At 37.1% G+C, this 57,671-nt stretch carries 50 protein-coding genes and 2 pseudogenes (1 of these 52 running past the window's edge); 38 read left to right on the top strand and 14 right to left on the bottom strand.

The features are described from left to right. Nucleotides 1-333: 333 nt before the first annotated feature. Both GD441_RS12555 and GD441_RS12560 read right to left on the bottom strand, forming a co-directional pair. On the bottom strand, nucleotides 334-570 hold the full coding sequence (locus GD441_RS12555) for a DUF2187 family protein (RefSeq protein WP_153126780.1): 237 nt from the start codon (nucleotides 568-570) through the stop codon (nucleotides 334-336). A gap of 201 nt (nucleotides 571-771) precedes the next feature. Beyond that, nucleotides 772-924 (bottom strand): hypothetical protein, encoded by a 153-nt coding sequence (locus tag GD441_RS12560; RefSeq protein ID WP_153126781.1) that lies wholly within the window; start codon nucleotides 922-924, stop codon nucleotides 772-774. Nucleotides 925-1,105: 181 nt separating this feature from the next. Between GD441_RS12560 and GD441_RS12565 the strand changes: the two genes are divergently transcribed. Beyond that, entirely contained in the window at nucleotides 1,106-2,068 is a 963-nt protein-coding gene (locus GD441_RS12565) for a hypothetical protein (RefSeq protein WP_153126782.1), read from the top strand. 4 nt (nucleotides 2,069-2,072) lie between these two features. On the opposite strand, the gene GD441_RS12570 is transcribed toward GD441_RS12565, so the two are convergent. Both GD441_RS12570 and GD441_RS12575 read right to left on the bottom strand, forming a co-directional pair. Continuing rightward, nucleotides 2,073-2,663 carry an IS3 family transposase gene (locus GD441_RS12570; protein WP_153126783.1) on the bottom strand — a complete coding sequence of 197 codons (591 nt, stop codon included), beginning with the start codon at nucleotides 2,661-2,663 and terminating at the stop codon, nucleotides 2,073-2,075. After that, nucleotides 2,656-2,955 (bottom strand): transposase, encoded by a 300-nt coding sequence (locus GD441_RS12575; RefSeq protein WP_153126784.1) that lies wholly within the window; start codon nucleotides 2,953-2,955, stop codon nucleotides 2,656-2,658. The genes GD441_RS12570 and GD441_RS12575 overlap by 8 nt, the downstream gene beginning before the upstream one ends. An 845-nt stretch (nucleotides 2,956-3,800) precedes the next feature. Here GD441_RS12575 and GD441_RS12580 point away from each other — a divergent pair. Continuing rightward, nucleotides 3,801-4,307: a restriction endonuclease gene (locus GD441_RS12580; protein WP_225434227.1), complete on the top strand. Its 507-nt coding sequence runs from the start codon at nucleotides 3,801-3,803 to the stop codon at nucleotides 4,305-4,307. A 106-nt stretch (nucleotides 4,308-4,413) separates the two neighbouring features. Here the strand turns inward: GD441_RS12580 and GD441_RS12585 are convergent, their stop codons facing one another. From GD441_RS12585 to GD441_RS12595, 3 genes are read right to left on the bottom strand one after another with little or no spacing between them, the layout of a single operon-like run. Then, nucleotides 4,414-5,931: a DNA (cytosine-5-)-methyltransferase gene (locus tag GD441_RS12585; RefSeq protein ID WP_225434228.1), complete on the bottom strand. Its 1,518-nt coding sequence runs from the start codon at nucleotides 5,929-5,931 to the stop codon at nucleotides 4,414-4,416. Beyond that, nucleotides 5,915-6,880 carry a DNA cytosine methyltransferase gene (locus tag GD441_RS12590; protein ID WP_153126786.1) on the bottom strand — a complete coding sequence of 322 codons (966 nt, stop codon included), beginning with the start codon at nucleotides 6,878-6,880 and terminating at the stop codon, nucleotides 5,915-5,917. The genes GD441_RS12585 and GD441_RS12590 overlap by 17 nt, the downstream gene beginning before the upstream one ends. Nucleotide 6,881: 1 nt before the next feature. Beyond that, complete coding sequence (locus GD441_RS12595) at nucleotides 6,882-7,091, bottom strand: antitoxin (protein ID WP_153126787.1); 210 nt, start codon at nucleotides 7,089-7,091, stop codon at nucleotides 6,882-6,884. A 166-nt stretch (nucleotides 7,092-7,257) separates the two neighbouring features. Here GD441_RS12595 and GD441_RS12600 point away from each other — a divergent pair, with 166 nt between their 5' ends. The 3 genes from GD441_RS12600 (at nucleotide 7,258) to GD441_RS12610 (ending at nucleotide 10,801) form a co-directional block, all read left to right on the top strand. Next, nucleotides 7,258-8,811 (top strand): McrB family protein, encoded by a 1,554-nt coding sequence (locus GD441_RS12600; RefSeq protein ID WP_191992186.1) that lies wholly within the window; start codon nucleotides 7,258-7,260, stop codon nucleotides 8,809-8,811. A gap of 2 nt (nucleotides 8,812-8,813) precedes the next feature. Continuing rightward, the gene (locus tag GD441_RS12605) at nucleotides 8,814-10,133 is read left to right on the top strand and encodes an McrC family protein (RefSeq protein WP_153126789.1); all 1,320 of its coding nucleotides are present in this window, start codon (nucleotides 8,814-8,816) and stop codon (nucleotides 10,131-10,133) included. 425 nt (nucleotides 10,134-10,558) lie between these two features. Then, the gene (locus GD441_RS12610) at nucleotides 10,559-10,801 is read left to right on the top strand and encodes a hypothetical protein (protein WP_153126790.1); all 243 of its coding nucleotides are present in this window, start codon (nucleotides 10,559-10,561) and stop codon (nucleotides 10,799-10,801) included. A 188-nt stretch (nucleotides 10,802-10,989) separates the two neighbouring features. Here GD441_RS12610 and GD441_RS17255 read toward each other — a convergent pair. Further along, a pseudogene (locus GD441_RS17255) lies at nucleotides 10,990-11,549 on the bottom strand (DegT/DnrJ/EryC1/StrS family aminotransferase); the annotation flags it as partial. A gap of 168 nt (nucleotides 11,550-11,717) precedes the next feature. On the opposite strand from GD441_RS17255, the gene GD441_RS12615 reads away from it, so the two are divergent. The 6 genes from GD441_RS12615 to GD441_RS12640 all read left to right on the top strand — a co-directional run bounded on the left by GD441_RS12615 (nucleotide 11,718) and on the right by GD441_RS12640 (nucleotide 19,843). Then, entirely contained in the window at nucleotides 11,718-13,508 is a 1,791-nt protein-coding gene (locus tag GD441_RS12615) for a sigma-54-dependent Fis family transcriptional regulator (RefSeq protein ID WP_153126791.1), read from the top strand. A gap of 240 nt (nucleotides 13,509-13,748) precedes the next feature. Further along, on the top strand, nucleotides 13,749-14,138 hold the full coding sequence (locus GD441_RS12620) for a Rid family detoxifying hydrolase (protein WP_153126792.1): 390 nt from the start codon (nucleotides 13,749-13,751) through the stop codon (nucleotides 14,136-14,138). Nucleotides 14,139-14,150: 12 nt separating this feature from the next. Beyond that, on the top strand, nucleotides 14,151-15,383 hold the full coding sequence (gene dpaL / locus GD441_RS12625; RefSeq protein ID WP_225434229.1) for a diaminopropionate ammonia-lyase: 1,233 nt from the start codon (nucleotides 14,151-14,153) through the stop codon (nucleotides 15,381-15,383). 14 nt (nucleotides 15,384-15,397) lie between these two features. Beyond that, nucleotides 15,398-16,621, top strand: coding sequence for a YgeY family selenium metabolism-linked hydrolase (locus GD441_RS12630; protein ID WP_153126793.1), 1,224 nt, complete (start codon nucleotides 15,398-15,400; stop codon nucleotides 16,619-16,621). Beyond that, nucleotides 16,614-18,257 carry an N-acyl-D-amino-acid deacylase family protein gene (locus tag GD441_RS12635; RefSeq protein WP_153126794.1) on the top strand — a complete coding sequence of 548 codons (1,644 nt, stop codon included), beginning with the start codon at nucleotides 16,614-16,616 and terminating at the stop codon, nucleotides 18,255-18,257. The genes GD441_RS12630 and GD441_RS12635 overlap by 8 nt, the downstream gene beginning before the upstream one ends. A gap of 173 nt (nucleotides 18,258-18,430) precedes the next feature. Next, nucleotides 18,431-19,843: a sodium:solute symporter family protein gene (locus GD441_RS12640; RefSeq protein ID WP_153126795.1), complete on the top strand. Its 1,413-nt coding sequence runs from the start codon at nucleotides 18,431-18,433 to the stop codon at nucleotides 19,841-19,843. Nucleotides 19,844-20,317: 474 nt separating this feature from the next. On the opposite strand, the pseudogene GD441_RS12645 reads toward GD441_RS12640, so the two are convergent. Then, a pseudogene (locus GD441_RS12645) lies at nucleotides 20,318-20,959 on the bottom strand (GDP-mannose 4,6-dehydratase); the annotation flags it as partial. Between the two features lie 294 nt (nucleotides 20,960-21,253). Here GD441_RS12645 and GD441_RS12650 point away from each other — a divergent pair. Further along, on the top strand, nucleotides 21,254-22,192 hold the full coding sequence (locus GD441_RS12650; protein WP_153126796.1) for a phytanoyl-CoA dioxygenase family protein: 939 nt from the start codon (nucleotides 21,254-21,256) through the stop codon (nucleotides 22,190-22,192). A gap of 407 nt (nucleotides 22,193-22,599) precedes the next feature. Here the strand turns inward: GD441_RS12650 and GD441_RS12655 are convergent, their stop codons facing one another. Then, the gene (locus GD441_RS12655; RefSeq protein ID WP_225434233.1) at nucleotides 22,600-22,893 is read right to left on the bottom strand and encodes a GNAT family N-acetyltransferase; all 294 of its coding nucleotides are present in this window, start codon (nucleotides 22,891-22,893) and stop codon (nucleotides 22,600-22,602) included. Between the two features lie 420 nt (nucleotides 22,894-23,313). Between GD441_RS12655 and GD441_RS12660 the strand changes: the two genes are divergently transcribed. From GD441_RS12660 to GD441_RS12720, 13 genes are all read left to right on the top strand, one after another. Further along, complete coding sequence (locus GD441_RS12660; RefSeq protein ID WP_153126797.1) at nucleotides 23,314-25,005, top strand: methyl-accepting chemotaxis protein; 1,692 nt, start codon at nucleotides 23,314-23,316, stop codon at nucleotides 25,003-25,005. 147 nt (nucleotides 25,006-25,152) lie between these two features. Continuing rightward, nucleotides 25,153-25,548, top strand: coding sequence for a VOC family protein (locus tag GD441_RS12665; RefSeq protein ID WP_153126798.1), 396 nt, complete (start codon nucleotides 25,153-25,155; stop codon nucleotides 25,546-25,548). Nucleotides 25,549-26,043: 495 nt separating this feature from the next. Further along, the gene (sstT, locus tag GD441_RS12670) at nucleotides 26,044-27,282 is read left to right on the top strand and encodes a serine/threonine transporter SstT (protein ID WP_153126799.1); all 1,239 of its coding nucleotides are present in this window, start codon (nucleotides 26,044-26,046) and stop codon (nucleotides 27,280-27,282) included. A gap of 885 nt (nucleotides 27,283-28,167) precedes the next feature. After that, the gene (locus tag GD441_RS12675) at nucleotides 28,168-28,968 is read left to right on the top strand and encodes an HAD family hydrolase (protein WP_153126800.1); all 801 of its coding nucleotides are present in this window, start codon (nucleotides 28,168-28,170) and stop codon (nucleotides 28,966-28,968) included. Between the two features lie 589 nt (nucleotides 28,969-29,557). Beyond that, the gene (locus GD441_RS12680) at nucleotides 29,558-30,676 is read left to right on the top strand and encodes a sugar ABC transporter substrate-binding protein (RefSeq protein ID WP_153126801.1); all 1,119 of its coding nucleotides are present in this window, start codon (nucleotides 29,558-29,560) and stop codon (nucleotides 30,674-30,676) included. A gap of 84 nt (nucleotides 30,677-30,760) precedes the next feature. Beyond that, the gene (locus GD441_RS12685) at nucleotides 30,761-32,281 is read left to right on the top strand and encodes a sugar ABC transporter ATP-binding protein (protein WP_153126802.1); all 1,521 of its coding nucleotides are present in this window, start codon (nucleotides 30,761-30,763) and stop codon (nucleotides 32,279-32,281) included. A 13-nt stretch (nucleotides 32,282-32,294) separates the two neighbouring features. After that, complete coding sequence (locus tag GD441_RS12690; RefSeq protein WP_153126803.1) at nucleotides 32,295-33,467, top strand: sugar ABC transporter permease; 1,173 nt, start codon at nucleotides 32,295-32,297, stop codon at nucleotides 33,465-33,467. A gap of 422 nt (nucleotides 33,468-33,889) precedes the next feature. Then, complete coding sequence (locus GD441_RS12695) at nucleotides 33,890-34,864, top strand: sugar ABC transporter substrate-binding protein (RefSeq protein WP_153126804.1); 975 nt, start codon at nucleotides 33,890-33,892, stop codon at nucleotides 34,862-34,864. Continuing rightward, nucleotides 34,861-36,324, top strand: a complete 1,464-nt coding sequence (locus tag GD441_RS12700; protein ID WP_153126805.1) for a sensor histidine kinase — start codon at nucleotides 34,861-34,863, stop codon at nucleotides 36,322-36,324. The genes GD441_RS12695 and GD441_RS12700 overlap by 4 nt, the downstream gene beginning before the upstream one ends. After that, complete coding sequence (locus tag GD441_RS12705; protein WP_153126806.1) at nucleotides 36,299-37,834, top strand: response regulator; 1,536 nt, start codon at nucleotides 36,299-36,301, stop codon at nucleotides 37,832-37,834. The genes GD441_RS12700 and GD441_RS12705 overlap by 26 nt, the downstream gene beginning before the upstream one ends. Before the next feature lie 20 nt (nucleotides 37,835-37,854). Beyond that, a complete protein-coding gene (gene xylF, locus GD441_RS12710) occupies nucleotides 37,855-38,961 on the top strand; it encodes a D-xylose ABC transporter substrate-binding protein (RefSeq protein WP_153126807.1) in 1,107 nt (368 codons plus the stop codon). A gap of 344 nt (nucleotides 38,962-39,305) precedes the next feature. After that, on the top strand, nucleotides 39,306-39,686 hold the full coding sequence (locus GD441_RS12715) for a hypothetical protein (protein ID WP_153126808.1): 381 nt from the start codon (nucleotides 39,306-39,308) through the stop codon (nucleotides 39,684-39,686). Next, nucleotides 39,676-40,164, top strand: a complete 489-nt coding sequence (locus GD441_RS12720; protein WP_191992187.1) for an MltG/YceG/YrrL family protein — start codon at nucleotides 39,676-39,678, stop codon at nucleotides 40,162-40,164. Before GD441_RS12715 ends, GD441_RS12720 begins: the two co-directional genes overlap by 11 nt. A gap of 226 nt (nucleotides 40,165-40,390) precedes the next feature. Here GD441_RS12720 and GD441_RS12725 read toward each other — a convergent pair whose 3' ends face one another. Further along, on the bottom strand, nucleotides 40,391-40,555 hold the full coding sequence (locus tag GD441_RS12725) for a hypothetical protein (protein WP_153126809.1): 165 nt from the start codon (nucleotides 40,553-40,555) through the stop codon (nucleotides 40,391-40,393). Nucleotides 40,556-40,903: 348 nt separating this feature from the next. Here GD441_RS12725 and qoxA point away from each other — a divergent pair, with 348 nt between their 5' ends. The 4 genes from qoxA (at nucleotide 40,904) to qoxD (ending at nucleotide 44,736) form a co-directional block, all read left to right on the top strand. Next, nucleotides 40,904-41,842: a cytochrome aa3 quinol oxidase subunit II gene (gene qoxA / locus GD441_RS12730; RefSeq protein WP_153126810.1), complete on the top strand. Its 939-nt coding sequence runs from the start codon at nucleotides 40,904-40,906 to the stop codon at nucleotides 41,840-41,842. Between the two features lie 63 nt (nucleotides 41,843-41,905). Further along, nucleotides 41,906-43,849 carry a cytochrome aa3 quinol oxidase subunit I gene (qoxB, locus tag GD441_RS12735; RefSeq protein ID WP_153126811.1) on the top strand — a complete coding sequence of 648 codons (1,944 nt, stop codon included), beginning with the start codon at nucleotides 41,906-41,908 and terminating at the stop codon, nucleotides 43,847-43,849. Between the two features lie 3 nt (nucleotides 43,850-43,852). Next, on the top strand, nucleotides 43,853-44,449 hold the full coding sequence (qoxC, locus tag GD441_RS12740; RefSeq protein WP_153126812.1) for a cytochrome aa3 quinol oxidase subunit III: 597 nt from the start codon (nucleotides 43,853-43,855) through the stop codon (nucleotides 44,447-44,449). A gap of 2 nt (nucleotides 44,450-44,451) precedes the next feature. Further along, nucleotides 44,452-44,736 (top strand): cytochrome aa3 quinol oxidase subunit IV, encoded by a 285-nt coding sequence (gene qoxD / locus GD441_RS12745; RefSeq protein WP_153126813.1) that lies wholly within the window; start codon nucleotides 44,452-44,454, stop codon nucleotides 44,734-44,736. Nucleotides 44,737-44,924: 188 nt separating this feature from the next. Here qoxD and GD441_RS12750 read toward each other — a convergent pair whose 3' ends face one another. Then, on the bottom strand, nucleotides 44,925-45,197 hold the full coding sequence (locus tag GD441_RS12750; RefSeq protein ID WP_153126814.1) for a hypothetical protein: 273 nt from the start codon (nucleotides 45,195-45,197) through the stop codon (nucleotides 44,925-44,927). A gap of 261 nt (nucleotides 45,198-45,458) precedes the next feature. Between GD441_RS12750 and GD441_RS12755 the strand changes: the two genes are divergently transcribed. The 5 genes from GD441_RS12755 (at nucleotide 45,459) to GD441_RS12775 (ending at nucleotide 51,411) form a co-directional block, all read left to right on the top strand. Continuing rightward, on the top strand, nucleotides 45,459-46,664 hold the full coding sequence (locus tag GD441_RS12755; protein ID WP_153126815.1) for a trans-sulfuration enzyme family protein: 1,206 nt from the start codon (nucleotides 45,459-45,461) through the stop codon (nucleotides 46,662-46,664). Nucleotides 46,665-46,908: 244 nt separating this feature from the next. Further along, on the top strand, nucleotides 46,909-47,949 hold the full coding sequence (locus tag GD441_RS12760) for a DUF2332 domain-containing protein (RefSeq protein WP_153126816.1): 1,041 nt from the start codon (nucleotides 46,909-46,911) through the stop codon (nucleotides 47,947-47,949). 367 nt (nucleotides 47,950-48,316) lie between these two features. Next, nucleotides 48,317-49,663, top strand: coding sequence for a quaternary amine ABC transporter ATP-binding protein (locus GD441_RS12765; protein WP_153126817.1), 1,347 nt, complete (start codon nucleotides 48,317-48,319; stop codon nucleotides 49,661-49,663). A gap of 1 nt (nucleotide 49,664) precedes the next feature. After that, nucleotides 49,665-50,516, top strand: a complete 852-nt coding sequence (locus GD441_RS12770) for an ABC transporter permease (RefSeq protein ID WP_153126818.1) — start codon at nucleotides 49,665-49,667, stop codon at nucleotides 50,514-50,516. 1 nt (nucleotide 50,517) lies between these two features. Beyond that, nucleotides 50,518-51,411 carry a glycine betaine ABC transporter substrate-binding protein gene (locus GD441_RS12775; RefSeq protein ID WP_153126819.1) on the top strand — a complete coding sequence of 298 codons (894 nt, stop codon included), beginning with the start codon at nucleotides 50,518-50,520 and terminating at the stop codon, nucleotides 51,409-51,411. 444 nt (nucleotides 51,412-51,855) lie between these two features. Here the strand turns inward: GD441_RS12775 and GD441_RS17260 are convergent, their stop codons facing one another. Both GD441_RS17260 and GD441_RS12785 read right to left on the bottom strand, forming a co-directional pair. After that, nucleotides 51,856-52,062 carry a hypothetical protein gene (locus GD441_RS17260; protein WP_225434230.1) on the bottom strand — a complete coding sequence of 69 codons (207 nt, stop codon included), beginning with the start codon at nucleotides 52,060-52,062 and terminating at the stop codon, nucleotides 51,856-51,858. Nucleotides 52,063-52,586: 524 nt separating this feature from the next. Beyond that, entirely contained in the window at nucleotides 52,587-53,369 is a 783-nt protein-coding gene (locus GD441_RS12785; RefSeq protein ID WP_153126820.1) for an AraC family transcriptional regulator, read from the bottom strand. Nucleotides 53,370-53,481: 112 nt separating this feature from the next. On the opposite strand from GD441_RS12785, the gene GD441_RS12790 reads away from it, so the two are divergent. The 4 genes from GD441_RS12790 to GD441_RS12805 all read left to right on the top strand — a co-directional run. Continuing rightward, complete coding sequence (locus GD441_RS12790; RefSeq protein ID WP_153126821.1) at nucleotides 53,482-54,744, top strand: extracellular solute-binding protein; 1,263 nt, start codon at nucleotides 53,482-53,484, stop codon at nucleotides 54,742-54,744. 99 nt (nucleotides 54,745-54,843) lie between these two features. Beyond that, the gene (locus GD441_RS12795) at nucleotides 54,844-56,058 is read left to right on the top strand and encodes a carbohydrate ABC transporter permease (protein ID WP_153126822.1); all 1,215 of its coding nucleotides are present in this window, start codon (nucleotides 54,844-54,846) and stop codon (nucleotides 56,056-56,058) included. Between the two features lie 13 nt (nucleotides 56,059-56,071). Next, the gene (locus GD441_RS12800; protein ID WP_153126823.1) at nucleotides 56,072-56,905 is read left to right on the top strand and encodes a carbohydrate ABC transporter permease; all 834 of its coding nucleotides are present in this window, start codon (nucleotides 56,072-56,074) and stop codon (nucleotides 56,903-56,905) included. A gap of 315 nt (nucleotides 56,906-57,220) precedes the next feature. After that, nucleotides 57,221-57,671 carry the start of a glycoside hydrolase family 65 protein gene (locus tag GD441_RS12805; RefSeq protein WP_153126824.1) on the top strand. The gene runs 1,850 nt beyond the window's last position, so the window shows 451 of its 2,301 coding nt (coding positions 1-451); it begins with the start codon at nucleotides 57,221-57,223; its stop codon lies beyond the right edge, outside the window.

The following is a 57,671-nucleotide window of genomic DNA, read 5'->3' on the forward strand; positions in this document are numbered from 1 at the left end:
CTTTTGTTCCCTTCGCCCTTGATGGCCGTATCGCAACCTTTTTCGACTGTTTGTCAAGAGCGATTGCGGACTTGGCTATTCCTGAAATCCTGGCGGAGATGCCTAGAACTAGTTTTTCATAGAACTTTTGACACTACCATAAAGATTAATCTTTTTTAATTATGGAATTAAAAAAGATTAATGTTAAAACATATGTTTCCATAGGGTTAAAAACAAACACTCTATCATCTTTAGTTCTATATGTACTAACAGAAGGGAAGTAAGTAATATTGATACAAACGAAGAAAACAACCAAAGAAGAAAGGAAGAAAGATAGAACCAATACTATCTGAACTATTTACTCATGGCTGCTAGTCTCCTTTTCCCCTTTTCCCTTTTTCCGTGTGCAACTACTGTAGTATTATTCTCTAAATCTGATCGTGTTGCATCATATCTTGAAATTTCAACACAAACACTATTATCTCTTACCACATACACTATCCCACTCATTAAGATACCTCTCCTAAAAAACTGGATTTGATCCCCTACATTTGCTTTTTTTCTTCCTACAGCTCGTTGATTACCCAACATTGTTCGTCCTCCTTTGGGTTTCTTTATATAACGATAAACATTTTTAAAAAAGCAAAAAGCACCAACTCACTAGTTGCCTAGAAATTTGGTGCTTCCGAATTGATAATATTTTACCACTACTGATTTCGACCTTTCTATGTTGTTTTTTTATCATCTAGCTTCTTCATAAGACAGAAAACGATGCTAAAGGTTGTCGAAAAATTAGGGCTTACTTTCTTTTTTCTTTATGAATTCTTCAATATTTTCACTTAGTTTCGAACTATCGATTCCTCTTCTAACAGCCGTTTCAATAATGAAATAAAGAACAAAAGCACTTAATCCCAACAAAAATATCATGAAACCTATATTTTCCATGTCCACTTCTCCTTATTTTTTTATGTGAATTATAACATGATTTGATTATCCTATTACCACTAATTAGTAATTTGGGACAAATCTACCATTTTTTTGTTGTTATATTGAATATTTTACCAAATATGTTATATTTTATATAAATATGCGCATATTTTATATTTTTTTTTAGGAGTTGATAGTGTTGAAAAAAAGTAAATTTTTGCTTTCGACTATTGCGATTGCTTTTAGTGTATTTGCTCTAAACTTTTCCTCTCCCGCTTCAGCAGAAGTAAAAGAAAAAAGTAAATGGGTAGATTCCAATAACGATGGATTGGTAGACAAAGAAAAATTATCAAAAGAAGAAAAAGAGAAGTTTGATAAACGCGCTGCAGAAATAGATGCATATTTTGCGAAAATTGCAGAGTTAAAATCAAAAATTAATGCATTAGAAAATAGAATTAAAACAGAAGATGATGAAAATTTAAGCAAAGAATTAGCTACGTTACAAGATGAACTTTATGATCTAGAAAATAATACGGAAAAAAATATTGGTCTCAAAAAAGTTGGGAAAACGAATCCTAATTCCGGACTTGTAGCAACTGCTGCTTCAACTGCATCTGACCTTACTATGTCAGGTACCATCTACTTAGATGTATTTAATCCGTCACAGTGGGTGGCAAGAGGAGATTGGGATTGGAAAAATTCCAATTGGGCCAATGATAGATCAGGTAGCGGTGATGTAGGAAAACTTGATGGTTTTGCGGTAATCTTGGATGAAGATATTGACATTTATAGTTATAAACTAAGAACTTACTGGAGTTATAGTGGGAAAGAATCAACCCCTGGTACAGTATATAATGACAAATCTGAAGCTGATAATGGCTGGGGATGGAAATGGCAAGACAAAATTTCTTATGACCAAACATCTACCGGTGGTAGTGTAAAAACCTACAACTCCGGCAGCGGAATAGCAACAATTTACTTCAAATTTGAGAACCCTAACACCGGTAGTGGTGATACAGTTGAGATATCTACTGAGTATGCTCACACTTGGAGTAGTACTAATGTAGATAACATTTCATTTTCACTAACCGATATTTCATTTAGTTTTTCTTCCTCTTCTGCAAGATGGAGTGATGAAGGTAATTGGCCAATTGAACTGTAAAAAGCTAACGAACAGTACTGGCTTCCTCGATCAGAGTGATGGAGAACAGATTCCTTTGGCGGTTGTTGCCGATTGTATGCTCTTTTAGAGCTTGTATGACCAATTCCTTTGTCATAGTTTTGTCAAACGACCAACCTATAATCTTACGAGAATATAAATCCATAACGCTTGCCAAATAGAGCCATCCTTCCGCAGTCGGGATATAAGTAATATCAGCTAGCCAGACTTTGTTCGGTTGATCCACTTTAAATTCTAGATTTAATTTGTTTTCAAAGACTGGAAGCGAGTGTTTTGAATTTGTCGTAGCCTTATATTTCTTAATGGTCTTAGATCTCAGGCCCTCTTCTTTCATGATTCTCGCCACTGTTTTTTGGCAAACAGGAGTTCCATTCCTTACAAGATCTTTCGCAATTTTGGGACTTCCATATAGCTCTCTAGATCCTAAAAACGATTTTTTAACTAGACGGACCAACGTTTTATGCCTCTTGGTACGCTCACTTTCTGGACGATCTCGCCACTTATAATAGCCGCTTCTAGAAACTTTCAACACTTTGCACATCTTCTCCACTCGGAATTCGAAGCGATGCTCATGAATAAATGAGTATTTTACCGATGGTCTTTCGCGAAGAAGTGCATAGCCTTTTTAGTATGGCGTTTTCCTCCTCTAAGTCTCGAATGCGTTTTTGAAAGGCTCGAAGTTGTTGATCTTCCGTCATTTGTGGTAAGGACTCACGGATAAATTCTGATGAAAATTTCTTTTTCCAGTTATGAAGGGTATTCGGGTTGATATCTAGCTCTCTGGCTGCTTGGGCAACTGGTTTGTTCTGTTCAATCATCATTTGAACCGTACTTCTCTTAAAATCTTCATCAAATACTTGTCTACTCATTAGACACACCTCATTATTATAAATTAGTTTTATAATAAACTGTGTCTACTTTTGAGTCTAACATCATAAAGTGTTTAAAAAGAATACCTAGATTATAACCAGCTAACCCTCATCTTTATAGGTGGGGGTTATTTATTTGACGCTTACTAAAGTCTTTTTTTCTATGAGGTTTTAAAAGTAGAGAAAGCTGAGGATTTCTTTAATGTTTTAATGTTATATAAAAAGAAGTTCAATTAGAAGAAGTATGAGAATTTGCTTAAATATTTACTAAACCCATTTTATGCTGCTCACATGAATACTTTATATGGATATGAAAGTTATAATGTGCCTCGCTACTTTAACGTAGTAAGGGGATTCACGCATGTATAAAGAGTTTTAAAAAAAATGAAATAGAAATATCCTTTAAATGGAATATTTACGTTTATTTATAAAATTTCTTTTTGGCAGGCACTCATAGATAGTTTATAAATTCTGAAACCTATGTATAAAACAAAATGAGATTACCAATTATTACTTATTAAATTTTTTAATCAACATCTAATACAATGATCGCTCATTAATAATCTGGTTATCTAAAACCATTAACTATAAATGCATTTTTACTGGATAAATATTTAACATAACAGATTTGTTATTCTTATTAAGAAACAACTAACCAAAATGTACCTAATAATTGTTTGGGTAAGCAATTATTAATACACAGTTGGAAATACTATTAAAAAAAAGCAACGGTGATTAAAATGGCAAAAAGACGTAGATATAAAAGGTATTATCGTAGAGGCAGAAAGTCTAGTAGATCCTTGACGGCATTGGTTCCGACATTTCTAGTTGGATATTTATTACTAATGGTTGTTGCAACTGCTGAAAGATATAGCGAAGTAATTGGAGGAATAGTAACGTTAAGCATTATCGTTCCACTATTTTATTATTTAAGTAAAGCCTTTACACGTTTCGTAAAAAATCACCGGTATGTAATATCAAACATTGAGGATGTTGATTGTTTAAATGGACATGAATTTGAACACTTTCTAGCACCATTATTCGAAAAATACGGTTACAAAGCTGAAGTAACAAAAGGTAGCGGTGAATTTGGGGCTGACTTAATATTGCACAAAAAAGGTGTAAAATCTATTGTCCAGGCGAAGTGTTACGGTGAAAATAAAAAAGTTGGAGTTAAAGCTATTCAAGAAGTAGTCGGGGCACTAGCACTATATAAAGCTAAGAAAGGTATTGTAATTACTAATCGTTACTTTACCAATCAAGCTAAACAGTTAGCTATTGCAAATAATGTACGTTTAATAGATCGCAATCAACTAGTCGAAATGCTATATGAATGTAATAAAAGGACGTAATTACTACGCCCTTTTTGTTTAACTTTTGCGTTTGGATCCAAAAAAATTAGAGTAGAAATAAATCTACTCTCGACAGTACAAAGTGAGATAAAAAAGTATAAAAGATCTATGTTGTAAACTGGAGTTCATTAGATTTCACTTTCACATAATTCTTCAATATTTGTGCAATACCTCTACTCATTAATGGGGGGACTGAGTTTCCAATCTGCATATATGTTTTTGTGTAAGGACCTTTAAAATAATAGTCATCAGGATAGGATTGTACCCTGGCTGCCTCTCTTGGAGTTAACCCTCTTGCTTGAGTAGGATGAATGTACATATTACAATCAAATTTCATATGAGCAGTAATAGTTTTGCAAGGTTTGTCATTTTCAAGTTTAAAATACTTGTCCTTAAATATGTGGTTTCTATTTTTGTAGGGCATTATATCTGCAATTTTAGGATCATCAGATTTATCACCTTGATAAAGTCGTCCAAATATCTCAATGTCTCTATCATTGTTATACCTTGCTTTATGATTAAATACTAATTTAATCTTCCTGCCCTCATTTATAATATTTGTATATGCATTCTCACGATTAAAATAAGGATTTCTATCAATCTTTCTACCCGACTCTTCTGTGTCCTCTTCTGTAGCATTTTTAATTCTAAGAGCCTCTAATTCTCTTAATCCATATAAAGCATCCTTTAATACCGTTTTATCTTTATATTGATTTGAAGCATGTATTTCTTCAAAGATTTTTTTATTATCCACTCCAATATTATTACCTATAAATATTAGTCTCTCCCTATTTTGTGGAACTCCAAAATCTACAGCATTAAGGATTTCAAAATGAACCTCGTAGCCAATACTATTAAAGTCCTCGACAACTTGCTCTGCAATAGAGTACATTCCCCTTACATTTTCCATAACAAAGAACTTCGGTTTAACTTTACCTACAAACTCAACATAATATTTATACAGTTTATTTCTAGGATCATCAATTAACCGTTGTCTGTTAGCATTACTAAATCCTTGACAAGGAGGTCCCCCTATTACAACATCTACTTTTTGATTACCAATTAGGTCACTATCTAATGTAGATACTAAATCCTGTATATCACCGTGAATGATTTTATCCCTTGGAATTTCCGGGTGGTTATGAACATAAGTATCGATACAACTTTTTTCAATATCATTTGCTAATACAATTTTAAAACCCTCTTGTTTAAATCCTAAAGACATTCCTCCTGCACCACAAAACAAATCAATCAACAAAGGGCCATCATATTCTTTATACTCACTAACTTTCACTTCACGGAAATAACTACAATAATTGTTTATAGGACACTGCTCACAATTTGGTTCATCTGTTTTACATACATCTTGCGATAAGTATTCAATCTGTTTAACAAAATCTTCATATGAAAAATTAGGTATTTTTTTAAAAAGTTTTTTTATCTCCTCTAAATCATTTTTTGTTAATAAACCGATTCTATCTATAACGTAAGAATATAAATGTTCAAAAGATAACTGAGCATTATTCTGTTCGTAATGGAAGTTAAGGATTGTCATTATGTCTTTAAGATCATTAATTAATTCTTTTCTTGTTAGGTTATCAATTGATTTATTTTGTGAAAGCATACTTAAACTCCTCATTTTTATTTTGTTTATGACTATGAAGAGACTCTAAAATACTCATTGCAACGTAGTAAGCAACATTAACCGTAACAGCATTTCCAAATTGCTTATATGCTTGTGTATCTGACACAACAATTTTGAAATCATCTGGAAAACCCTGTAGTCTAGCGCATTCCCTTGGGGTCAATCTTCTTACTCTTCCATTATCAGTAACATAATTGTCTTGACTAGCTCTATGCATTTTTGCCATAGTTGCACAAAGTGGTCTAGCAATCTTTAAGTCTATTTCCGGTTCGGCATAATAGTTTTTCGTTCCAGTAGACAAAACTGTTTTTAAAATTTTCTCTGATAGAAAATATTTTTCAGGAACATTTTTTTCTAATAAATCCTGCATGGTATTTTCTAAAGGAATAGGATCTGGAAACTTGAATTCAACATTATGATCACTGAATCCTACAATAAAGGTTCTATTTCTTGTTTGAGGTACACCATAATTAGCACTGTTTAAAACCGTATCAAAGACTTTATAGCCTAATTCATTTTCAAGTACGTGCTTAATTACTCTATAAGTGTTTCCTCCATCATGAGTTCTAAGAGTTCTAACATTTTCAAGAACAATAACTTTTGGTTTTTGGTTTTTCTCTATTTTATCTTGAATAATTTCTGCTATTCTAAAAAAAAGTGTGCCTCTTGCATCCTCAAAACCTAATTCACTTCCCATCATACTAAAGGGTTGACATGGGAATCCTGCTAAGAGGACATCATGATTAGGTATTGAGTCTAAATCTATGTTATTCAAATCTTCCAAGATGATATGGTCACCAATATTTTCTCTGTAACTTTGCACTGCAAATTTATCATTATCATTTGCCCAAATAATGTCAAATCCAGCCTTTAAAAATCCATAATCCAATCCACCGCACCCACTAAATAAAGAAACAACTTTGTACATTTTATATGCCTCCACTAATATTACTTTTTGAGTCCATATTTTTTCGGATATATTCTTTTATCCAACTTCCAATTTCAACGGAAGCACATTTTCCTTGTGTTTTTAAACAATTCATAAATTGATCTTTAACCTCAGGTTCAAGCAAAATCTCAATTTTGGATGTCTTCTTTCTTCCACGAGGCCTTCCACCTTTGTTAATAATAGAATTCATATAGACCTCCTCAAAACACATGTTCTGTACAAGGATTATATCATGTTTATATCAGGGTTTAAACTATAAATATTTTTAATGATGAATACCTATCAAATATTTGATATCCTTTATACATCAGTTACTTTTTCATACAGAGGTGAAATTAATGTCAAGGATGGAACAGGTGCTACATCAAATTTCAAAAATCTTTTATGACCAAAATATCAGTGAGGAATCTTTAGGAGTTAATCTTGAACAACCAAATACTTCATTTGATTCCGTACTTATAAAAAAACTAGCAAAATCCCAAACTTTAACACATGGAACTTCCACAAAACAAACCCATCTTGCTTTTACTGGAAAAGATATGGACATATTCCCATATTTACATAATTATAGTTATTTAGACTCACCTCAACCAGAAACTAACTTCAAAAGAAGGTACGTCTTAGAATTACCAATAACCTTGTTATCAAATAATATGAACTACCTTGCAGGAGAAAAAATTGAGGAGGAAGATAAAATAATTGAAAGTTATACAACAACTGCTAGAAGTAGAAGAAGCGATAATACACAACAAATAGAGGTCTCATATATAAGAGAGGACGATAATAATTTTGTTAATTTCAGAAAGCAATTGTATACAGGTGATTACATAATATTCCTTAAGTATTACAAACAACCCAAATACATTGTATTAGGAATCAAAGATCGTGATAGTTCCAAATATCAATTGGATAATTTTGAAGGTTTAACAATTATAAATAAAGTCGAGCCCACCCATGTAACAATAACAGAAACAGACAGCCAAAATTCATTGACAAGAGAAACGAATAGTTTATATGAAAGTCCAACATTAAACAAAATTATTAACTTATTAGAACGTAACCCTAATCTAATACTTTATGGACCACCTGGAACTGGAAAAACATACTATGTAAACCAATTAAAAAAATATTTTGATTTTAGCGAGATTATTACATTTCATCAATCATACTCATATGAACAATTCGTTGAAGGGATAACGGCTAAAGTAGATCAAAATTTAGGACAACTTACTTACATTATTGAAAAAGGAATATTTAGAAATATATCTGAATATGCAAGGAACAATAGCGAAAAGAAAGTCGCATTATTCATTGACGAGATAAATCGGGGCAACGTCTCTAAAATTTTTGGGGAACTTATTACCTTAATAGAGAAGTCCAAAAGAGAAAATGAAAGTGAAGAGACTAGTGTTAAACTTCCATATTCAAAGGAGTATTTCACTGTTCCAAAGAATCTTTACATTATTGGCACTATGAACACTTCTGATCGTTCTGTTGCACTAATAGATATTGCGTTAAGAAGAAGATTCTCATTCTTTGAAATAACTCCTAACTTTACATTCTTTGAGCAAACTAATGAAAAGATTGAGAATACAATCAAAGCAATAAAAAATATTAACGGTTACATTAAAAAAGTTATCGATAAAGAGCATATGATCGGTAACAGTTATTTCTTCAGTTTGCTAAATAAAAATGAAAGTGAATTAGATGATGAAATTAAATATATTTGGGTTTATCAGATTTTACCTTTGCTTCAAGAGTATTTCTATACAAATCCAAAAACTATTACCGATGTCTTAGGCTCTCTAGTTCTTGATAGTGATCAACGATTCTCATTCAGTATCAACTATGAAATTTCGAACGAAGATTTATTAAAAACAATTGAAACAATTGCCTCAAAGGAATTATAAAAATGAAAGTACTAACAACCTACGAATACTCCGAAATTTCATATGACTCTATTGTTGGCGATATTAGGGACCCAATGGCTTTTAAGAAGATAAAAGAATTAGAAAATTTATTTAATGATAAGTATACTGGAATAGTTGAGTTTAAACTCAGCAGTATATCATTTAAAAATTTTGTAGGTGTTATTAAAATCAAGGACACTTTCATTGAAGTTTTACCTAAAATATATGATTCTTCAAAAAAAGAGGATAATAACCTTAATAAGAATGAGATTTATAAAAATCTCAATTATATGATTAATAAATCCTCAAAACTTTCTATAAAAAATGTTGATATTACCAGATATGGTGCAAGTGAGGAAGGCTTTTTCTTAGACTTTTTTATAAACATGTTTTTACAAGAGTTATACACAAATTTATTCAAAGGTGTATACAAAACTTACGTCACTCAGCAAGAAAATCTTAGATATATTAAAGGACGACTACTTGTTACTGAAAACATTAAAAGAAACTTAATTCATAACAAAATGTTTTGTGAGTTTGATGAATTCACTGAAGATAATATTGTGAATCAAATTTTAAAATATACTACCAGATTAATGTCACGGATTACGAATTGGCGTCAAAATCAACTACTGGCTGAAAATATTATTCATACCTTTATTGATGTAAGTGATATTTATGCTAATGTTGAAACATTTAATTTAGTTAGAGAAGACAGGTTACTTGGAACTTATTCAAAACTTTTAAAAATAGCAAAAATGTTCTTGGAAGGACAATCTTTTAATATTGACAATGATGAACTATCAAGCAATTTTATATTTTCCGTCGATATGAACATGGTTTTCCAAGAGTATATTTTTGAGCTACTGAATGAATATCGCTCTGAAATTTTTAATGAAAACTTAATATTAAGACCACAATACTCAAAAGAGCATTTAATATATGATAGCAATGACAAGGGTGTATTCCATCTAAAACCGGATATAGCATTGATTGAAGGGAATCAAGTACAATTATTAATTGATACTAAATATAAGAAACTTAATATTGATAAACATAGAAATGGTGTTAGTGATAAAGATTTATACCAAATGTTTGGTTACTTTCATAAATATGATCAGCCAGTAATTCACTTATTGTATCCAAGATATGATAAAGATATTAGTCAACATTATAAAATAGAAAAATATGGTGAACCTTCAATCTTTGTAAACACATTATCCCTATCAAATAGCCTTTATACGGCCGAAGGTGAAAAGGCCATTGTAAACTCGTTAAAAGAAATTTTTAATAACCAAATGTCAATAAAGAATGTTTTATAAATAGAAAGAGGCAGGTTTCATTAATCTGTCTCTTTCTATATTGGACTTGAATTTCCTTTTAATTCAACATAATTTAAACGTAAGCGTCAAATAACCCCCATCTTTATAGGTGGGGGTTATTTGACGCTTACGATGAAAGAGAAGATTCGTCCATTTCTCGACTTTTAGAACTATGTAAAAACGCCTTCTTAGAAAACGTCTACTGGAAATTAAAATACGAGTATGTTATTAGAATACAGAATGAGAGTAAGTTAGACTTTAAGCAAATTAGCGATTTAACTGGAATAAGCAAAAGAGATCTTGAAAAATACGAAGTAAGTGTATCTGTTCCAGACAAATATAAATTTCTCGCAATAAAGTACAACCGTCAAACCCTTGTTAATAAAATTTGCAATCACATATTGATTTCTGAATCAGAAAAATTAATGCTTTATGATGCAGCATTTCATACTAATCATCGTCTAACCCATGAAAAATTAAATTTGTTTATCTTTTTCTTAAATAGCGGCTTTAGGCTCAGCGAAAATCCTATTGTTGCCGCTCCGCAACTTCCTAGAGTATTAAATAAAGAAGCCGCTCTCATCAAATATTGGATGAATTTAGATCAAATTAAATCTTATCAAACATTTGAAAAAATAGATGAGGATAACGAAAATCCTTACCATTAAAAAGAAACTACATCAAATTTAATAGAGGATTAAATGTATCAATCCCGTTTTCCTACATCTGGATTAATGCACTTCTACTATGATGACTTTTTAATATTCTCTGGAATAGACATACACTCTCTCCTAATCTAATGAAATTCTAATTAAAAGTTAACTCTTTTGTTCATAAAATGTAACAAGCCAGCACCTCAAAAGATACTGTCATTCATTTTAACATTCTCTAATAACCTATCTATCACCCTTTGCTGTTGCTCTTCTGTCTTATTCGACCCTGAAGGTAAGCAAATACCGTTAGCAAATAGATCTTCTGAAACATTTCTTCCTTCTTGATGAGGATATATGCAGCGCCTGCAAATAAAGGTTGTATATGAAGTGGCTCTCATACCGGACGGGATTCAATGTTATCTTCTTCTAAGGCGTTAATAATATCCATTGGGGAAAGACCTGTCATTTCTTGATCAATTGTTAAGGCAGTCAGCCAACGATTGGATAATGTGCCTTCAAGTTCCGGCATAAATTCCAGTTCTTCAATATGTCCCAGTGCTTCTAAATATCTATTAAAAACCGTTCTCCTTGTTGAACTCGCTCGTCTAAAACTTCCAATTGCGCTCTGCCTACACCTGCTAAATATTACTCATTCTATAATTATAGCCAACTTGACTGTGCTGGTAATGCGGGGCTTGATCCCGTGCCTGCGCAGCCCAATGCGGGCTTTCTTTAATGGCTCTTCATCATCAGAAACGAAAACCAGGGGGACTGTCACTCTGGCTTTCTACAAAAATAAAACGAACCAGGAGAACCGTCCCACTCGCTTTCCTATCCCAACAAAATTCATGGAGTGCCACCCTATATACAAAGGATTTCCACCCTGCACATGGAATAGTTTAAGAGAGGTAAATTTTAAAAGTGATGTCTTATGAGAGTTGGTGTTTATATGAGTTTAATGGGTATTCAAGAATCTGTTCAACAAATTGCTGATGCGATTGCGGCTGTATTAAAGATTGAGGTTGAAATTGCAGACAAGCATTTGTTCAGGGTAGCGGGTACTGGGAAAACAAGATCGGGTATTCTTCGCAAAATGGAGGGCAATTTAGTTTATGACTCGGCTATTCGAACCGGAAGAACAATTGTCATTGAAAATCCAGGTTTCAACGAAGTATGTCATCACTGTACGTATTTTCAAAATTGTAGTGAACTGGGAGAAATTTGTACTCCAATCAAGTTAAATAACGAGATGATTGGGGTTATAGGTCTACTTGCTTTTAATGAAAAGCAGAAGAAACGACTATTTTCCAATGTAGAGGATAAGAAGCATTTCCTTAATAAAATGGCAGATTTAATTGCAAGTAAGTTAAAAGCGTATGAAATGATGGTAGAGTTAAAAGGATACACGGAGAAGCTATATAACATTATGAATATGGTAGATCAAGGAATCATCATATTAAATAGTAACCATTCGGTTGAACATATCAATATGAAAGCAAAAATAATTATTGGTGCAGATCAGCCAGACGATATGGCGCAAGAGTCAAAACAGAAGCTTGAAAAATTCATGAAAAATGCTAATCATGGGGACAAGCAAAAAATTCGATTTAATGTAAACGGAAATGATAAAGAGTTTTTAATTTTCTGCCAGAATTTTGTTGGTTCTATGTCGCTAATAGAAAAAATGATTGTCATTCAAGATTTAGACGATATTCAAGAAAAAGCTGAGTTTTCAAATAAAGAAAACAAAAAAGCCTTCAATAATATTGTAGGCACTAGTACACAAATGAAGGAATTAAAAGACTATGCATATAAGGTATCACGGTCAAATTCGACAGTTTTTATTCAAGGAGAAAGTGGAACTGGAAAAGAAGAGTTTGCTAGAGCCATTCATTTTTCTAGTGAACGGAGGAATGGACCATTTATTACTGTCAATTGTGGAGCAATTCCAGAAAATTTACTAGAAAGTGAATTGTTTGGGTATGCACCTGGGGCTTTTACTGGTGCAAACAAAAATGGGAAAAAGGGAAAATTTGAGATTGCAAATAAAGGAACTATTTTCTTAGACGAAATTGGCGAAATGCCACAAGCCCTGCAAGTGAAAATTTTGAGAGTCATTCAACAACGTGAAATTGAACAGATTGGCGGAAACCAGATGATACCGATTGATGTCCGCATTATTGCTGCTACGAATCGCAACGTACAACAAATGGTAAAAGATAAGGAATTTCGCGAAGACTTATTTTACCGACTGAATGTCATACCCATTTTACTCCCACCCTTACGAAATCGACCGGAAGATATAATGGCTCTTGTACATCATTTTATTAAACTTTTTAATCAGCAATTTCGTTCCAATGTTCTTGGAGTTGGACAAGATGTAAGAGAATTGTTATTAGCCTACAGTTGGCCAGGTAACGCTCGTGAATTACGAAACTTTATTGAATATATCATGAACTTTATTACCCATGAATATATAACCTTAGAAAATGCAGGGGAATATATTCAGAAAAAAATAAAGGTAAAGAAACAAGAAGAAAGCAAATTAACCTCAGATATGCCAATTTTTCCTTCTTTGTCTTTAGAGGAAATGGAAAAAAAGTTAATTAAAGCTGCTATTGATCAAGTCAAACAAAATGGACAAAAAGTGGAAGAAGCTTGTCACCTACTCGGAATTAGTAGAGCCACTTTATTTAGAAAAATAAAATTGTATCAATTATAGTATCAAAATGATACCGCTTGAATTAAGTATCAATTTGATACTTTTTTCTACTCCGCTAATTATCAGAAAATAAAGATAATTATGTGTTTAAAGTATCAAAATGATACCAGATTGTGTACACCAACATTGCTATTAATTTATGCAGTACCCTTCCCCAATGGAGTATAACGCTTTTTATTAGGTTGGCACGATTATTGCATTAAAAATCATAAAGTCATTATTAATACTTGGAGGTCCATTATGCAGAAAAAATTAATCGAGTCCAATGCAGCTCTAAAAGCAATTGGCCCCTATTCACAAGCAGTTGCTTATGGTAAGTTCATCTTTCTATCTGGGATGTTACCGATACATCCGTTAACCGGTGAACTAGTCAAAGGAAACATCAGCATTCAAGCCACCCAGGTGCTAGAGAATATTAAACACTTGCTAGAAGAAACATCCAGTTCTCTAGATCATGTTTTAAATAGCAACCATTTTCTAAAAGACTTAGAGCACTTTCAAACCGTTAATCAAGTTTACGCTTCTTATTTTGGTGAGTCTTTGCCTGCTAGAAGCTGTATTGAGGTTTCCCTTATTCCAAAGGATGCTCTAATTGAAATCGAGGTTATTGCAGGAACAAATCTTAATTAAGGAGGAGACAATATGCAGCAAACGAATACCCTTACCATTGACATGCATGTTAATCAACTGAAAAAACCTTTCTCGCTAGATGTATTATCAGGCTTCTCATTAAATGAGATTAATAATGTTGTAAAATTCCAAATCACTCATCCTTCTTATGCACCGACACCTCTCGTTCGATTATCTGCTCTAGCAGGCTCTCTCGGTTTCAAGGAGATCTTTGTCAAAAATGAAGCTGAACGATTTGGATTAAATGCTTTCAAAGTGTTAGGAGGAATTTATGGTGTTGGACAGTATCTTGCCAATCGATTAGGGAGGGATATTGCGACCCTTACCTTCGATGAATTGAAATCTCCTGAGGTTAAAAAAATCACCGGTGAAATTACTTTTATCTCTGCAACAGATGGAAACCACGGAAGAGGGATTGCCTGGGCAGCTAGGGAGTTAGGACATAAAGCAATGATTTATATGCCTAAAGGCTCTTCCTTAAATCGTTTTAAAGCCATCGAATCTGAAGGAGCAATCGTTGAAATCACTGAATTCAATTACGATGATTCAGTACGTTTAGCAGCCTCCAATGCAGCCGAAAATGGCTGGGTTGTCGTTCAAGATACAGCATGGGACGGTTACGAAGAAATCCCTCTATGGATTATGCAAGGATACGCAACTTTAGCAAAAGAAGCCGTTGAACAAATGAAGGCCTTTACGGAAGAGCCTCCTACCCACGTATTTTTACAAGCAGGAGTCGGTTCATTTGCTGCTGGGATTGCTGCCTTTTTCATTCAATATTATCAAGAAAAGCATCCAAAAATCATTGTCGTTGAACCACATCTAGCGAATTGCTACTATCAATCATTTGCTTCAAATGACGAATCCTTTCAAGTAGTCGGCGGTGAAATGAATACTATTATGGCCGGCCTTGCTTGTGGCGAACCAAACAAGCGAGCTTGGCAAATATTAAGACACTATGCAGAGGTAGCCTTTACTTGTGATGATCAAATTTCCGCATTAGGCATGAGGATTTTAGGCAACCCGTTAGCAGAAGATTCCCCTATTACCTCTGGTGAGTCTGGCGCAGTTACCACTGGATTACTCTATTGTTTAGCAAAAGAAGCATGGCTAAATTCCGCTAAACAACATCTAGACTTAAATCAACATTCACGAATTTTACTCATTAATACTGAAGGAGATACCGATACGGAGCACTATCGAAAAATCGTGTGGGAAGGTAAATATCCGTACAGTAAAAACTAAAGGAGCGAAAAATAATGTTAACCGAAACAAGAAAAGCAGAACTGGTCAATCTTTGCCAACGCTTAGTCCAACAAAAAAGCTATTCGGGACAGGAAAACCATGTCGCAGCTGTGATTAAGAATTTTGCACAAAACCACGTTTTCGATGAGATCCTGACAGATAAATACGGAAATGTCATTTTGTCTATTAAAGGAAGTCAGCCAGGACCGAAAGTGTTATTGGACGGACATATCGATACCGTTCCTGTTAATGAAAAAAATTGGTCAGTTAACCCGTACTCAGGAGAAATAAAAGATGGAAAGATATTCGGAAGAGGATCCTCTGATATGAAGGGTGCAGTGAGTGCCATGCTAACAGCAGCTGTTTGTATGGCTGAGGATACAAATAAAGAATTCCCAGGAACCATCTACATTTCTTGCAGCGTCCATGAAGAATGCTTTGAAGGAATTGCCACTAGAGAGGTTAGTAGAATTGTCAATCCTGACTACGTCATTATAGGAGAAGCAACCAATTTACAGCTCAACTGTGGGCAAAGAGGCCGCGCAGAAATTGTACTAGAGACATTTGGTAAACCAGCCCATTCCTCCAATCCTAGCGCTGGGGCAAATGCCGTTTATATGATGTCTGACCTTATTCAAAGGATTAACAAGCTAACGGTACCTGAGCACCCTGTACTAGGTAAAGGAATATTAGAATTAACTGATATTAAATCCACACCGTATCCAGGTGCTTCAGTCGTCCCTTCCTATTGTAAAGCTACATACGATCGCCGCCTACTAGTAGGAGAAACAAAGGAAACGGTATTAAAGCCATTACAAATGATTATAGACGAATGGAAAACAGAGAATCCTCAATTTCAAGCAAAGGTTTCGTTTGCTTATGGAGAAGAGCTTTGCTATACAGGGGAAAGGATTGGAGCAGAAAGATTCTTTCCGGCCTGGGTTTTTGACGAGACAGAGCCCTTCGTTCAGGCAGCTTGGCAGTCTCTAAAAGATCACCAATTAAACCTGTCTATCTCTCACTATTCTTTTTGCACGAACGGAAGTCATTTTGCAGGAGAAAAAGCCATTCCAACTATTGGTTTTGGACCTTCCTTTGAACATTTAGCACATATCGATGATGAATATATCGAAATTGAGCAGCTAGAAAAAGCAGCTTTAGGATATTACGCATTGATGACAGCCTTTACAAATTTAAAAACTAAACAATCTGTTCTAGGAGGAAAAGAAGATGTTTGATTTATTGATTCTAAACGGAAGAATTATTGATGGAACTGGGTCACCATGGTATTACGGAGATATTGGAATAAAGGACGGTGTCATCCGCAAAATAGGAAATTTAAAACACGAAGCAGCTGAAACCATCATAGATGCGGAGAAAAACATTGTTTCTCCGGGTTTTATCGATATGCATACCCACTCAGACCTTTTTATTCTCGATCAGCCGCTTATTGAAGCAAAGGTGTGTCAAGGAATCACGACTGATTTACTTGGCCAAGACGGAATTGCAGCAGCCCCTCTTCCAGCAAATTATATAAAAGACTGGCAGAAAAATCTGGCTGGATTGGACGGTACTCCCCCTATTGAATGGGATTGGTCGGATGTAGATTCTTATTTAAACAAAATAGAAAACAATAAACCAAGCTATAATCTTGCTTTTCTAGTTCCTCATGGGAATATTCGTATGTCTGTGATTGGTCTTGATAATCGACCAGCGACAAATGAAGAAATTTTTCAAATGACAGAGATTCTAAGAAAATCATTAGATCAAGGAGCTGTAGGCTTATCAACAGGTCTTATTTATCCTCCCTGCTGCTTTGCGGGAATGGAAGAACTAGAAGCACTTTGTGAAGTTCTTGCAGAATACGGCGTTCCCCTTGTCATCCACCAGCGAAGTGAAGGGGACGAAATCCTTGAATCGATGCAAGAGCTTGTGGATATGATGAAGCGAACAGGTGCGCATCTCCATTTTTCACATTTAAAAAATTGTGGAATAGACAACTGGTATAAAACACCTAAGGTCATTGAAACGATTGACCAGGCAAGAAATGATGGAATTGAAGTCACCTTTGACCAATATCCATATACGGCAGGAAGTACGATGCTAAGTGCAATTTTGCCACCTTGGGCCCATGCCGGCGGAAGTGAAAATATGCTGGTTAGACTAAGCGACCCCGATCTTCGTAACCAGATAATTAATGAAATGAAAACAGGCTTTACAGGTTGGGACAGTATCTCGAAATGGGCGGGCTGGGAGGGTATTTATATTACTTCAGTCGAGTCATCCGCTAACAAGGATCTTGTCGGAAAAAATATAAAAGAGATTGCTAGACTACGAAATACAGAGGACTACGCAAATGTAGCACTCGATCTAATTTTGGAAGAAAAAAATGCAGTCGGCATGATTGATTTTGTCATGAATGAGGAATCGGTTAAACAAATTATGAGCCATCCTGCTGGCACGATTGGAAGTGATGGTTTACTGGGTGGAGAACCACATCCACGCGCATACGGTTCATTCCCTCGCGTACTTGGTAAATATGTTCGTGAAGAGAAGGTCCTTCCTTTAGAAGATATGATTAGACGAATGACTTCACAGCCTGCAAGAATCATTGGTCTTCAGGATCGAGGAATTATCCGAGAAGGATTAGCTGCAGATATTGTTATTTTTAATCCAGATACCGTAATTGATAAAGCAACATATGAGAACTCCAGACAATCACCTGAAGGAATTAACTACGTCATCGTGAATGGCCAAATCATAAAAGACCTTCACCAAACATTTCCGAAGCCTGCCGGAAAAGTGATTAGACGTAAGCATGCTAGCAGCTCCCTTGTTACGCTAAATACTAGTACAATCCGCTCTAATCAGTAGACATCCCCTATTTTTAGACTGATTGCTGACTTTTTAAGGAGGTGGTATATAATAAAAATTCCGAATATTCAAATTAAAAGATATCGATGTATGAATGACAAAAGGATAGAAACTTCTCATTAAGAACGGTTTGGTTTTTTAAAAAGAAAACGAACTCTAAAAGGGGGATTTCCATGGCTACAATTTGGACCATTATTATTGTGTACATGGCAGTTATGATTGGCATCGGGTTTTATTCTAAAACAAAAATTAAAGATAGTACCGATTATCACTTGGCTGGCCGACGACTAGGTCCCATCATGCTAGCCGGAACATTAGCAGCTACGGAAATTGGCGGAGGAAGCTCAGTTGGAGTTGCTTCCAAAGCTTATGGTGATTGGGGACTATCTGCAGGCTGGTATGTGGTAGCAGCCGGAATTGGAATCTTCCTTGTCTCATTTGTTGCACCGTATATGCGAAAAGCCATGGCTACTACAGTTCCAGAAATCATCGGAAAAAGATACGGTAAAAGCAGCTATGTCATTACCAGCTTGCTTTCCATTCTTTCATTAACCCTATTAACTGCTGTACAAATCACGGCAACTGCTACGATTATCAATGTTCTAACTGGCTTTAGTATGGAAGGAGCCATCTTAATTGCAGGAATTGGTGTCGTTTTTTATACGTATTTAGGTGGAATGTGGAGTGTAACATTAACAGATTTTGTTCAATTCTTTTTAATTGTTTTTGGATTTGCGATTGCCGTTCCATTTGCCCTATCTGCAGCAGGCGGATTTGATACAGTGATTTCCAATCTTCCTGACGAGCATTTAGGCTTCACCAAAATTGGATGGAAAACAATTGTCGGTCTTATTATCCTCTATTTCATGACTTTCTCAACAGGCCAAGAAGCCGTTCAACGTTATTATTCTGCTAGAAATGAAAAAATAGCCATCTGGGGCTCTGTGTTATGCGCAGCATTAATGTGTATATATGCGTTTATTCCAGCTTTTATCGGTTTAATTGCAAAATCAGCATTCCCTAATATTGAAGCTAACAATGCCTTAGCAACCGTATCTGTTGAATTATTACCTCCTTTGATTGCGGGACTTTTATTATCTGGTGTTATCTCAGCCACCCTATCCAGCGCCTCTGGAGATATGCTAGGTGTAGCATCCGTTTATGTAAAAGATATTCACGGAAAATACATCAATAAATCTCTTAATGACCAAAGTGAATTAAAAATTAGCAAAATTACCGTCGTCATCACTGGCTTAATTGCCATCGGAATTTCATTATTCAGCCAACAAATTATCCCATTACTTGTTTTTGCTTTTACGATCCGCTCAACTGGACCATTTGCAGCTTACATCTTTGGATTGTTATGGGAAAAAGCAACACCAAATGCAGGACTTTGGTCAATCATCATCGGAACCATCGTCGGATTTTACTGGCAATTCGCTAAAGAACCATTTGGCATGATGGCAGTTGTAGCAGGCGGTACAGCAAGCCTTCTAACCTTCTTAATTGTAAACTGGATTGACCGAAGCCGAGGAATTCCTTCCTCACCATCTGCTTATAATTCAAATAAGGATTTATCTTCTTAACGATCTTATCCAATGAAAATGTGAGGAGCTTTTCTCACAGCTCCTCACCCAAGCGATAACCGATATATTAAGGCTAAAACAAAACTACTAACATTCACTATTTAGGGCTCCTTGTACCACGGGGCTCTTTATTATTACTAAATTGCTTGAATATTTAGATCATTGCTTTTATAAAAAACCACGAAGAATTTTCTCTGGAGCTATCCTAATTGATCGGTTAGTCAGTTGCAATCATATTGTTTACAAAATGGGACTTCATATGGCTCATTCTTAATACCATCGAAAAGAGGATGAATATTAGATTAATAAAAATATTTTGATTTTTTTCTTAGGTCATACAAAAACCATAGCACTCTAGAATTCAACTATAACATCTGCTATTCTTGTACTCAGCTCGTTAGACGCTGTGGCTATTTGTGTGATAGGTAGAAGATTAATACCATCCAAAGAATAACAGCTTTCAAGGAAAGAATTTTATACTTTAATATAAATTCCTTTTACCTTCACCTTATAATATTCCACATACCAATCCGCTAATTTCTGTAATCCTTCCTCGATCGACGTTTTCGGTTTAAAACCGACAGCCTCCTGCAACAAATCAGTCGATGCATAAGTAGCAGATACATCTCCTGGTTTTAAAGGCTCAAAGACCTTCTCAAATAATATTTCTCTACCTAGAGCATTACTCAAACATTTCTCCAAAGTTTCAATAAATATCATTAGCTTCTCTGGACTGTTGTTTCCAATGTTATAGACTTTATGTTTGACATCACCCTCAGGTGGAATACTTAAAAGTCATTCAATCCCTTCCACAATGTCATCGATATAAGTAAAGTCTCGATAAAGGTCATTTTCAAAATCACCATTATTGAATATCTTAATTGGTTCACTAGCAAAATACTTATCTGTAAATCCAAAGTAAGCCATGTCCGGTCGTCCCATAGGACTATATACTGTAAAGAACCGAAGGCCAGTAGCTGGAATATTATATAAGTGGCTATAAGTATGAGCCATCAATTCATTAGACTTCTTAGTAGACGCATAAAGTGATACTGGATTGTCCACAAAATCTATTTCTTCAAAAGGAACCTTTTTATTAGCCCCATAAACTGTGGTAAGCATCGGGACGGTTCTTTTGCTTATTATTCTCAAGATATAAATTAGACTCTCCAAAACAGTTAATTTACTACGATTTAAAAAGAAGCACGAGAACCGTCGCCATGCTTCTAGAGAGGTAAGTCTCCCAATCCAAAAAATAGATTGGGAGACTTTTTTATAACCTACTAGCATCATTTTTGGAAAATTTAAAATTTTTTTCTTGACCTGAAACGCATTTCATAAAATATTCTTTTTTACAAGGTTAATAACCTTAAAATATTAAAAAATCACTAAGGAAAGGAAGGTTTTGGTATGAATAAACAAGTACTCAACAAGGGAAATCATGATTCATTAAGAATTAATCAGTCATTGAATACACGGCCAAACAATGAGCCATTGAGGGTGCTGAGCGAAGAGGACTGGCAATTTTGGCAGGAAAATGGTTATGTGATTATCCAAAATGCTGTTTCAGAAGAACACATTGAGCGTCTGGTGAATCTAATTTGGGAATTTGAAGAGAAGAACCCGGCTGATCCCTCTACTTGGTATACCGCTCCCCGCAGTGAAATGAAAATGAAGGAACTTGCTGGAACAGGGATGGTTGAGTTATATAATCATCAATACTTGTGGGATAACCGTATGTATGAAAAAGTCTACAATGCTTTTGTTGATATATGGGGAACAGAAAAGCTTTGGACAACAATCGACCGCTGCAATCTTAACTTTCCAATTCGTCCTGAACATAGTTATAACAGCTTTATTCATTGGGATATTGATACTTCTTTAGATCCGATCCCAGTTAATGTGCAAGGGGTTCTGTCATTAGTAGATACTGATAAGGACATGGGCGGATTCCAATGTATACCGGAATTATACAGAGATTTTGAAGAGTGGGTAAAAACTCAGCCTGAGGATAGAGATCCTTATAAACCTGATATAACAGGGTATAAACCGACAAAAATAGTGACAAAAGCAGGGGATTTGTTAATCTTCAATAGTATGCAACCTCACGGGATTAGGGCCAATTATTCTGATAAACCTCGTATTGCTCAATATATTTCCATGTTCCCTGCCCAGGAAGATAATGAAGAATTGAGAAAATCACGGATCCAGTCCTGGAATGACAGAATTGCACCAAGCGGAGACGCATTCCCTGGTGATCCAAGAAATTGGGAAAGGGAAAAATACAAAAGAGCTGAACTGTCAGAGCTAGGTGAAAAATTATTAGGACTGAAATCTTGGGGGGAATAAATAATACGGGAGTCATACCTTCACAAAAAGGTTACTCTGTAGAAATATGAACTTTGGCGCTGTCCTGAATGGATATCGTCTATTTGGTTTGATTCTGAAAAAAATTTACAAAAAAACTGATTATATAACAGTGAGAAATTGTTAAATTTTACTTAAGTATTCCATACGTTATAGCCCTTGAAAAGTATGATTTACGCCTTAAATCGATGACAGAAAAAAGTCTAATTGATGTCATAAAACTTATTGAACAGCAAGGGGTTCAAAAATAGAGAAGACTAAAATGCCTCTACACCATTTTTATAAACAATTATTGGAATCCATTTAGGGTTTTTACGAGTTTTGGGTTGTCTATAATTCGGGGGTTAGTCCCTCGCTGCTTTACACAGCGGTGGACTGACCCCAAAAAATTACACAAACTGCTTTTTGGTTCGCAAAACAGTTATAAAACCATCCAATAGATCGTGACTAACAGAAAATCCTTTCCGTTTATAGAATTCCAAGGCGTTAGTATTGCCATTTGATACAAAGATAAAATAATCCTCGACATCCTCAAATTGCTTCAACCACTTCATGGACATATTGAAAAGTTTAGATCCAATCCCATATTGTCTGTACTCTTTTTTAATATAAAATTGGGATAAACAACCTACATGATTTCCACTACCAGAAGAAAGGTCAAAAAAAGTAGCAAATTCATTTATATATGTAGAATTTTTTTACTAGTTAGGGAGAAGGAATGATGAAAAAGAACGATAATGTTAAGGAAAGCGACCTACCCACTGAATTAGCTAAGCCAGCATGACTGCAATTGACTATTAAAGAGCTGTGAGGATCAGCTCTTTTTTTATGTAACAAAGGAGCCGGGATTGCCAATTTTTGACGAATGCCTGGTATCTAGGTAATTATTTAAAGAACTTTCTGAAAAATATTAAAAAACTCCAGATAATAGTAAAAAAATACTAGTTGTAATCGCTTTCATACAGGAGTTGGAACGGTAAAATGATATACATAAAAATATCTTATGAGGTTGAATGCCTAGTTGTTATCTTCAGATTTCAATAGGGTATCTATTTCTTTTGGCAATCTAATTGCTTCTAAAAATAATAGGAAAGGAATAGAAAATGGTGAGTATTAAAAGTAAATTGCTACTTGGGTTTGGTTCTGTTTTGTTCATTTGTATCATTGCATTTGGCAGTATCTATTATTCTTTAAAAGTAGTAGGAGATTCGTATAAAAATTTAGTCGCACACGATGTTCGCAAGTTGAATCTTGCCAATGAAATTCAGTTTCTAGATTTAGCTTCAACAGATTCAATGAAAGGATTAATCATCGATCCTACCAATTCAAAAGAAAAACAAAGACATGAGGATACTGTAGTAAAAATAAAAGAAAGGATTGAGGAAGTAAAACCTCTCTTAAATGATGAGCGTACAATTCAAATTTTTAATGAGTTAGACAGCTATAGTCAACAGCTATCGGATTTAGAATCGATCATGATTGAATTAGCCAAAACAGATCAAGAAAAAACGATGAAAATATTTAATAATCATTATGCTGAGATTCGAAAAATTTTTTCTAATAACCTTGAAGAATTCAAACAAATTCAACTTAAAATTATTTCGTCAAAGACTCATCAAGATAGCAAGCTAATTGAAACCAGGCTACTATTTGGGTTGATTGCCATCTTCATTACGTTGATTATTGGTATGATCATTACTATAACAATTGCAAGAAAAACAACCAAACCGATTAACGAGGTTGTTAGAAAATTAGAAGAACTTTCAAGTAATGAAGGGGATTTAACAGCACGTCTTACTGTTGCTAGTAAAGATGAAGTTGGTCAATTAGCAGCTGCTTTTAATAAAATGATTGAATCCATTCAGCATCTTGTTGAAAATGTTAAATCAATGACAATGGAAGTAGTTTCTTCTTCAGAAAAATTGTCAGCAAGTGCGGAACAAAGTGCCAATGCAACAAACCAAATAACACTGTCTATACAAGAAATCGCTTCTGGTACAGAGCAACAAGTTAGACAAGCGGAAAACAGTACGATTGCGACACAAGCCATGACAAATAGCATTCAATTTATAGCTGAATCCTCAACAGCTGTTTATGACTCGTCTATTGCGGCTTCCAAAGTGGCTGAGGAAGGAAATAAAGCGGTATTAAAGTCCATTGAACAAATTAACTCGATTCAGAAAACTGTTCATTTGGCTGGTACAAAGGTTAAAGAGCTTCATTTACTTTCCAAAAACATAGGTCAATTTCTTGGTGTTATTACGAACATAGCAGAACAAACAAACCTACTCGCTCTGAATGCGGCAATCGAAGCTGCTCGTGCAGGAGCAGTTGGTAAAGGTTTTGCAGTGGTTGCAGATGAGGTAAGAAATTTAGCTGAGGAATCAAAACAATCTGCTACTGAAATTACTCACTTAATCAAACGAATTCAAGCTAATATTTCAGAAGCAGTGGATTATATGGATCAAGGTGAGAATGAGGTTCGATCAGGTATCATTTTAGTTAATGAGGCTGGGAACGCCTTTGAAAGAATTTATGGCTCTGTTCAACAGGTTACCCGTCAAATACAAGAGGTTTCGAGTGCATCAATAGAATTAGCGAATGGAACAGAAGAAATTGCTGCATCCATTTATCATTTAGCAACCATATCAAAAGAGTCTTCAACCGCTTCTCAAAACGTTGCAGCTTCATCAGAGGAACAGTTATCTTCCATTGAAGAGATCGCCTCATCAGCTGAATATCTCTCTCATAGAGCCGAACAATTACAAAAGCTAGTTAGTAGGCTGAAATCATGATGCACACATCGTTTCTTTTGAATGTACTTAATCGAAATAAAAAAGGTAGATACTATCAAGTGGAAGATTTTCCATTTGGCTGCAGGAAGAGAATACATTAAATAATATATGGAAATAGTTGTACATATCAATCAATAGGAGGAAATCATGGGAAGATTAGTTCATTTCGAAATTCATGTGAATGATATGGAACGGGCAAAGAAGTTTTATGGAGAGGTATTCGGTTGGTCATTTCAAGATTGGAGTGAGTATGCAGGTATGCCTTATTTTGGAGCGGTAACCGGGGATGAAAATGAACCAGGAATCAATGGTGCTTTGATGCAGCGTCAAAGTGCTCCGCCGGAAACAAACCAAGCTTTAAATGGATATGCTTGTACAATGGGAGTGGAAAATTACGATTTAACGGAAGCTAAAATTATTGAGAATGGCGGCAAGGTCGCAATACCCAAATATGCCCTGCCTGGAATGGCGTGGCAAGGATACTATATTGATACCGAAGGCAATATATTCGGAATTCATCAACCCGATGTGAATGCAAAATAGAATCGATTATAGGTGAATAAAATAATGAAATCGAAGAAAGGCGGTTAGTCTACCTTTCTTTATTTTTTGCGTTCTTCCATATGTTGCTACATACGATTGTGTGACCAAATTACATTTGGTTTAGAAAAATGCCTCATCCTCATTTCTATTAGGGTGAGTTTTTTGTTGGAAAATGTTTAGAAGTGAACCTGTATCCATCCTAAAAAAGCCTCGCTTCTAACAGAATTAGCATTTTGTCAAGAACATTCGTTCGCGAAACTTCGGGGAGTGACAGGTGCTTTTTAAATATTTTGATTATTAAAATATTTCTTAATAAATTAAAAAAGTATTGTAATATATTGAAAAACCAGTATACTCTTTATATGAAATACATTTGTCTTTATAGGGTGGAATGTGTGAGGGGAGTTATCCATAAATGGAATTAAACAGATTATGAGAAATGTATAGCTCGGTACAATATTACAATTTTATTTTAAACTAGTGGGGGGAACATCTATGAAGCGAATACTGAAAAAGTGGAGTCAATTGAGTCTGGTAAAACAAATAATTGTCGGTTTGATTATTGGTATGATCCTGGCTGTAACGATTCCCGAAGCAGCAAAACCTGTTGTAATTTTTGGCTCTTTATTTGTTGGTGCTTTGAAAGCCATTGCACCTGTATTGGTACTTTTCTTAGTTATGTCGGCCATTGCTCAACACAAGAGTGGTCATCAAACGAATATGAAAACCATTATCGTTCTATACCTTTTAGGAACTTTTTTAGCTGGATTAATCGCCGTTATTGTAAGCTTTATTTTTCCTGTAAGCTTAACACTTGCGAAGGGTGCTGAAGGTTTTACAGCTCCTAGCGGTGTTGTAGAGGTTCTCAAAACATTACTTCTGAACGTTGTAGATAACCCAGTGAAGGCCATTTATAATGCGAACTACATCGGTATTTTAGCTTGGGCGATACTCCTTGGTTTGGCTTTAAGAAATGCTCCTGACACGACTAAAACCTTGATTTCTAATTTTTCAGATGCTGTATCTAAAATGGTTACATGGGTTATTAAGTTTGCACCAATAGGAATCATGGGTCTAGTATTTGAGTCTATTACTGCAAATGGAATTGAGTCGTTACTAAGCTATGGGAAATTACTTGCCGTCTTGATTGGCTGTATGGTTTTTGTAGCGTTGGTTGTCAATCCAATCATTGTGTACGTAGTAATACGCCAAAACCCTTACCCGCTTGTTTTTAAGTGCTTAAAGGAAAGCGGTATTACAGCATTCTTTACACGCAGTTCAGCTTCAAATATTCCTGTAAATATGAGATTATGTGAAAATCTAGGTTTGAATAAGGATAGTTATTCAGTATCCATTCCGTTAGGTGCAACCATTAATATGGCTGGTGCCGCTGTTACTATTTCTGTTTTAACACTTGCAGCGGTTCATACACTTGATATTCAAGTGGATATCCCTACAGCAATCATCCTCAGCGTACTGTCAGCTGTATGTGCTTGTGGTGCTTCAGGGGTTGCTGGTGGATCCTTATTACTGATCCCTCTAGCTTGTAGCTTATTTGGTATCCCAGCTGATGTTGCTATGCAGGTAGTTGGAGTAGGCTTTATCATTGGTGTCTTACAAGACTCTTTTGAAACGGCACTTAACTCATCCACAGATGTACTTTTCACAGCAGCAGCTGAGTTTAGAGAGTGGAATAAAGAAGGAAAAAAAATAGAGATCCACAAAGTAGCATAAAGAAGAAATCCTCTTATCTGTAATCAAACTGCACCCCAATTGTTAGAATCGACTAACAATAGGAGGTGCAGTTTTTTATGGAAAACTGTACTTTTAGCAAAACAAAAATGAGCTGCTATTGTTGAATATCTTCAAATTGAACAGATCATTACACCAATGCTAATGCGAGGGCAATTCGGACAGGCTCATCCGAAAATGGCCTATGGGAGTCCGAATAAGAGGGCAATTCGGAAAGGCTCATCCGAAAATAGCCTATGGGAGTCCGAATGAGAGGGCAATTCGGACAGGGTCAGCCGAAAATAGCCTATGGGAGTCCGAATAAGAGGGCAATTCGGAAAGTCCCAGCCGAAAAAAGCCTGCAGGAGTCCGAATGAGAGGGCAATTCGGACAGGCTCATCCGAAAATAGCCTATGGGAGTCCGAATAAGAGGTTTATTCGGACAGGGTCATCCGAAAAAAGCCTATGGGAGTCCGAATAAGAGGTTTATTCGGACAGGGTCATCCGAAAAAAGCCTATGGGAGTCCGAATAAGAGGTTTATTCGGACAGTCCCAGCCGAAAAAAGCCTGTGGGAGTCCGAATAAGAGGGCAATTCGAACAGGCTCATCCGAAAATGGCCTGTAGGAGTCCGAATGAGAGGGCAATTCGGACAGGCTCAGCCGAAAATAGCCTGCAGGAGTCTGAATAAGAGGTTTATTCGGACAGGCTCAGCCAAAAATAGCCTATGGGAGTCCGAATAAGAGGTTTATTCAGACAGGCCCATCCGAAAAAAGCTTGTGGGAGTCCGAATGAGAGGTTCGGGGAGTGACAGGCATTCTATAAAATATTAATATAGGTTTGTGAGCAGTTATAAAATATAATTAGAATGCAGTTAGGTGTGAGAGAGTATGAAATGTGTGTCGCTTGATTTGGATGGAACGTTGTTGAATTCGTCGCATGAAATTTCAGCTGAAAATAAAAAAACGATCAGAATGCTTCAAGATAAAGGGATCGAGGTTATTTTGAATACTGGACGAGCCTATAAGGACGTGGTGAAAGTTCCTGGAATACGAGAGCTGAACTGCCCGATTTTTTGCGTGAATGGTGCGGTGTTGTACTCGAAAACCGGAAAGCTATTATATGAAGCTACAATCGATACCTCATCCTATAAAGAAATATTATCAACATTAAGAGAATTAGAGGTTGGAGTTCTTGTATATACGAATCACGGGGGCTTTCCTTCAACGTTACCGCCGCTTCACAGCAAAAGTAAAGAGGAATTAGACACGCTGTTTAGAGAATTTAACTATGATGATATATTGAATCAAGAGGATCTCAAGATTTATAAATTAATAGCTTTAGTTCATTATGAGGAGCTAGAAAAAATAGAAATAGTTAAGCAGGCACTAAGTTCTCGTAATGAAATTTCTTTCGCTTCATCTTTTCCTAATAACGTCGAAATTACATCGATTGAAGCTCAAAAAGGAAAGGCACTTCGTCGTTATGAAGTAATGCACAATCTATTATTTGAAGAGATTTATGCATTTGGCGATGGAGGAAACGATCTTTCTCAATTTGAAATGGCAACCGAATCTATCGCGATGGAAAATGCACCTCAAGAAATTAAAGAAAAAGCAACGATTGTCACGAAAAGTAACGATGAAGATGGTGTTTCTTATGCTATCCGACACATTCTAAAATTAGTATAACGAATAAGGAATCTGAACTGTTATGTCAGATTCCTAATTCTTTTTGTATCTTTAGATAGTATAAATAGTCAGATAAAAAGTATATTCAGTGTAGAGGACAATTTCAGGGATTAAGTATAAGTGTAAAGCGTTTTGGAGTGGGTATTGCCAGTTTTTAGGTATTTTTTTGGTTTCTTTATAGAGATTAATTTGTAAAAAAATGTATATTTTAATGCCGAAATTACTCATAGCAGTTTACACTCACCAGCACGCCCATGTGTTGTCACATACACTCTGGACACGTGGAGCACAGAAACAACATGTAGATTTACATATGTTTTTGGACTAGATTTTGGAAAGTATAAATTCCACTTTTTTTAAGCCAAAAACATAATTGGTTTCTCAAGTTAATCATTTCTACAATGACTTAAATACGCAAAAATGCTACTCCTTAACCCTGGATAGCATTTTTTTATTTCAATAACCTCCCAAAATGCTAAAAAAGTACAGACGATGTTAAAAGAATACTAGTTGTTAGCGCTTTCAACCCTTAACCACTAACTTATAATTGAGCTGTAATCAATCAAAAAAAGTTCAAGGGGGTTCTTTAATGAAGAAGGTTTTGAAAGCGTTATCGTTAATGCTAGTTATGATGCTGTTTGCTGCTTTGCTGTCAGCATGTAACAAAAGCACCGGGGGATCGGGAAAGGGATCGATTGATGTAGGGATCGTATTGCCTACAAAAGATGAGCCAAGATGGGTACAGGATGAACAAAGATTTAAGGATGCTTTAAAAGACTCAGACTATACGACTGAAATTTTATTTAGCCAAGGTTCTTCTGCGAAGGAAAAAGAAAACGTTGAAACATTGATTAATAAAGGAATTAAAGTTCTAATCATCTGTCCACAGGACGGAGATGCTGCTGCAGCTGCAGTTGAAGCTGCTAAAAAAGAAGATATCACAGTGATTTCCTACGATCGTCTGATTACAAACACAGATGCCGTTGATTATTACGTAACATTTGATAGCGTAGCGGTTGGTGCAGCACAAGGTCAATATTTGATTGATCATGCAAAAGGTAAAAATGTTCCATTGTATCTGTATGCTGGTGCAGCTTCTGACAACAACGCATTCTTGTTCTTCCAAGGTGCATGGAGCGTACTTCAACCGAAAATTGCTGATGGTACATTTAAGATTGCAAACTCAAGCGAAGCTGAAGCTTTGAAGGATACAGCTGAACTTTCTCGTGATCAATTAAGTAAAATTCTAGGCCAAGTGACAACAAACTGGGATCCAAACGAAGCGAAAAATAAAGCTCAAACACATTTAACAGCTGCTGGAGCAGACTTAAAAGGAGATGTAGCTGTACTTGCACCGAATGACGGTACTGCTCGTTCAATCGCAGATGTATTCGCATCTGACGGTGACATTTCTAGCTATGTCATTACAGGTCAAGACGCTGAGAAGGCTTCTATTCAATATATCATTGACGGAAAACAATCCATGACTGTATTCAAGGACGTTCGTACGCTTGTTAAAGATGCAATGGGTATGGCTGTTGAAATCTTAGATGGAAAAACACCTGAAACAACTGGTTCTTACAACAACGGCAAGGTAGATATCAAAGCGAAACAAACAGATGTTATTGTCGTTAACAAAGACAACGTGAAGAAAGAACTAATTGATTCTGGTTACTACGAAGCTAGCGAATTTAAAGGTATTGAATAAAACGTATGCAACCTGCGAAATAGTGATAGAGAGATCTATCACTATTTCGCAATTATGTTAGTTGTTTGGGTAAGGGGGACCACCATGAGTGAATATATTCTGGAAATGAATAATATTTCCAAGTCGTTTACAGGTGTCAAAGCACTCAGTAATGTCAATTTTAAAGTGAAGAAAGGCGAGATCCACTGCTTAATAGGTGAAAACGGGGCAGGGAAGTCAACATTGATGAAAGTGCTCAGTGGCGTTTACCCTTATGGAACATATGAAGGGGATATTGTGTTCGAGGGCAAAGTGCAGCAATTTAACAAAATCAGTGACAGCGTAAAGGCCGGCATCGCCATCATCTACCAGGAATTAGCACTGTTTCCGGACCTTACAGTCTATGAAAATATTTTTGCAGGGAACGAAGTGAAGCGTGGTAGAATCATCGACTGGAACCAAACCATTGTAGAGGCAAAAAAAATGCTGGAAAAGGTAAAGCTGGATGTGAATCCAGAGACTCTGATTAAAGATTTGGGGGTAGGAAAACGTCAGCTTGTTGAAATTGCGAAGGCCTTAAGCAAAGACGTAAAGCTTCTTATTCTGGATGAGCCAACAGCAGCCTTGAACGAAGATGATAGTGAAAATCTTCTTAAGTTATTGTGCGAGTTGAAAAATCAGGGCATTACCTGCATCATGATTTCACACAAGCTCAAAGAAGTCATTTCCATTGCGGATAAAGCGACGGTGCTTCGTGACGGGCAAACGGTCTGTACACTAGATGCCGCAAAGGGAGAAATCTCCGAACATATTATCATTAAAAACATGGTCGGTCGTGAGATTGATGATATTTATCCGAAGCGAGAAAAGAAAACAGGCGGCGAGAAAATTCTAGAATTAAGAAATTGGTCAGCCTATGATCCTCAATTAGGTAGACAAGTCGTCAAAGATGTTAATCTTCATGTGAAAAAGGGTGAAATCGTCGGTATAGCAGGCTTGATGGGTTCAGGACGGACAGAGCTTGCCCTTAGTATTTTCGGTAATGCGAAGTCCTACAAGCTGCAGGGAGATTTAGTGCTGGATGGTGAATCAGTAGCCTTCAAGCATCCGAGTGATGCCATTAAAGCAGGAATCGCCTATGTCACGGAAGATCGAAAAGGCGACGGTTTGTTTTTAATCCAAGATATTAAGAACAATATTTCGGCGGCGAATCTAAACGGCATCTCCTCTCATGGAATTCTGAACGACAATGAAGAAATCAAAATTGCCGATCATTATAAAAATTCTCTGTACATTAAAGCCTCTTCCTTGGAGCAAGTCGTAGGCAACTTAAGTGGCGGCAACCAACAGAAAGTATCTTTGGGTAAATGGTTGTTCGTCGGGCCCAAGCTGCTTATTTTGGATGAACCGACTCGCGGGATCGACGTGGGAGCTAAATTTGAAATTTATACAGTAATGAATGAGCTAATTAACGAAGGCATGAGCATCATTATGATTTCGTCAGAGCTTGGTGAAGTGCTTGGGATGAGTGATCGTGTGTATGTCATGGCCCAAGGTGAAATAAAAGGTGAGTTGTCGATCGAAGAAGCCAACCAAGAAAATATCATGCAGCTTGCTACGCAATAGGAGGTTAAAAACAATGAACTTTTTCAGTGAAGCTAGAGTCTTAATCAGAGAAAATATTCGTGACTATGGTATGTTTATTGCCTTATTCGTTATTATTCTTACATTCTCTTTCTTGACAGACGGACTTTTTATGTCTTCTCGTAATATTAGTAACTTATTAGATTCAGCAGGGTATATTGCTGTATTAGCTGTTGGGATGACACTGGTTATCGTGATCCGTCACATCGATTTATCAGTCGGATTTGTCGCTGGTTTTCTTGGTGCCATTGTGGCCATCCTTCTTACCCAAATGGGAATGTCAATGTTTGTAGCTATTCCTATCATTTTGGTTCTTGGCGTGATTATTGGCCTGTTCAATGGTTGGCTAGTTGCTCAGATTGGAATTCCTTCCTTCGTTGCCACACTAGCAGGAATGCTGATTTTCAGAGGAGCCATTCTTCAGGTGACAGAAAAAACGGGTACCATCATTATACAGGATGATAAATTTAATGCAATCGGTAACGGATACATTCCTTCTCTTCTTGAAGTAAGCGGACTCCATCTACTTTCACTTCTTGTCGGTTTAGTCGGTATTTTATTGTATATTTACAACGAATTCAATACACGCAGAAACAAAATCAAGTACGGATTTGAAGTGGTTTCTAAAGGGATTTTCACACTTAAATTGGTGTTCGTGTCAGCCATTATTGCGTATATTACTTGGATTCTTGCAGGCTATAACGGATTTTCGTGGACGGTCATCATTGTGATGCTGGTGGTTATAATCTATCACTTCCTTACAACAAAAACGGTGCTGGGCAGACATATTTATGCTGTGGGTAGTAATCCAGAAGCCGCACATCTTAGCGGTATGAACGTAAAGAAGATTACGTACATTGTTTTCGGTTCTATGGGGATGCTAGCAGCGCTATCCGGCATTTTATTTACCTCTCGTTTACAATCGGCAACAACAACTGCAGGTACACTGTTTGAGCTCGATGCCATTGCAGCGGCGTATGTTGGTGGAGTTTCCTCTGCAGGAGGAGTCGGGAAAGTAACGGGTGCGATTATCGGTGCAATCGTAATGGCATCCCTCACAAGCGGGATGAACCTGTTGGGAGTCGGAATCTCCTACCAATACATGATCCGTGGTGGCGTATTAGCTGGAGCGGTAATCTTTGACGTTATGACTAGAAAGAAAAGATAGACTTTCTATGAGGGACTCATTTGGTCCCTCATTTTTTATTTTATTTGAAGGCTCTTTTCTAAAAGATTGTTGTTTTTACATAGGTTCTGGGAATGAAAACCTTTGATAAAAAAGTTGGTTGATTGGAGCGTAAGGTGCGAGACTCCTGCGGGAGCAGCGGGACAGGTGAGACCCCACAGGCGCTGCGCGCCGAGGAGGCTCACCGCCCGCCCCGCGGAAAGCGAGCATCCTGGAGCGGAAATCAACCTTTCCTCACTACTTGTTAAAAAGCAACAAAGTTTGCGAAAACAGCCTGTTTGAAAAAATTTCCTTTTCCTCCTTCAGCTCCCTAGTAATAAGTCCGAGTTAAACAATAGGGTTATTTTTTTGTAGAAGATCCGTCAGAAAATGGTTTATTATTAGGGGAGAAAGGAGTCATTCTTTTGCGAAAAAGTGTAATTGTCATACTATTTTGTGTATTTTTCACACTTTGTTATTTTACAATTGAGTCGGCAAAAAAAGTTTTTCGTTCTGAATGGGAATTGCCCGGGATCAATCAGGAGCAGCCAAAGCATCGCCTTGTGTTGATCACCCAGGATATGAATACACCATTTTGGGATAGAGTTGCAAGTGGCGCATTAAACCAAGCCAAGGAGAATGGGGCTAGCTTAGAGGTATGGGGAAGCTATGGGAATAACCAAGAAGATTTTTTAAAGAAAATGGAAATAGCGATTCATTCAAAAGTGGATGGCATTATCATACAAGGACTTGATACAGAAGAGTTCAAACAGTTGACGAAAGTGAAAGCTTCCTTTTATGGAATTCCGATTATCACTGTGGCAAATGACGTCCCCATGTCGGAAAGCCTGAGAAAAACGTACATAGGTTCGGATCAATATAAGGCGGGAGAAATGATAGCAAGGCAATTGGTGTCAGACATGGGGTCAACAGGAGAAGTCGTTGTTATGTACGATCGCAAGCAGGAGTATTATCAAACACAGCGACTGAGCGGCATACAAGACGTGTTAAAGAATTATCCGAACATTAAGGTGATGTATGCGGAAACGTCTGATGCGAGGGAGCAAATCATTGCTTCGACGAGAGATGCACTCAACCGGATGCCTGAAGTAGACGCCTTTATAGCCGTTAATGCCAAAGTTACTGGGACGATGATTCAAGAGATTGGTAAGCGCTATCAAGTTGAACCCTTTTACATCTATTCCTTTGACGATGGGCCTGAGTCATTGCCCCTGCTTAATCAAAGGAAGCTAGATGGAATCATCGAGCAATCTCCTGAAAAAATGGGGGAGAAAAGTGTTCAGTTGTTAATGGAATGGTTAAATGGTGAGACCGTTCCGCTAAATTCTAAAGGCTATTATACCGATATTTTTATTTTGAAAGAGAAGGGCATAAAATGATAAGTATTCAAAAAAAGATCTTGATGCTCACTTCAGTCATTCTCGTCATCATGTCTGGCATTTGGATAGCGCTTACATTTTATAATCACAAGACGCAGAATCAATATAATGAAATTCTTCAACGCTATTTAAGCATGAATGAAGCTACAAGGGCTAGCCAGCTTGTGATAACGGATCTTAATAACTATTTGCTTAATCCGACCCCAGATCGATTGGATCAACTTAATCACAGTAAAGAGAGCATGCAAAGTGCGAAAATGAAAGTATTCAAATTAAGGAACTCCGAGAATCATTTTATCGTAACGAACTATATAAATTTAATAGATAGCCTCATCGAAACTACAGATCGGATTCTTATGTTCCATTCGGTACATGATACTGAGGCTTCCACGAGAGAATTTGTAGAAGCCACGCGCATTTCCAATTATATCTCGGAGATGACTCTCAGCTTGCTCGACAAAGAGCTGAAGACTTATGACAGCTTCTATCGAGGAATTATTGAGCGTTCCGGAGAAGTCATAAAGCTTGGCATATGGCAGTTGCTATTGATTATGTTTCTTCTTTTACTAGCTACATATTGGTTTTCCTTAAGTATTACGAGACCTGTGCAAAAGCTGACTCAAGCCGCAAATGAATTATCAAAAGGTAGGTTTGATTTGCAGGTTAAAGTGGAGACGAATGATGAAATTTCTTTTCTTGCGAAGACCTTCGATCGTATGCGTATCAATATCAATAATTTGATTTTAGAGATCAAGAACAAGGCACAGCTTGAGCATGAGCTACAGCAGAGTAAGATCCTCTTGCAAGAAAGCCAGTTTCGCAGCTTACAAAGTCAAATCAATCCGCATTTTTTGTTTAACACGCTCAATACACTTTCTAAGAAGGCTTATCTAGAAGGATCTGAAGAGACGAGTGACTTGCTTGTAAGTGTTGCAGGATTACTGCGATACAACTTAAAGATGTTGGACCGATCCGTTACACTTCATGAGGAAGTCATGGTTTTACAGCAATATATGGATATTCAAATGGCTAGATTTAGAGACCGTTTGAAGCTACACATGGAAATCGATGAATCGTGCTTACATGTGCGGATTCCTGCGTTGACCCTGCAGCCGATTATCGAGAATGCTGTCATCCATGCAATCGAGCCAAAAGAGGATGGCGGCACGATTTGGTTCAGGGTTATGGATGGAGAAGAAAGGATTACGATTGAAATCGAAGATGACGGGATGGGGATGTCAGAAGATAAAATTCAACAAATCCTGAGGGAGAATTTTATCCCTACGGAAGGGCATTCAACTGGAATTGGCTCCAGTAACGTCGTCAAGCGTCTGCGTCTTTTCTTCGGACAGGATGATGTGATCGACATTGTTAGCCGCAAAGGATACGGAACAAAAGTGATTTTTAAAATACCTAAAAAAGGAGTTGGACAGTTTGATAAGGCTCCTAATAGTGGATGATGAACAGATTGAACGTGAAGGAATGCAAGTGATATTAGAAAAGAATTTTCCAGATCTCATCATTGAACAAGCAAAAAACGGAAATATGGCCGTACAACTAGCAGGAGAGTTTAAACCGGATCTCATATTAATGGATATTAAAATGCCCGGAATGAATGGTCTGGAGGCAGTTGAAAGAATCAGTACAGACTATCCGCATATCAAATTCATCATGGTTACCGCATATGATACGTTTGATTATATGCGACAGGCGATCAAATTTGGTGTAAAGGACTATATACTTAAACCGAGTAAAGCCAGTGACATTGTGATGACGATTGGAAAAGTTCTGGAGCAGATTGAGGAAGAAAAAGTGTCACTTGAGAGAAGCAAGCAAGAGAAAGAGGCATTGCAAAAAGCGTTGGCGCTCGTAGAAACCGATGTGGTCACACAACTATTGTTCGATCATGTACACGACGTACATGTGGACATGCTATTAGAGATATTGGATATTCAATCCACTAACGAGATGTTTGTGATGATTGTTTTACTGCCGGCAGGATCGGAGCATTTGTATTCTTCAGTAAAAGAAAAAGTCAGGAAGAAGAATAGCGGCTGGGTAGGTGCATTGTATGGGAATCAACTTCCAATTATCATGTTTAGGCAGCCGGATATATCTTACCGTTCTCAAGCAACAACTCTTGCTCGTGAGATTTTATCTATTGCAAAATCTGACCTTGTAGGAGACTTATTTGTTGGGATAGGGAACGTGTACCGTTCTTTAGATCAAATCAGACAATCCTATCAGGAGTCATTGATTGCCACAATGGATACAACGCTTCCTGTTAAATATCGCTTCTATTCAGATGTTCCTGTTATTGGTGATGTAAACAATGAACAATTGATTCAACATCATAAAAAAGAGTTTACCGATCTAGTCCGACTTGGAGAATGGCAGCAAATTCGTACAAGCGTTATGAATATTATTCAATGCTACGAAAGCGAAGGTTTGGATCTTCTGCAAACTCAGCAACGTATGCTAGAGGTGCTTTGGATTGTATCTCGAGTATTGAGAGAAATGGGAGTTGACACAGTAACACCTCTTTATCCCTATCAAACTCTTGATTATCGACAGCTGCGTTCGGAGACCAATCATTTACTTGATAGAATGAGGCAATCATACCATGACCACTATGATCGATTGGAAGCAGATACCATCCACCAAATCAAACAATATATTATTGAACACTCTAGTGAAGATATTTCACTCGATACGTTAGCCAAAAAGGTCGAACTTAGTCCAATCTATATTAGTAAGATGTTCAAAGAAAAACTAGGAATCAATTATATTGATTTATTAACTGAGTGCAGAATTGAAAAAGCTAAGAAACTACTTGGTGATCCAGAGAAAAGCATAAAAGAAATAACCTTCGAGGTTGGCTATCATGATCCAAATTACTTCAGCAAGGTGTTTAAAAAAATATGTAAACTATCGCCGAAGGAATATCGGAAAACACTCGTTGGTAAATAATTCATAAAGGGGTGAGGCTGATGGACCGGGGGTTTGTACAATTTAGGATGATATTCCTCACATTCTCCATTGCTCTGCTATGTATGGCCACTGCTTGTGAAAAGAGCCATGAGGTCCGTGGCTCTGTCGTACCTAGTGGAATATCCAAAAATGAAGAGTCAAAAGGTGATAAAGTGCCCCATAAAAAAAAGATAAAAATTGGCTTTTCGATGGATACTTTAGAAGAAGAACGTTGGCTAAAGGACAGAGATCTGTTTAAAGAGGCAGTGGAAAACCTTGGTGCAGAAGTGGAGATACTGGCAGCAAATGGAGACGATGCACTGCAAATCTCTCAAGCTGAGACTTTAATTAGCCAAGGGGTGGACCTTCTTGTGGTCGTTCCCCACAATGCAGAAGCTACTGCTGCGATCGTAAACAAAGCTCATTTGGCCGGTATAAAGGTCATTTCATACGATCGCCTCGTTAAAAACGCAGATATTGACTTGTATATTTCCTTCGACAATGAAAAGGTAGGAGAACTGCAAGCAGAGGCGATCACATCACTAGTCCCGAAAGGAAAGTATGTATATATCGGTGGTGCGATTACAGATAATAACGCGATTTTGTTAAAAAAAGGTGTTTTCAATGTACTTCAGCCTTATATTGATCGAGGGGACATTACGGTGGTGTATGACCAATGGACCCAAGACTGGTTACCGGCCAATGCCTTTACGAATATGCAAGCTGCACTAAAAGCCAATAAAAATCAGATTGACGCAGTGATTGCAGCCAATGATGCAACAGCTGGTGCTGTCATAAAAGCACTCAAAGCCCAAGGACTTGATGGCAAAATCCCAGTCGCAGGACAAGACGCAGAACTTGCAGCCGCTCAACGTATCGTAGAAGGAACACAAACGATGACTGTGTACAAACCGATTAAAGTACTAGCCGATGCAGCTGCAAAGATTGCCGTTAAAATGGCAAAAGGTGAAGAAGTACCTGCAGGCAAACGCGTTAACAATGGAAAAATCGAAGTACCATCCGTATTACTCATGCCGACTGCAGTCAATCAATCCAATATGGATGAGACGATTATTAGAGATGGCTTCCATTCTAGAGAAGATGTTTATAGGAATGTAGGGAAATGAATGTAGTTGCACTGTCACTCCCCGAATAATCTTGTTTCACAGAAATGTTTCACAGGTGTCTCTGATATCTTTACATGATATTGGATGACATTTTTTTTATTGGTAAGAAAGAATGTGGTAATCAAAAAGTATGAATCCCTTAGAAAGAATTTTATGAAGTGCTTCTTCATAATTTCCTAAATTCAAGACTCATCATAAGGAAAAATTTCATCTATAATCACCTAAAATTTGTAAAATCCATCCGACTTATTCTGTGTTTTTGTGAATTGAAATGATAATTTACGATCTTGGATGTATAATAAGTTCTGCAATTTTCTATTTAATAGTAGGAGGGAATTATACTGATGGCATGGACTTTAACGGGATTGTTTCTGATATCTGCTTTATTGTTCATCATTTCTATTTGGAAGTCTTTTCAGGTGTCAAAAGAGAACCAAAAGGAAATTGATATGGTACATATATCTTTATTGAAAGAAATCAATACCATTCAGGAATCCATTCGTAATATTGAGCTTGATTTAGAAGTGGTAACGAAGGAAGCGGGGATTCAACATTCTCCTGAAGAAAAACTTTTCATGCGTGAAGTACTAGACTTATATAAACGCAATTATTCTATTGAGAGTATCGCAGGGAAAAAACAGGTACCAGTGAATGAAATAGAACGCTTGCTAGCTCCATACCGGTATATAAAGGATGAAAGGAGAAAAGTTGCAAATGAGAATTAACGTATTAAGCAGCTTTGCAGCTGGACTTCTTATTGCTACATCTATTTGCAGCGTTGCTTACTTTTCTGATAAAAGCGACGTAAAAACTACTGCAAAAACATCCGAAAACCACACGCCGGAACAAGTACAACTATCTGAAATCGAGATGAAAAATAAACTTGAATCTGCAGGCTATGTTGTTCAAACAAAAGCAGAATATGACAAAAAGATCAAAAAAGCAAAGACAACTGGTAAAAAAACAACTTCGCCTGAAAACAATAATAAAACAGTAACTCAAGTAATTGTTAATGTGTCGGAAGGTATGACCAGTATTGATGTCGGCAAAATGCTTGTAGATGCTAACTTGATTCCCGATGCTTTTGAATTCTCGAAAGATATAGAACGAAGAAAGCTTGAACAGAATTTACGTCCTGGAAAATTTGTAGTGGACAGTAGTATGTCCTATGATCAAATTATTTCAACGATTTTTAAAAAATGATCTAGGTTGAAAAATTGAAATGAAGAAGTCATCAAAAAATCATTCTGAACCTTTCAGTGAAAAAAACAAGTATTTTAAAAACGGCTAAGGAAACGTGGCTGAAAAGGAAAGAATGGATTAGAAAGTAAAAGATTTAGTGGACTGTGAAGAAGTACAGAAAGTAAGTTGAAATGGAATATTCGAAAATAAAAGGATCCCCCAAATTTTCCACTTGGGGGATTTTTGTTTAATGATTGTTATTTTGTTGTTTCATTTCTTCTCCGGCTAAAATGATATTTCCTGTTTCTAATGCACGATGTTCGTTTACTGAATCACCCGGCTCCAGGTTGTTTAAGTTCGCTTCAATGGTCATTTGCTTTTCGCTTATGAGGGGTTTCTTGTTATTGTCCATTATTGTGACCTCCATTTGTTAGGTAGAAAGTGGAAGGGAATCTATATGAGGATAGTCTTTACCAAAAAAAAATCTTCATGCACGTACCAAATACCAGAGACCAATCCGAACTAAACATTCCTCTTAAAAAATGAAACGACTTTAACTGGTGACTATTTCTTTCATTACATTCAATTAAGACGCAGTAGCTAAAAAAATCATGAAATAGTAAATAATTCCTTTGAAAATTTGTCACATTCTTATTAGTAAACTCATGTTAACATTATGAAAGCAGTGGAAATATATTTATTTGCCGTTTTGTGGAAATGTGTATATATAAATTAAATATAAAAAGAAAGGGGTACCCCTATGAAAATGAAATGGGCTTTATTGGCAGTGATTTTCACTATTGCCACTGTGTTAACAGGTTGTGAACGATTACTGGTCTTGGATCCTAAAGGACCTCAAGCTGAAAGGCAAGCCAGTGACATCATGTTATCGATTGGAATCATGTCGGTCATTGTCATTGTCGTTTTTGGACTTTTAGTCTACATGTTAGTAAAATACCGTGCTTCTAAACAAAGTGCAGATTATGAACCACCACACATTGAAGGAAATGCATGGGTTGAAGCAATTTGTGTGGGAATTCCTGTTTTAATTGTTGCTTACCTTTCTTTTGTATCTGTTAAAAGTAACTATATCGTTGAGGCAACACCAAAAGGGTATGAGGACAAAGAACCATTAGTGGTTTATGCTTCATCCTCTAATTGGAAGTGGCATTTTAGTTATCCGGAAGAAAATATTGAAACGGTTAACTACTTGTATATTCCTACAGACCGACCAATTGAATTTAAACTTTATTCATACGGACCAATTACTAGTTTCTGGATTCCGCAGCTCGGCGGACAAAAATACGCGATGAAAGACATGGTTACCACATTACATTTAGCAGCTGATGTTCCAGGGGAATATATGGGACGAAATGCAAACTTTAGTGGTAAGGGATTTGCTGAAAATACATTCAATGTTAAAGCAATGCCTGAAGACGAATTTAATGAGTGGGTAGAAGAAGTAAAAGAAACGGCTAAACCACTTACAGAAGAAAAATTCGATGAGTTATTAAAACCAGGTCACCTTGGACAGATGACGTTTACTGGAACTCATTTAGGCTTCTCACCAGCACCAGAAGGTCATCATGGTTATCATGGACATGATGGTGATCATAACCATGAATCATCTGACACTGAAAAAACGGAATCTGATACACATTCACACGAAGAACATTCTGACCATAGCCCACATCATTAAGATGTAACGAATACTTAGTCAAACAATCGTTAGAAATATATTCTCAAAAGGAGTAACAAACGTATGGATTTCTTTGAACGATTTGCCGTACCTCATCCAAATGCAGCGATATATGCATCGATGGTTGCGATTGGTCTTACTGTGATCGGAATCATCGCCGGTTTAACCTATTTTAAAAAATGGGGCTATCTATGGCGTGAATGGTTAACTACTGTTGATCATAAACGGATCGGTATTATGTATCTACTATCTGCTTTGCTGATGCTATTCCGCGGTGGCGTAGATGCACTTATGATGCGTGCTCAACTTGCTAGACCAGAAAACACGCTACTAGATGCACAGCACTATAATGAAATTTTTACAACGCATGGGATCGTTATGATCCTCTTTATGGCTATGCCATTTATTATGTTCTTTATGAACTACATTGTTCCATTGCAAATTGGAGCTCGTGATGTAGCGTTTCCACGTTTGAATGCACTCAGTTTCTGGTTATTTTTCATGGGTGCAATGTTGTTCAATATCTCTTTTGTTATTGGTGGTTCTCCTGATGCAGGATGGACTTCTTATTTCCCGCTTGCAAGTAACGAATTTAGTCCATCTGTAGGGACCAATTATTATATGATCTCCATTCAGATTGCTGGTATTGGAACATTAATGACGGGAATTAACTTTATTACTACGATTCTCAAAATGAGAGCACCTGGTATGACGTTGATGAAAATGCCAATGTTCACATGGTCTGCCTTTATCGCTAGCGTCATCATTGTTTTCGCTTTCCCGGTTTTAACCGTGGCGCTTGCAATGGGAACGATGGACCGTCTATTTGGGACACAATTCTTTACAACTAGCAACGGCGGTATGGATATGCTTTGGGCGAACCTGTTTTGGGTTTGGGGACATCCTGAAGTGTACATCTTAATTTTGCCAGCATTCGGTCTCTATAGTGAGATAATCTCAACCTTTGCTCGCCGTAATCTATATGGCTATAAATCAATGGTTTGGTCAATGGTTGTCATCTCCCTGCTTTCATTCTTAGTATGGTTGCACCATTTCTTTACAATGGGTCAGGGGCCATTTACCAACAGTATCTTCTCGATTACAACAATGGCGATTGCCGTTCCAACCGGGGTGAAAATCTTTAACTGGTTATTCACACTTTGGAAAGGGAAAATTGAAATTACCACTCCAATGCTTTATGCATTGCTTTTCATTCCGCTATTTACAATCGGCGGGGTGACAGGGGTAATGCTTGGAATGTCAGCGGCTGATTATCAATACCATAATACGATGTTCCTAGTGGCTCATTTCCACATGGTAATCATTCCAGGTGTTGTGTTCGCGATGCTGGCTGGTCTCACATACTATTGGCCAAAAATTTTCGGTTACATGCTGAATGAAAAAATCGGGAAATTGACAGCATGGATTATCGCAATAAGCACACTCTTAGCATTTATGCCAATGTTTATTACTGGATTAGATGGCCAGGCTCGTCGTATGTACACGTATTCTGAATCAACTGGATTTGGACCATTCAATATGGTTTCATTTATCGGAGCACTTGGACTAGCGGTAGGATTTGTGTTAATTGTCTACAACATCTACTACAGCACACGTTATGCTTCAAGAAATATCAGTTCCGATCCATGGGATGCACGTACACTTGAGTGGGCTACTCATACTCCTGTGCCGGAATATAACTTTGCTATAGTGCCGCAAGTCAATTCAATTGAAGCACTGTGGGATGCTAAGAAAAAAGGTCATATATTATTCAAAGACCCATATAAAAAAATTCATATGCCAAACAACAGCGGTGTACCGTTTATCATGAGTTGTATCTTCTTTGTATGGGGATTCTCATTTGTATTCAGTTTGTGGATCCCTGTTATCTTTACAACAATTGGAATCTTTGCTTGCATGGCTCACCGATCATTCGAGAAAGATGACGGTCGCTACATCTCTGTTGAAGAAATTGAAGAAACAGAAACAAAATTGCGAGGTGCCTAAAAAATGAAAATTGATCACTCGCTGCCACTTGAATATAGTACGGAAGAAAATCGCTTAAAGGTCTTAGGATTTTGGATCTTCCTAGGTGCCGAAATTATGCTTTTTGCTACGCTTTTTGCGTCCTATTTTACATTAGAGAATCGGACGGGAAGTGGCCCTACTGGAGCAGAGATTTTCCAAATCACTCCAGTTCTAATTGAAACAATCGTACTTTTAACAAGCAGTTTCACCATTGGTCTTGGAATTCATGCCATGCGCCTTGGCAAACAAAAAGCGATGATGGCATTCTTTATGATCACGCTTTTTCTTGGCCTAGGATTTTTGGCAGTTGAAATTTATGAGTTCGTTCACTATGTTCACATAGGAGCTGGAATACAAACCAGCGCATTTACATCAATCCTATTAACAACGTTAGGAACGCATGGAGCCCATGTTACACTTGGGATTTTTTGGGGATTATTTATCATCCTGCAAGTAGTAAAACGCGGGTTGACTCCTCAAACAGCCAATAAAGCATTTATTTTCTCTCTGTACTGGCATTTCCTAGATGTAGTTTGGATCTTCATCTTTAGCTTCATCTATTTGAAAGGAATGATGTAAATATGAGCGAGTTATTCCCACGTAAACAAGTAATGGGCTTTGTCTATTCATTAATCCTTACAGCAGCTGCTGTAGCAGTGTACTTCCTTGATCTGTCGTTCACAGTAGGTATGACGGTGCTGCTTGTAACAGCATTCTTGCAAGCTGGACTTCAGTTAATAGTATTCATGCATGCTGGTGAAACCGAAGATAAAGGAGCTATTTATACGAATATTTACTACGGATTTATCATAGCCTTAGTTACAATCTTTGGTACATTATTAGCCATGGTTTGGGATATGATGTAATTCGTGCATTAAAATGGGCTGTTCCATAAGTCGGAAGAACTGACTTATGGCAGCCTTTTATTGTAAAAAAAAATCGCATTTGGCCCTGACGACCGATTTCTTGATCCTAAATACCGATTTCCTGTACATTTGGTAAGAAAAATACTAAAAAATATTGAGAAAAATTTTATTTTCTTAATGTGTTTTCTTCAGAAGGGCTTTTGAGACAGACGTTTTTTTTTTTGCTTGATGTGAACGATCTCAATTCCTTTATATGTTTTGTCTAACATTTCCTCCGTCGCTACAAAGAATACACCGATCAGAAAGATAAAAACAGCACCTATTACTGCTCCAATACCAACTGAAGTTAAAATACCGTAACCGCTTTCATAAAAACCGAGTAAAAACATAATGATTCCAATTGTAAGGACTGTTAGACCAACATACTTCACAGCATTTAGTATTTTCACTTTCGATTTCATGTCCACTCATCCTCCCTCTTTATAATTTATTATTCATTTTGTTCACAGAATTGTCAAACTTTTTTTATTGTTTTTACACATTTTACTTGACAGTTAAAGGAACAGTTTATAATTGTTGATTTTTCATTTTATTTGTTTGAAAATATTGAATATAAATACTATTTCTTTGTTTTTTAAAAAAGATTCATTTTTCAGGAGGTCAAATCTAATTTAAAGAAATTAGTAATCAAAGTAATCATATAAAGTAGAGGAGAGAGAAATTTGAACAAACTTACGGATCATAAAGGGATTAATCTCGAGGGACTTCAAAATGAAACCTTGGTTGTACATGCTGATGATAGGATGACGGATGAACGGACGTTGGCACCAGCTATTTATTATTCGGCAACGTTCCGTGCAGAAGATGCGACGGAATTTGCAGAGATGGCGGGTACACCACGTCATTCTCAATATTACACTCGTTACGGTAATCCAGTACATGCACGTGTACAGAAGGTGCTTGCTGAGCTTGAAGGTACGGAAACCGCTCTGGTGACCGGTTCTGGGATGGGGGCCATTGCTACGACGATCCTAGCATTGGTAAGTGCAGGCGACCATGTGATTGCGCAAACTCGGCATTATATGAGTACAGCAAAGATAATGGATGAGATGCTCCCCCGATTTGGAGTAGAAGTGACAGTGGTCGAGCAATCAGATGCGTCTGCTTTTGCCGAAGCGATCCGCCCCAATACAAAACTTATCATGCTGGAAACACCAGCCAATCCAACAATGGTGGTAACTGATTTGGCTGCCGTGGCTGAGTTAGCCCGCCCACGAGGCATCATTGTAGTGGCTGACAATACATTCGCATCGCCAATCAATCAGCGTCCTCATGATCTGGGTGTCGATGTTGTCGTCCACAGTGCAACAAAATATTTGGGAGGCCACCATGATATAACAGCGGGTGTGATTTGTACAAGTGAGGAGTTAGCAGGACGTATTTGGGACACGCATATCTCTATTGGCTCTGTTCTCTCACCTATGGACGCTTGGCTATTATTGCGTGGTTTGCGTACGTTGCCAATGCGAATTGAGCGCATCAACAGCAACGCGCTCGCCTTGGCCCAGTTTTTGGAGGAACAGCCTCAGGTAGAGCGGGTATATTACCCTGGCCTTGCCAGCCATCCACAACACGAACTGGCGAAACGACAGATGAAAGGGTTCGGCGGAATGATTGCCTTTGCTATAAAGGGTGGATATGATGCAACTCAGCGCTTTGTTTCTGCATTGAAACTGTCTCAAAACGCAGTTAGTCTGGGAGGTGTTGATTCGCTGGTGGTACATACAGCTGCGATGTGGGCAGGAGTGATGAGTGAGGAGCAAATGCAGACAGCTGGGATTCCGGCGAATTTCGTACGCTATTCCGTTGGTATTGAGCATATCGATGACCTAAAAGCAGATATCCTGCAGGCTTTGCAGTTGGTATAACATTTACAGGATCACAACTTTCATGCAAATCATTTTAATGATCATGCGGAGTTGAAGATTTGGATTCCATGTATAGATTCATCAATATCTTATGAAAGGAAAGAAGATAAACGAATAACTATTTCTGGTCATGAATCAAATGGGCGCGTTTCTATAAAGGAACGCGCTCTTAGTGCATATATAAAAGGAATTTTAAGGAAATGGTCAAATAGACATGATAAAAGAAGTTAGGTAGGAGGAAGAGATTTTGGATATCAAACAATCATCGGAAAGATTTAAGAATTTTGCTGTCTTAGAGTGTAAGGGATCTAGTGATTTGTATGAATTCCTTTCATTAAAAATTGCAGTTGATTACGAATTACTAAAATTAAGTTTACACGCTCAACAAGGGCAGCCTGTACCTAACTTACTTCTAGGGGCAGTTCATTACATCATGCTAAAAGGAATTGATCATCCTTTGCGTGAGTTTTATCCAAGTTTAGTAAAGAATCCAAAAAAGGTTGAAGAATCTTTCTATTATTTTAAGGATTTTTGTATGACTAATTCAAAAGAAATTGCATCAATTCTTCATAATAAAAGAGTTCAAACAAATGAAGTAAGACGTTGTTCATATCTTTATCCTACTTTTTGTTACATCTATCAAAAGGTTTCTACTCCATTATCAATTATTGAGATTGGAACAAGTGCGGGTCTTCTATTATTATGGGATAACTACTCGTACTCCTATGGAAATCAATCGATTTATGGAAATAAGGACTCAGCTCTCCATTTAAAGTCTAAAATTAGAGAAGGTGAACAGCCTTTCCTTCTTCCAAATAGTCCACCTATCCACTCAAGATTAGGTTTTGATTTAAACATTATTGATTTAAGGAATGAGGAAGAGTACTTATGGTTAAAAGCCCTTATCTGGCCAGAACATAAAGAAAGGTTAGAAATCTTTGAAACAGCTGCAAAACAATTTCGTAAAGATCCTCCAAAACTTGTAGAAGGTGACGGAGTAAATCTTATCAAAGATTATGCTGAACAGGTACCAATTAATAGTACACTTTGTATTTTTCACACTCATGTAGCCAATCAAATGCCAGATCATGTGAAAAATGATCTGTTAAATAAAGTCAAAGAAATTGGAACTAAGAGGAACGTTTTTCATGTGTATAACAATATATGGGACAGGAAATTACATCTGGATTATTTTATGGATGGTAAAGAGCACAATGAAGTAATTGGAGAGACAGATGGACACGGAAGATGGTTTGATTGGAAATTAGGTTGGATTGTCACCTAATGATATTTTTACCCAACAAACATTGAGGTTTTCACGTGCTTTCCGTGTTACTAGAATTGCCTAAATTTGGACTTATTTATTAAGATACGTGTCCTTTATAAGACCATGATGTAAGGAAATAGGAGTATATTCGAGTATTTTTAAGAATAGAGTGATTTTTCTATACTCAACTTTTCCTGAACGTACTATATCAACAGATATGATTGATTACAAACTTTGCCAACTATATTGAAAAAAAACTACAATAGAAAGGTAACCGTATTATCAAATAACAAAAGATGGTGCCGGGCCCTTTTAAAATTTTTTGACACTACGCACAGTAATTGAAAAGGACTCCCCATTGATACGTACAAAGGATGGTGATTTAATGAAGAAGATCGAAGTTCGAAATGTAACTAAGATCTTTGGTAAGTCAAAAAGGGCTATTCAACTTTTACATGAGGGTGAAACCAAACAAACGATTTTAAAGAAAACAGGGGCTACAGTTGGTGTGAACCAGGCTAGCTTTGAAGTAGAAGCCGGTGAAATATTTGTCATCATGGGCTTATCTGGTAGCGGAAAGTCAACATTAGTCCGGATGATAAATCGTCTGATTGATCCAACTGTTGGTGAGATATTCATTGATGGCGAAGATATTGTAAAAATGAATAAAGAGCAGCTAAGAGAAGTGCGCCGTAAAAAGATAAGCATGGTCTTCCAAAAATTTGCTCTTCTTCCTCATCGAACAGTCCTAGAAAATACAGAATATGGTTTAGAAGTACAGGGCGTTTCCAAAGAAACACGGTCAAAAAAAGCAATGGACGCATTAAAGCTGGTTGGGCTTGAAGGGTATGAAAACCAATCTCCGCAGCAATTAAGTGGTGGAATGCAGCAAAGAGTAGGGCTGGCTCGAGCATTAGCCAATGATGCTGATATTTTACTGATGGATGAGGCCTTTAGTGCTCTAGATCCATTAATTAGAAAAGATATGCAGGATGAGCTTCTTGAGCTTCAATCTACCATGAAAAAAACCATTGTGTTCATAACTCATGATCTAGATGAGGCACTTCGGATTGGTGATCGAATTGCCCTCATGAAAGATGGTTCCATTGTCCAAATTGGAACGCCTGAAGAAATCCTAATGAACCCTTCGAACGACTATGTTGAGAGATTCGTAGAGGATGTGGACTTATCTAAAGTATTAACCGCCGGTCATGTCATGAAACGGGCTGAATCCGTTTCAATCGATAAAGGACCGAGAGTTGCTCTCCAAATCATGAGAGAACTAGGAATCTCGAGTATTTATGTCGTTGATAAAAAGAAAACCTTATTGGGGGCTATTACGGCTTCGGATGCAAAAGAGGCCCTCGATCGAAGCGAAGGATTGCAGAATTTTTTAATTTCGGATGTACCAACTGTCTCACCGGATACCTTACTAACTGATTTATTTGAAAAAGTTTCAACAGCCTCTATTCCAGTCGCTGTCGTAGATGAAAATAAACGCTTAACTGGAATTCTGGTTAGAGGGGCTGTCATTGGAGCACTAGCTGGGAACAATCATGACATAAACCATTTAAAAAATGCATCATTAGAAGTGGCCGCAAGCCAATTAAGTCAGTCAAGAAACACAATGAAATTAAACCTATCGGGCCAAACCATCCAATTGGAAGAAACGAAGCAATCGGTTGAATCAAATCCAGGCCAATCCCTCCACTTCAATAAGGAGGTGAACTAACATGGAAAAATGGCTTCCAAAGGTACCTATTGCGGATTGGGTCGATGTGTTTGTTAACTGGCTAACCGATAATTTAGAAGAGGCTTTTAATGGAATTACCAATGTACTAGAAACACTTGTGGAAGGAATGTTCACCGGTTTTAGCTATATTCCATCCTACTTATTTATGATTCTATTAACTTTGCTTGCATGGAAGATTGCGAATAAAGGCATTGCCATTTTTACATGTATAGGTTTATTCTTAATCGCCAATCTTGGCTACTGGGACCAAATGCTTTATACACTAGCACTTGTGTTAGCAGCCGTCATTATTTCTATTCTATTAGGAATCCCAATCGGCATATGGGCTTCCCAAAAACAAACAGTTAAACAAATCGTTACTCCAATATTAGACTTTATGCAAACAATGCCTGCCTTTGTCTACTTAATTCCCGCTATTTTCTTCTTTAATATTGGGGTTGTCCCAGGCGTTGTGGCTTCGGTTATTTTTTCCATGCCGCCTACTATCCGGTTAACAATACTCGGAATTCAGCAAGTTCCTGCAGATATTATTGAAGCAACAGAAGCATTTGGCTCGACAACCAGCCAAAGATTGCTAAAAGTCCAGCTGCCGCTTGCGATGCCCACGATTATGGCAGGGATCAACCAAAGCATTATGCTTGCTTTATCAATGGTGGTGATCGCCTCTATGGTCGGAGCACCAGGACTAGGTGCTGATGTGTATCGAGCCGTTACCCAAATTCAAATTGGTAAAGGTTTTGAGGCCGGTCTGTCGATTGTAGTGATCGCCATAATTCTCGATCGGATTACCCAAAATATAGGAAACAATAAAAAACAAGGGGGAGCTGTGTAATATGATGAAGAAATGGATGCTCATGCTGTTTGCTGCATTATTGACAGTAGGACTTGCCGCTTGCGGCTCAGACAAAACAAGTAAGGATGAAGAAGGTGCCTCTTCCTCAGTAGGTGACAGCGTAGACCACAAAATTGTCGGGATTGACCCAGGTGCCGGCCTTATGAAGGCTACTGCCAAAGTCATCGATGAATATGGTTTAGACGATTGGACACTTGTGGAAGGTTCAAGTGCCGCGATGACAGCTGCTCTAAAAAAAGCGTATGACAAAAAAGAACCGATTATCGTAACAGGATGGACTCCTCATTGGATGTTCGCTAAATTAGATTTAAAATACCTAGACGATCCAAATGGCGTTTTTGGGAAAGAAGAAACCATAAATACCATTGTAAGGAAAGGTTTAAAAAACGATCTGCCGGATGCATACATAGTTCTTGACCAATTCAATTGGACGGCAGAAGATATGGCAGTTGTGATGAATAATATCCAAGCTGGAGACTCCCCAGAAGATGCTGCAGCGAAATGGGTAAAAGATCATGCTGATAAGGTAGCCGAATGGACAAACGGCGCCAACAAAGTATCCGGCGATAAAATCACACTCGGTTATGTTGCGTGGGATAGTGAGATTGCCAGTACCAATGTCATTGGAAAAGTCTTAACAGACCTAGGCTACCAAGTCACACTTCGTCAAGTAGAAGCAGGACCAATGTGGACAGGAGTGGCGGATGGAAGCTTAGATGCTCACGTTGCCGGCTGGTTACCATCCACCCACGCTGACTACTATGAAAAGTATGAAGGAAAATTCGAAGATTTAGGCCAAAACCTAACAGGAACAAAACTTGGTCTAGTAGTCCCTGCGTATATGGATATTAACTCCATTGAAGATTTAAAATAACGGGAACTTCGGGCGGTGTACAGTCACCGCCCGTTTTTTGCAGGGTTTAGTTGACTGTCACCACCCGAAGTTTGATAGATTTTGTCGAAAGATTGCTAGATGGAGAGTCTTCATTTTCATGTATAGGTGTGAAAAGATGTAATAGGAAGTATTCGTGAGTACTAAGAAAACTCCTTTGTAGAAGACTTGTATGATGTAAGGAACCATACAAGGTCAACACCTTCTGCAATAGGAGTTTTTTCATTTTCGAACATATTTTTTATCTAGTTATTTACGTTCATGCAATGATGGTGGGTTAGGCGCCATAAATAGTATAAAGACAAGGATCTGTCACTTATATTTGTAAATCACGTTTTTTGTAAAATACATAAGTAACGATGGTTAGCACGACAATTATGAGAACCGACAATATGACAAAAACCGTATCAAAGCCTCCGCCGTACATCATATTTTTGGCTTCAAAATATTTAACGGGGTCAGGTATTTTAAGTTTTCAATTTTGTCATTCAGATCAATTGCAATCGATAATACATAGGTGATCAAAACGATTCCGGCAGATATAGAGGTGGCCTTTTTTGGTTTTTTGCTTATAGATGCGATTGCTGTACCGATGACCAAAAATAACAGCTGTAAAATAAACATTCCGGCCATGGTAATGCTAATCTCGCCGCTTACTAGTTCACCATTGCTATTTTCGCAAAAATGTCATTCATCGACTGCTCGGAGGATGACAAACCTGCATATTTTCCCATACCACTACCAATCATTGCTAACATACCCATACACCATATGATAAGTGATTTTCGGTGAGCTTTTAACAGAGTCTTTTCTTCATAATTTTGAGTTTCATAAAAATGCTTTAAAAAAATGGGGACATGAAGTTGTTTAGATTGATAGATGCACAGTTCATAATCCAGCTTATGACAATCATCGTCACATCCATAGACACCTCTCTTTTACGAAGAGTTTCCTCCCTTTAATGAAACCTGTCCCCCTTTTACGTATATACTAAAAAATGTTTCTTTTTTAGATTGTTAGAGAGGGAACAGGGAGTTGCTCTAATGAAAAATCAATCATGGTGAATGGTGACGGGGAATGTTCTCAATTTTATAATTTTCCAAATTTCTGGATGATGCCTGACACCCAAGGTAATCCAAATCAAAATGAAAGCCTTTTCAAATTTTCTTACCATATAACATTTCATCCGTAAGAGATACGTTTTCACTGTATAATTGCCGATATTGTTTCGGTGTCAGATCCGTGTATTTTTTAAACAGGGATGTATAGTAGCTCTGGTTACAAAACCTGAATAAATTGGAAATGTCAGATATAGGAGAATTGCTGTGAATCAAAAAATACTTTGAGTCTTCTATTCTCTTTTTACTAATGTATTCTGTTAAACTATAACCCACTTCTTTCTTAAATACTTTAGATAAGTAACTTGGGTGTACTTGTACATATTCAGCGATTCTTTCAAGTGAGAGGTCATTCAGAATTTCTTGATGAATAAACGCAATGGCTTTATTCACAACAAATTGATAGGAAGGCCTTTTTACATCATGAAGTGCCTTGATAAAGGTGTGAAGCATTTCATATTCTAGCTGCTCTAAATCATATGGGTCATTCGTTTCTTCAATTTGTTGAATGACAACATCACTTAAATTGAAAGCATTTTCTGGATCAACTCCGCCTTTAATAATAGCACGAGTGAATAATGTACAAGAGCAAATTAACGAGTTTTTCAAAGATCGTATTGTATCTTTGGAAAGTTTGGCCCTTTCTAATTTGTTTATTTCATTAAGGGTTTGTTCAGCAGTTTCAATATCACCACGGGAAATAGAATTTAATAATTTTTGTTCTAGTGAATAAGATGGATGGAAATAAAAATTTTGTTGATTTTTGATACGAGTTTGCATAAATTTCTTAATAATATGAATTTGAATGTTTGGCTTTGTCATAAATTATCACTCTTTTACATTAAGAATTTATTAAAAACATAATATTTTTAATATAATTGTAGAACGCTAATTACTAAAATTCAATTAAACAATGTAAAAGGGGGAATCATTCATGAAACGCTGGAAGTCAAAATTGATAGCGCTATCATTAGCTACAAGTGTAGCATTAGTTGGCTGTAACAACGATAAGGATGCAGCAAAAGAAAAGAACGAAGGTACTAAAGGTACTGGAACAGAAGAGCAGATTGTGCTAAAGTTTGCTGCACAAAATGATAACACTCCTGCTACTAAAGCATTAATTGATGAATTTAACAAGCAAAATGATAAATATGATGTGGAATGGGTAGAAATGACGAACGACTCTGCTCAGATGCATGATCAATTATTAAATTCTCTTTCTAGTGGTTCTAGTGAATATGACATTATGTCTCTAGATGTTGTATGGGCAGGAGAATTTGCGGGCGCTGGCTACCTTGAACCAATTGATGTACGAATGAAAGAAGCAGGCCTAAACAAAGAGGATTTCAACGCGGGATCTATGGCGTCCGGTAATTTTAAAGGAAAACAATATACGTTGCCATTCTTCCCTGATTTAGGCTTATTGTATTACCGCAAAGACATTGTAAGTCAAGAAGATGCGGCAAAACTTGAAAGCGGTAACTATACGTATGATGACTTATATGCCATGGCAGAAAAATATACGGGTCAAGGTGGAACAGAATCCGGATTTGTCTATCAATCTAAACAATACGAAGGCTTGACCGTAAATGTAACCGAATTCACAAAATCATTTGCAGATGTAGCTGGTGGACTTGAAACCATGCATAAATTTGTAAAGGCTCCTTTCACTCCAAAAAATATTTTGAACTACACGGAAGGAGAGACTCATACATCGTTTGAGCAAGGTAAAGCGGTTTTTGCTCGTAACTGGCCATATCAATTCGGTCGAATTAAAGGGCAAGAAGAAGGAGTATCGGTAAAAGTTGATCAAGTAGGAATTGCTCCGCTTCCAAATGGAGGGGCTGTTGGTGGTTGGCTGTTAAGTATTAATAAAAATTCTAAAAATCTTGATGGAGCATGGGAATTTATCCAATTCGCAGCTGGTGAAGAAGGCCAAAAAATCATGTCTACAAAAGGCGGATACCTTCCTGGATATAACGCTCTATTAGAAAATGACGAAGTAAAGTCGGCAAATGATATGCTTTCTTATGAAGGCTTCCAAAATGCTTTAAAATCAACGATTGCTCGTCCTGTATCACCGGATTATTCTAAAGTATCTGATACAATCCAGGTTCAAGCTCATAAATATTTAAGCTCTGGTGAAGGCTTGGATACCGCTGCAAAAGCGATTGAAGAAGCTGCAAAAACGGAGTAGTAAAATGTAAGCGATTTTTCTTCCTAAATAAAAAGGCTCTAATAACAAAATTAGAGCCTTTTTATCTGGAAAGCTCTTCTATATGAAAGGGTGAGAACAATGAAAAAACTTGGTTTTAAGGGGTTTCTATTCATATTGCCGACTCTCTTCTTATTAGGAGTTTTCTCCTTATGGCCAGTGATACAGTCCTTTACTTATACGTTTTTTGACTACCAATTAAATAATCAGCAAAAAGCAGGACTCTATTTGAAGGAACGTTTTAATGTGGATTTATTTAATGAAACTACGTTATATGTATCGATGTTTTTAGATGAAGATCTAGAAAACATAACCGATTCAGAGGACAAAGATCAAGTAACAAAAATGATAAGCCGGGTTGATGAGGCTGGAAAGCAGTTTCAAGATGAAAAAGGTGTTATTACCATTAGTAAGGAGCAAAGAGATGATATTGAAAAGCTCCATGCAGATGCTTCTACCCTTATTGACGAATTAAATGAGAAATACGACCTGATCCATAAAGAAGACCTGCCTGCTCTAATTAAAGACTTAGATCACAGTATTATTCCCTCAAACTTTATTGGCTTAAAAGGCTATAAAAAAGCACTTACTGATGAACGGATTGGAATTGCATTAGGAAATACGATCCTTTTTACAGTGGTTTCTGTTTTTCTTGAGCTTATTCTTGGTTTAGGATTGGCCCTCATCTTAAATAAAGCCATCTTTGGCCAAGGGTTCATTCGTACAACGTCTCTTATTCCATGGGCTATTCCTACGGCTGTGGCCGCACTCATGTGGAGTTACCTATATGACGGCAGCAGCGGGATTGTTGCTCATTTCTTTGAAAACATTGGGCTGGTAGAGGATTCTAGAAATTTGCTGCTTACAGGTGCTGGTGCCATGTTTTCTACTATTTTAGCAGACGTTTGGAAAACGACACCTTATATGGCTCTTCTCCTTCTTGCAGGGCTGCAAAATATTCCTAAGTCTTTATATGAGGCTGCCTCCATTGATGGAGCGAATAAAATTCAGACGTTTTTCCGTGTCACATTGCCTTTATTAAAACCTTCTATTTTGGTGGCTTTATTATTCCGTACTCTTGATGCATTTCGAGTATTTGACTTGATATACGTTTTAACGGGTGGCGGACCTGGAGGTGCAACCGAAACGTTATCGATCTACACATATAAGGTGATGTTTGCTCAAACAAACTTTGGCTATGGGTCCGTCATTGTCATGCTCATGTTCGTATGTGTTGCTTTGATTGCGATTCTGTTTGTGAAAATTCTCGGAGCTAACTTATTGGAGAAAAATTAAAGGAGGGGTTCAAATGGAAGCTTCAAAACGAAAGCTTTGGATTACATTTGGAATTTTCGTCGTTGTCTATTTGTTTGCCATGGTCTTCCCGTTTTTCTGGATCTTTGTAACCTCCTTTAAAACGTCAGGAGAAATTTTTGGCGAAGGTGCCTTTAGAATCATTCCGGATGCTCCAACGTTAAAAAACTATATCATTGTTCTCCTTGAAAAAGGCATATTGAATGCTATAAAGAACAGCTTGATTGTTGCATCCGTAACAACGGTATATGTGATTATCGTAGCGACATTTACCGCCTATGCTATTTCTCGTTTTGAATTTAAAGGGAAGAATATCATACTTGGTCTGATTTTAGCCGTATCTATGTTCCCGCAAATGATCATTACGGGTCCTGTTTATAACCTATTTTTAGATTTAGATTTATTAAATAGTTATGCGATTGTCTTACCTTATTCAACCATCACTCTTCCGATGGCAGTCTGGATTTTGGTGACTCATTTTAATCAAATACCATTGGCATTAGAAGAGTCAGCCCGTATCGATGGAGCAACACCTTTCCAAACCCTATTTAAGATTGTTTTTCCACTTGCAGCTCCAGGGGTTTTTACAACGGCTATCATCACTTTTATTGCTGCTTGGAATGAATTTTTATTAACCATCACATTGAATTCAAATCAAAAGTATCACACTGTACCGGTTGGAATTTCTTTTTTGAGAACTCAGTTTGAAATTTTGTGGGGTGAAGTAGCGGCAGCTACAGCCATTGTTACGATTCCTACATTGATTATTGTTCTTTTCTTCCAAAAACAAATTGTATCGGGATTAACATCTGGTGGTGTTAAAGAATAGGGCTGTTTTCGTAAAGTTTGTTCCTTATTCGTGTAATTTAATAATAACTGTCTGAGTTGATTGTAGCGGAGGGTACTTGACTCCTCGAAAATGCATTCGCATTTCCTTCGTGCGGTGTTTATTCGAGGAAGCTTATTCAATGTCCTGCGGGAAAAAGAGGGAAGTGGGAGACCCCACAGGCGGTAACGCCGAGGAGTGACATCCCCGACCGCGGAAAGCAAGTGCTTCTCGCTGCAATCAACGGGCAAACTTTATAGTCTGAAAACAACAATCTATGCTAAAAGAGCCAAGAATAAAGAGGTAGAGGTGTTTTTTATGACTTGGACCATTCAATCAAATAGCTTAAAGGTGGAAGACCTCTTAACAGAAGAAAGCCTGTTTTTCACAGGAAATGGCTATTTAGGTATTAGAGGAAACTTTGAAGAAGGGTATGATGAAGAGGTAAAAACGATTCGTGGAACCTATTTAAATGCCTTTCACGATATCATCGATCTATCATATGGGGAAAAGCTATATGCCTTTCCGGAAACACAACAAAAGCTTTTAAATATCATCGATAGTCAAACGATCAAAATAGCCCTAGTCCATGATGGAAAAGAAGAGTGGTTTTCTCTTTTTTCCGAAGAAGGAGAAATATTATCCTATGAACGCAAGCTCCATTTAAATAAAGGATATTCTGAGAGAGTCATCCATTGGCGCTCTCCTTCAGGTATGGAAGTAAAGCTTCGTTTTAAACGGATTGTTTCCTTTACATATTTAGAGCTTT

The organism is Peribacillus tepidiphilus (genome assembly GCF_009466385.1).
Classification (GTDB): domain Bacteria; phylum Bacillota; class Bacilli; order Bacillales; family DSM-1321; genus Bacillus_BN; species Bacillus_BN tepidiphilus.

What these genes read in the sequence shown, in the direction of transcription:
- GD441_RS12555 (WP_153126780.1), bottom strand. Translation starts at nt 570, where the DNA reads ATGTTGGGTAATCAACGAGCTGTAGGAAGAAAAAAAGCAAATGTAGGG.
- GD441_RS12560 (WP_153126781.1), bottom strand. Translation starts at nt 924, where the DNA reads ATGGAAAATATAGGTTTCATGATATTTTTGTTGGGATTAAGTGCTTTT.
- GD441_RS12575 (WP_153126784.1), bottom strand. Translation starts at nt 2,955, where the DNA reads ATGAGTAGACAAGTATTTGATGAAGATTTTAAGAGAAGTACGGTTCAA.
- GD441_RS12580 (WP_225434227.1), top strand. Translation starts at nt 3,801, where the DNA reads ATGGTTGTTGCAACTGCTGAAAGATATAGCGAAGTAATTGGAGGAATA.
- GD441_RS12585 (WP_225434228.1), bottom strand. Translation starts at nt 5,931, where the DNA reads ATGCTTTCACAAAATAAATCAATTGATAACCTAACAAGAAAAGAATTA.
- GD441_RS12590 (WP_153126786.1), bottom strand. Translation starts at nt 6,880, where the DNA reads ATGTACAAAGTTGTTTCTTTATTTAGTGGGTGCGGTGGATTGGATTAT.
- GD441_RS12595 (WP_153126787.1), bottom strand. Translation starts at nt 7,091, where the DNA reads ATGAATTCTATTATTAACAAAGGTGGAAGGCCTCGTGGAAGAAAGAAG.
- GD441_RS12605 (WP_153126789.1), top strand. Translation starts at nt 8,814, where the DNA reads ATGAAAGTACTAACAACCTACGAATACTCCGAAATTTCATATGACTCT.
- GD441_RS12610 (WP_153126790.1), top strand. Translation starts at nt 10,559, where the DNA reads ATGCTTTATGATGCAGCATTTCATACTAATCATCGTCTAACCCATGAA.
- GD441_RS12615 (WP_153126791.1), top strand. Translation starts at nt 11,718, where the DNA reads ATGAGAGTTGGTGTTTATATGAGTTTAATGGGTATTCAAGAATCTGTT.
- GD441_RS12620 (WP_153126792.1), top strand. Translation starts at nt 13,749, where the DNA reads ATGCAGAAAAAATTAATCGAGTCCAATGCAGCTCTAAAAGCAATTGGC.
- dpaL (WP_225434229.1), top strand. Translation starts at nt 14,151, where the DNA reads ATGCAGCAAACGAATACCCTTACCATTGACATGCATGTTAATCAACTG.
- GD441_RS12630 (WP_153126793.1), top strand. Translation starts at nt 15,398, where the DNA reads ATGTTAACCGAAACAAGAAAAGCAGAACTGGTCAATCTTTGCCAACGC.
- GD441_RS12635 (WP_153126794.1), top strand. Translation starts at nt 16,614, where the DNA reads ATGTTTGATTTATTGATTCTAAACGGAAGAATTATTGATGGAACTGGG.
- GD441_RS12640 (WP_153126795.1), top strand. Translation starts at nt 18,431, where the DNA reads ATGGCTACAATTTGGACCATTATTATTGTGTACATGGCAGTTATGATT.
- GD441_RS12650 (WP_153126796.1), top strand. Translation starts at nt 21,254, where the DNA reads ATGAATAAACAAGTACTCAACAAGGGAAATCATGATTCATTAAGAATT.
- GD441_RS12660 (WP_153126797.1), top strand. Translation starts at nt 23,314, where the DNA reads ATGGTGAGTATTAAAAGTAAATTGCTACTTGGGTTTGGTTCTGTTTTG.
- GD441_RS12665 (WP_153126798.1), top strand. Translation starts at nt 25,153, where the DNA reads ATGGGAAGATTAGTTCATTTCGAAATTCATGTGAATGATATGGAACGG.
- sstT (WP_153126799.1), top strand. Translation starts at nt 26,044, where the DNA reads ATGAAGCGAATACTGAAAAAGTGGAGTCAATTGAGTCTGGTAAAACAA.
- GD441_RS12675 (WP_153126800.1), top strand. Translation starts at nt 28,168, where the DNA reads ATGAAATGTGTGTCGCTTGATTTGGATGGAACGTTGTTGAATTCGTCG.
- GD441_RS12680 (WP_153126801.1), top strand. Translation starts at nt 29,558, where the DNA reads ATGAAGAAGGTTTTGAAAGCGTTATCGTTAATGCTAGTTATGATGCTG.
- GD441_RS12685 (WP_153126802.1), top strand. Translation starts at nt 30,761, where the DNA reads ATGAGTGAATATATTCTGGAAATGAATAATATTTCCAAGTCGTTTACA.
- GD441_RS12690 (WP_153126803.1), top strand. Translation starts at nt 32,295, where the DNA reads ATGAACTTTTTCAGTGAAGCTAGAGTCTTAATCAGAGAAAATATTCGT.
- GD441_RS12700 (WP_153126805.1), top strand. Translation starts at nt 34,861, where the DNA reads ATGATAAGTATTCAAAAAAAGATCTTGATGCTCACTTCAGTCATTCTC.
- xylF (WP_153126807.1), top strand. Translation starts at nt 37,855, where the DNA reads ATGGACCGGGGGTTTGTACAATTTAGGATGATATTCCTCACATTCTCC.
- GD441_RS12715 (WP_153126808.1), top strand. Translation starts at nt 39,306, where the DNA reads ATGGCATGGACTTTAACGGGATTGTTTCTGATATCTGCTTTATTGTTC.
- GD441_RS12720 (WP_191992187.1), top strand. Translation starts at nt 39,676, where the DNA reads ATGAGAATTAACGTATTAAGCAGCTTTGCAGCTGGACTTCTTATTGCT.
- GD441_RS12725 (WP_153126809.1), bottom strand. Translation starts at nt 40,555, where the DNA reads ATGGACAATAACAAGAAACCCCTCATAAGCGAAAAGCAAATGACCATT.
- qoxA (WP_153126810.1), top strand. Translation starts at nt 40,904, where the DNA reads ATGAAAATGAAATGGGCTTTATTGGCAGTGATTTTCACTATTGCCACT.
- qoxB (WP_153126811.1), top strand. Translation starts at nt 41,906, where the DNA reads ATGGATTTCTTTGAACGATTTGCCGTACCTCATCCAAATGCAGCGATA.
- qoxC (WP_153126812.1), top strand. Translation starts at nt 43,853, where the DNA reads ATGAAAATTGATCACTCGCTGCCACTTGAATATAGTACGGAAGAAAAT.
- qoxD (WP_153126813.1), top strand. Translation starts at nt 44,452, where the DNA reads ATGAGCGAGTTATTCCCACGTAAACAAGTAATGGGCTTTGTCTATTCA.
- GD441_RS12750 (WP_153126814.1), bottom strand. Translation starts at nt 45,197, where the DNA reads ATGAAATCGAAAGTGAAAATACTAAATGCTGTGAAGTATGTTGGTCTA.
- GD441_RS12765 (WP_153126817.1), top strand. Translation starts at nt 48,317, where the DNA reads ATGAAGAAGATCGAAGTTCGAAATGTAACTAAGATCTTTGGTAAGTCA.
- GD441_RS12770 (WP_153126818.1), top strand. Translation starts at nt 49,665, where the DNA reads ATGGAAAAATGGCTTCCAAAGGTACCTATTGCGGATTGGGTCGATGTG.
- GD441_RS12775 (WP_153126819.1), top strand. Translation starts at nt 50,518, where the DNA reads ATGATGAAGAAATGGATGCTCATGCTGTTTGCTGCATTATTGACAGTA.
- GD441_RS17260 (WP_225434230.1), bottom strand. Translation starts at nt 52,062, where the DNA reads ATGGCCGGAATGTTTATTTTACAGCTGTTATTTTTGGTCATCGGTACA.
- GD441_RS12785 (WP_153126820.1), bottom strand. Translation starts at nt 53,369, where the DNA reads ATGACAAAGCCAAACATTCAAATTCATATTATTAAGAAATTTATGCAA.
- GD441_RS12790 (WP_153126821.1), top strand. Translation starts at nt 53,482, where the DNA reads ATGAAACGCTGGAAGTCAAAATTGATAGCGCTATCATTAGCTACAAGT.
- GD441_RS12795 (WP_153126822.1), top strand. Translation starts at nt 54,844, where the DNA reads ATGAAAAAACTTGGTTTTAAGGGGTTTCTATTCATATTGCCGACTCTC.
- GD441_RS12800 (WP_153126823.1), top strand. Translation starts at nt 56,072, where the DNA reads ATGGAAGCTTCAAAACGAAAGCTTTGGATTACATTTGGAATTTTCGTC.